This is a genomic window from Leisingera sp. CC-HEC096 (assembly GCF_059429235.1).
In genome coordinates this window covers 1,724,793-1,778,955 of record NZ_JCAIJS010000001.1, presented here as the reverse complement: position 1 = coordinate 1,778,955, position 54,163 = coordinate 1,724,793, and the positions used below count along the sequence as shown (strand labels likewise).

The window sequence follows — 54,163 nt, the reverse complement described above, 5'->3', positions numbered from 1 at the left end:
GCGTGCGGGTCAGCACAACTGACTGTCCCAGGCCCGGCAGGGTAAGTTCAGTGCCGAGCGCCGCCGCAGCAGCAGCAAAGGACGGCACGCCGGGGGTCACGCTTACCGGAATGCCCTCTGCCTTCAGGCGGCGCAGCTGCTCGCCCATTGCGGACCACACCGACAGATCGCCGGAATGCAGCCGCGCCACGTCCTGGCCCGCCTCATGAGCTGCCTTGATCTCGGCCACGATGGCCTCCAGATCCATCGCCGCGGTGTTCACGATCTTTGCGTCCGACGGGCAGTGGCTCAGAATTTCCTCCGGCACCAATGAGCCTGCATACAGGCACACCGGGCAGGAGGCGATGATATCGCGCCCGCGCAAGGTCAGAAGATCGGCAGCGCCCGGTCCGGCGCCAATGAAGTGAACGGTCATGGCTCAAGTCTTTCTGCTATGGCCGCGGTGGCAAGCCCATCCGCGGTGACAACTCTGGGGGCGAGCAGGCGCGATTTTGCGCCCGCCACCCCATGGCGCGCGCCCGCCAGCGCCGCGGCTTCCGCCAGCGACCCGGTGCCGAACCGCGCCTTGATCCGGGGCGAGCAGGTAAGGGTCTGCTCCCCGGCAATATCCTGTTCCTGCAATGAAATCACCGGCAGCCCGATGCTGCGCGCAAACTCCTGCATGGCAGGGGCTGCGGCCTTTTCCGCCACGGACGCCAGCGCATCCACCCGCTCGCCAGCCAGCGCCAGCGCGGCTTGCAGATCGGCTGCCGTTGCAGCGCTGCGAAATCCGAGGCCCGCCACCTTCATCGCGTGACGCTCCACTGAATGACGGGCCGCGCCCGGCGCCAGTCGCGCATCGACCCCAGCGGACCGGCCTCGGCGATCTCGGCCTTCAGCAGATGCCCGCCGCGCGCGGCATGGGCCTGCATCAGCAGGGTTTCGGTCTCCAGCGTGACGCCATTGGCGACCAGCCGCGTGCCTTCTGGCAGGATCTCCCACAGATGGTCCAGCAGCCCTTGTGAGCCGCCGCCGCCGATGAATACGCAGTCGGGCAGGGGCTGCCCCTCCAGCACCTGCGGGGATTTGCCCAGCACGGCGGTCATCCGGTGATCCAGCCCAAAGGCCGCCGCATTGGCGCGGATGTTCTCCAGCCGGCTTTCGCGCGGCTCAAAGGTGATCGCCCGTGCGCCGCGAGCGGCCAGGCACCACTCGACCGAGACCGAACCGGAACCGCCGCCAATATCCCACAGCAGCTCGCCCGTGCGCGGCGCCAGCGCCGACAGCGTCATAGCCCGGACCGGCCGCTTGGTGATCTGCCCGTCGCTAGCAAAGAGATCATCTGCAAGGCCGGACGCCTGCGGCAGGCCCTTGTGGCCCGCGGCCTCAACGGCCACGGCGACAGGGGCCTGAATGTCTTGCAGATCAAACGCTTCGGCAGTAGCAGAACGCACCCGCTGCCGCGGCCCGCCCAAACATTCCATCACGGTTAGCTTGGAGGCACCAAAGCCCGCGGTAGTCAGCCATTCCGCCAATTCCGCAGGTGCAGCCCTGTCCCGCATGGTGCAGATCACCCGCGTCCCGTTTCCAAGCAAAGGGCGCAACCGCGCGTAAGGGGCCGCGTGCAGGCCGAGGCACAGAACCTCTTCCAGCTTCCACGCCAGATGGTTGGCCGCCAGCGCAAAGGTCGACGGCACCGGGTAAGAGACCCACTCACCCGCCTCCAGATGCCGCGCCAGCGAGCCGCCTGCGCCATGCCAGAACGGATCGCCCGAAGCCAAAACAGCCACCTTTCGCCCGCGCATCTCCAGCACCGGCGCAATGGAAAACGGCACCGGCCAGGGCTGGCTTTTGCTGCCTGCCGCTGCCAGTTCCAGGTGGCGCGGACCGCCAAAGATTACTTCGGCCTCCGCCAGTGCCTTCCGGCTTGCATCGCCCAAGCCTTCCAGTCCATTTTCGCCCAGACCAATGATTGTGAGCCACGGATCAGACATGACACGCATCCTCCTGCTGGGCGGCACCACCGAAGCCTCGGCGCTCGCCAAGACGCTTGCCGAAACCGGCGCGGACGCGGTGTTTTCCTACGCGGGCCGCACCGCCAAACCCGTCAGCCAGCCGCTGCATACACGCGTCGGCGGCTTTGGCGGCGTGGAGGGGCTCGCGGAATACCTGCGCACGGAAAGCATCACCCATGTGATCGACGCAACCCACCCGTTCGCCGCGCAGATGAGCACCAACGCGGTGCATGCCTGCGAAGCGGCGGGCGTGCCGCTCTGCGCCTTTGAGCGCCCGGCCTGGCAGGCGGGAGAAGGCGACCACTGGGTTCACGTGGACACCATAGAGGCGGCCGTCACTGCGCTGCCCGACACCCCGGCGCGAGTGTTCCTGGCGATCGGCAAGCAGAACCTCAGCCAATTCGCCGCCAAGCCCCAGCACCACTATCTGCTGCGGCTGGTGGACGCGCCGGAAGCGGATTTGCCGCTGCCGCACACAACGGTCGAGATTGCCCGGGGGCCGTTTGACGTCGCGGGGGATACCGAACTGATGCAGCGCCATGGCATCACCCATGTGATCGCCAAGAACGCGGGCGGCGCGGGCGCCGCGGCCAAACTCACCGCCGCGCGCAGCCTGAACCTGCCGGTCATCATGATCGGCAGACCGCAAGTGCCCGAGCGCCCGGTCCTGGGCAGCGTGGCAGAGGTTATGGCCTGGCTGTCGCATCCCGCAGATTAACCCTCAGCCGCGTAGCGGGGGGTATAGACGTAGTTGCCGACCCGGCGGGTATCGCGGTTGCCGACAATCACCACGGTGCGCATGTCGGCCATCTCGGGCGTGGCCTCTTTCAGCGGCACCGTCAGCAGCTCTTGCCCCGGCTTGGTCACGTCGCGGGCAAAGGTGATCAGCGTGTCCTGACCGCAAGCCTCCCGCAGGATCTCCAGCGCCCGGGCAAACTGATGCGGCCGCGATTTCGAGCGCGGGTTGTAGAACGCCATTGCCAAACCTGCCTCGCCGACCAGCTGCAGGCGCTTTTCAATGAGGCTCCAGGGTTTCAGGTTGTCGCTGAGGTTGATGGCCGCGAAATCATGCCCCAGCGGCGCGCCGATGGCGGCGGCAGCGGCCAGCATGGCGGTGATGCCGGGCAGCACTTTGATGTCCAGATCCAGCCATGCCGGGTGGGCTTCGGCGTTATTCTCCAGCGCCTCGAACACGGCGGAGGCCATGGCAAACACACCCGGATCGCCGGAGGAAACCACGACCACGCGTTTGCCCTCGGCGGCCATCTCCAGCGCATGGGTGGCGCGGTCGACCTCGACGCGGTTGTCGGTGGCGTGCAGGGTCAGCCCCTCGCGGGGCTCGATGCGTTTGACGTAGGGGATATAGCCAACAATATCAGTGGCTTCCCCGATGGCGTCGCGCACTTCCTGCGTCACCAGCGCCTCAGTGCCCGGGCCAAGCCCCGCAATCACCACCCAGCCGTTTTGCGATAGTTTCATGGCCGGCGCCCCTGTCCGTGAACCAGTACGATTGAGAAATAGGGCACCTCGCCGTCGATCTCCGAGAGCTTCTGCACGGTCTGCCCCGGCATGGTGCCGCGCTCGACCAGCCAGGCGTCGTCCGCGCGGCCCGCACGTTCCAGCGCGCGGCGCAGCTTGGGCAGGTTGCGGCCGATCTTCATGACGACCAGCGCGTCCGTCTCAGCGGCACGCTTGGCCAGCTCATCCTCGCTGAGGGTGGCCATCGCCACGGTCAGCACGTCGTCCCCCCAGGTAATCGGCTGGCCGGAGGCGGTCCAGCAGCCGGACATGCCGGTGATGCCGGGCACGATCTCCTGCTCGGCGCGGCCTTGCAGGCGGGTGTAGAGATGCATGTAGGAGCCATAGAGGAACGGGTCGCCCTCGCACAGCACCACCACGTCCTCACCCTTGGCAATCTCGGCAAGGGTGTCGGCCCAGCGGTCATAGAACTCCGCCAGCACCCGGTTGTATTCGGGGTCCGAGAAATGGATCTCGGTCGTCACCGGATATTCCATCGCGTGCTCGGTGACACCGTCCGCCAGCATGCCCTCGACAATGGCGCGGGCCTGGCCCTGGCGGCCGGCCTTGCGGAAATAGGCGATGTGGCGCGCGGAGGAAATCAGCCGGTGCGAGCGGACGCTCATCAGGTCGGGATCACCGGGGCCAAGCCCTGCGCAGATGACTTTACCCATGGGTTACTCTTTCCAGCTCGCCAGCGCATTGACCGCAGCGACGGTGATGGCGGAACCGCCAAGGCGGCCCTTCACGATCATCGACGGCACCGGCAGGTCTTCCATCAGCGCGTCCTTGGATTCCATCGCGCCGACAAAGCCGACCGGGCAGCCGATGATGGCGGCGGGGCGGGGGCAGGACGGGTCCTTCAGCATGTTCAGCAGGTGGAACAGCGCGGTGGGGGCGTTGCCGATCGCCACGACAGAGCCCTCCAGTTTCGGACGCCACAGTTCGAGGGCGGCGGCGGAGCGGGTGTTGGACATTTCCTTGGCCAATTCCGGCACGCGTGCGTCGCGCAGGGTGCAGATCACCTCGTTGTCCGCAGGCAGGCGCGGGCGGGTGATGCCTTCGCTGACCATATAGGCGTCGCACAGGATCGGCGCGCCCTTGGCCAGCGCGGCGCGGGCGGTCTCGGCCATGCCCTCGGAGAAGCGCACGTGTTCCTCCAGCCCAACCATGCCGGCGGCGTGGATCATGCGGACGACGACGCTTTCTTCGTCCTTGTTGAAGCGCACCAGATCGGCTTCGCGGCGGATGGTGGCAAAGCTTTCGGCGTAGATCGCGGCGCCGTTGGTTTCATAGGTGTGGAGCATGTCAGCTGCCCTCTTTCAGAAGTTCGGGAGCGGCGCGCAAAGCATCGGCGCTCAGGCGGGTCTTTAACGGCTGATCCGCGGCAGTGCCATTGCGGATCAGGGAGAATTCGTTTTTACCGGTGGCCGTCAGCGCAAGCGGTGCGGGGCCCGGGCAGGCGCAGCCCTTGGCGCAGCCGGAGATATGCAGCGTTGTCCCCGCGGGGACGTGCGGCGCTAACTCCCGCGCCAGATCGCGGGTGGCCGAAAGCGCCTGCAGGCAGCCGGGCGCGCCGGTGCACGCGACCACTTGCAGGCGCGGATCCGTTGCATCCAGGATCAGGCCGGGCAGGGGCGGCAGGCTGGCGGAGCCCTCCACCAGCAACATTCGCCAGGGGGTGAGGCGGATTTCGCCGTGGTCAGCAAGCTGCGCCAGCGTTGCGGCGGGCATCTGGCCGAACTCCAAAGCGGCGAGTGTCCCCGCGGGGACAGTGCCCGGTTTTGCGGTGAAGCCCGCCTTTGCCATCGGTGCCGTGTGCGCCGCCGGCGGCCCGCGGCGCGCGATGAGACGGTGCATCCTGCCGCGCCCTTCGGACGCGCCGCCCTGGTCGAGGAACCAGCGGGCCAGGGCCAGGGCTTCGGGAACGGCGGATTCACGTGTGACGGGCAGGCCGGTTTCTGCACCGTCTGCGCGCAGGATCAGACCATCTTTTGTGCGCTCGACGCGGATATCGGCGGCAATGTCTTGCAGCACGGGTTCCGCGCCGCAGTCGACGGCAAAGCCGAATTTGCCCGGCAGGGACAGGTCTGTTGCGGCAGTCAGTGCAGCGCTCAGATCCATGGCGATGGCGTGGGTGTCGTCGCCCTCGGCCCAGAACGGGGCGAGCAGGACATTGCGGCGGGCTTCGGCGCTGGCGTCCTTGTCGATCAGACCGAGGTCGCGCAAGGCTTCGATCAGCTCTGCATGCGCGTCTTCGCGGATGCCGCGCATTTGCAGGTTGGCGCGGGCGGAGATGTCGAGGAGGCCGTTGCCGAAGTCCTGCGAAAGTCTTGCCACACCGCGCGCCTGGGTAACCGACAGTTTACCCAGCGGTGCGCGCACGCGCACCACCAGCCCGTCGCCGGACATCATCGGGCGCAGCGCGCCGGGGCACCAGCCGTAGACCTTGGGCTTAGCGGCGGCACTCATGCGGCGCCCTCCAGTTCGGCCATGATCGAGTTGCGCCGGGTGCTCCAGAGACCGGCATCGAACAGCGCCCGGAAGCGGTCGCGCATGGCGGCAAGCGCCTCGGGGTTTTCGCGCTCCATGAACTCGACCAGGTCATCGCGGCCCAAGGTGGCCTCAAAATAGAGATCGAACAGATGCGGCTGCACCACCTGCGCCAGATGCGCGAAGGCGGCCATGTGGTCGAGGGTGGCAGCGATCTCCGCCGCGCCGCGGAAGCCGTGGTTCATCATCGAGGTGGCCCAGTCCGGGTTGGCGGCACGGGCGCGGGTGACGCGGGCGATTTCCTCGCCCAAGCTGCGCGCCTGTGGCTTGTCGGGGCGGGTGGCGTCCATGTGGTAGAGCGCCGGTGCCGCCTGGCCGATGCGGGCCATGGCGGCGGCAAAGCCCGCCTCATGCGCGGCGTAGTCGGAGGCGACCAGCAAGTCGGTTTCCGGCAGGTCCTGCAGGTGCACAAAACTGTCGGCGCCCTGCAGCCGGGTTTCCAGCGCCTCGCGGGCGTCGGTGATCGTGCCCTTGGCGTCGATGGCGTGGGAGGACGCGTTGAGCCAGGCCTCGCCCGCCGCGGCGCGGGCCTCGTCGCTGTAGTCGTCCAGGTGCGGGTTCATCGACAGGCCGTACTGGCCCGGTTTGGGGCCGAAGACGCGCGGGGTCTCGGTGAGATAGGGGTTGTCGGCCTGGGTTTCCTCGCGCGCAGCCAGCGCGGCGGCGGCGGTTTCGAACATCTGGGCAAGGCCGGGGAACACATCGCGGAACAGGCCGGAGACGCGCAGGGTCACGTCGATCCGGGGGCGGTTCAGCATTGAGAGCGGCAGCACCTCAAACCCGGAGACGCGTTCGGAGCCTTCGTCCCACTTGGGCGCGAGGCCTGCGAGGTGCAGCGCCATCGCGAATTCCTCGCCCGCGGTGCGCATGGTGGCGGAGCCCCAGAGGTCGATCACCAGCCCCTTGGGCCAGTCGCCGTGGTCCTGAAGGTGGCGGCGCAGCAGCTCTTCCGCCAGCTTGACCCCTTGCGCATGCGCCGCCCGCGACGGCACCGCCCGCGGGTCGGTTGTGAAGAGGTTGCGCCCTGTCGGGATCACATCGGCGCGGCCCCGGAACGGCGAGCCAGAGGGGCCGGGGGTGACGATTTTTCCGTCCAGCGCGGCGATGAGGCCGGCGCGCTCCTCCGCCCCGCATTGGCCGGTGCCGAAGATATGCAGCCCCTCGCCGTACTGGCTTTCCTTGATGTCGCAGACAAAGGCGTCGATGCGGGTGATCGCCTCAGCCGGGGACGTGTCGGGCGTGAGGCCGAGGTCGGCTTCGACGCCGGTGCCCTGCGCCTCTGACCGGATGTCGCCGATCAGCCGGTCGCGGCGGGCCGGGTCGAGGCCATCTGCGGTGGAATATTCATCCAGCAGGCTTTCGAGCCGCGCCATGCCCTCCGGCAGGGTGGTCTGTGCCAAAGGGGGCGGCAGGTGGCCGATGGTGACGGCGCCGATGCGGCGCTTGGCCTGGGCGGCCTCACCTGGGTCATTCACGATGAACGGGTAGGCGACGGGCAGCGGGCCGGTCAGCACCTCGGGCCAGCAGGCGCCGGAGAGCGCCACCGCCTTACCCGGCAGCCATTCCAGGGTTCCATGGGCGCCGATGTGGACAAGGGCGTCGGTCTGGGCGCGCAGCCACAGGTAAAAGGCCACATAGGCATGGCGCGGAGTGCGGTCGAGATCGTGGTAGTCATCGACGCGGGTTTTGACTTCGCCGCGTTCGGGCTGCAGGGCGATCAGGGCGTTACCTGCCCGCAGGGCCTTGAAGTGAAAGGCGCCATTGCGGCAGTCTGCGTCTTCTTCCGGGCTGCCCCAAGCCTCAGTGAGGGTGTTTTGCAGGTCTTGCGGCAGGGTGGCGAGGGCTTGGCGGTAGTCCTCCAGCGGGACGCTGAGTGTTTCTTCCATCAGCCGCAGGCCGGTGTTTTCGAGCGTTTCGACGGCGTAGCCTTGGGCGGAGAGTTCGCGCAGGATTTCGTCGCAGGAGGCCAGCGCGTCGAGGCCGACGGCATGGGCGAGGTTGTGGTCGCGCCCGGGATAGGTGGACAGAATCAGGGCGAGGCGTTTGTCAGTGTTCGGCAGCTTGGCGAGGCGCAGCCAGCCCTCCACGCGGTCGATGGCGGCCTTGATCCGGTCTGCGTCGGCGCGGTGGGCAAAGCGGGAATACTGCAGGTCCGGGTCTTTCTTGCCCGGCGATTTGAAGCTGACGACGCCTGCGAAAATGCGGCCGTCCACCTCCGGCAGCACCACATGCATGGCGAGGTCGGCGGGCGACAGGCCGCGGTCGGCCTCGGCCCAGTCTTTCTTGCGGGCGGTGGAGAGGGCGACCTGGAATACCGGGCAGCCGGTCGTGCTGAGCGGTGAGGCGCTGCCGTCGGTGCCTTGAGCGGAAAAGGCGGTGGCGTTGATGACGGCAGCCGGGTTCAGCCCGGGCAGCTTTTCGCGCAGCCAATCGGCGGCGGTGGGGGCCTTGAGGCTGGCGGCAAAGGCACCGTAGGCGGCATAGCCGCGGGCGCGCAGCTCTTCGATCACCGCATCCACCGGGGCGGTGTCGGCGGCGGTGAGGTAGGAGCGGTAGAAGCTCACCAGCACCAGCGGTTTGTCCTGCGGCGGCAGGTCGGCCAGCACGCCCTTGGCCGGGTCATAGAAGCCATGCTCGGGGGTGGTTTTGAGGCCGATCACCGGCCCGGCGTAGAGGCCGGCTGCGAGCGACAGCTGGGCCAGCGCGGCCTGAGCCGCGACCGCACCGCCGGCGTCGCACAGGGATTGCAGGCGGCGCAGGGTGGAGACGGGCAGGGTGGACAGCTCGTCGAGCCGCGCATCCTCGCGGCCGTCGGCGGGCAGGATTGCCAGCGCAATGCCCTTGCGGCGGGCGAGGTCCTGCAGGGTGGCGAGGCCATAGGACCAGTAGCTTTCGCCGCCGATCAGGCGGACGAGGACACCTTTGGCGCCCTCCAGCGTCTGTTCCGCGTAGACGTCGACCGACAGCGGGTGCTTGAGCGCCACAAGGTTGGCGAGGCGCAAGCTGGGCAGTTTGCCATCCGCCCGGTGCCAGCCTGCCGCAAAGGCGCCGAGATCGCTGTCGGAGAAGGACAGCACCACAAGGTCCGCAGGCGTCTGCCCGAGGTCCTGCGGGGTATCGGTCTCGTCAAGGCCGTGGCTTTCGCGGAAGACGACGTGCATGGGTCAGGCCTTTGTATTCTGGTAAGCAATGGGCGCTCTGAGGGCTGCGCCCGAGCCTGGGAGGGTGCGAATGCGCCCTCCCATTTTGCCGGAGGCAAACCTTTGGTTTGACGGGAGGGTCGGGCGCAGCCCGGCCTGCGGCCGGGCAATGTCATTTGAAATGAAGCGCCAGACCGGCATTGCTTACGCTCCCAGCTCGGCGCGGATGGCCTGTTCGTCGATGTCGTCATGCTCGGCAATGACCACCAGCGCGGTCTTGCGCGGCTGCGCGCCCCAGGGTTGGTCGTACTGCGCACGCAGGCGCTCGCCCACGGCCTGAACCAGCATCCGCATCGGTTTCCCCTCCACCGCGACATAGCCTTTGACGCGCAGTATGTTGCGCTCGCGGGCGAGTTTCACGATGGCATTCTGCAGCGCTTCCGGGTCGGAGACTTCGCCCATTTCGACAACGATGCTTTCAAAGTCGTCATGCTCGTGGTCGTGGTGGCCGTCGTGGTGGCTGGGGCGGGCCTCCAGGTCGTCCTCGGCGGCGGCGCCCAGGCCCAGGATGATGCGCGGGTCGATGACGCCTTCGCTCATCGGCAGGATCGGCAGCTTGCGGGGCGCCTCGGCCTCGATCACGGCGCGGGCCTTCTCGACACCCTCGTCGCCGGCCAGGTCAGCCTTGGACAAGAGAACGATGTCGGCGCAGGAAATCTGGTCCTCGAACACCTCGGACAGCGGGGTTTCGTGGTCGATGCTGTCATCGGCCTCGCGCTGGGCCTGAACCGCGTCCAGGTCGGGGGCGAACTGGCCCTTGGCGACGGCCTCGGCATCGGCCAGCGCAATCACGCCGTCAACGGTGATGCGGGAGCGGATGGCTGGCCAGTCGAAGGCCTTCAGCAGCGGTTTCGGCAGGGCCAGGCCGGAGGTTTCGATCACGATGTGATCCGGCTTTTCCGGCAGGTCCATCAGCTGTTCGATGGTGGGGATGAAGTCATCGGCCACGGTGCAGCAGATGCAGCCGTTGGCCAGCTCCATGATGTTTTCCGCCGGGCAGTTCTCATCGGCGCAGGACTTCAGGATGTCGCCGTCCACGCCGGCGGTGCCGAACTCGTTCACCACCACGGCCAGGCGCTTGCCCTGCGGGTTCTGCATCAGGTGGCGGATCAGGGTGGTTTTCCCCGCGCCCAGGAAGCCGGTGATGACGGTGACGGGGATCTTGTTGAGGTCGCTCATGATTACTCCTCGGAGAAGAACTTGGCCGGCGGGATGCGGGCAACGGATTGCTTGCGGAAGGTCTGCGGGCGTTCGCGCCATGGCACGACGCCGTCGGCGGTACCGGCATAAGCCGCGGCGCCTTCCAGGATTTCGGGAACGTGCTGGTCCGGGTCTAGGTCGCCGTAGACATAGGTCCAGCGCTCTGTGCCGCCGACCAAGGCTACGGCGCAGCCGCGCTTGCAGGAGGACAGGCACTCGACACCGCGCAGGCGGACGCCTTCGGGCATTCCGGCCTCTTCCAGTGCGGCGTGCAGGATGGCGCCAGGGCGGGCGGCCTCCGGGTCGGCGCCCTCGCGGCGGCATGTGAGGCAAACGGTCAGCGTGACCGGTCCGGGGGTGCTGGCGGTCTTGCCCGCCATATCGTCAGCCATCGGCGCGTCTCCTGTCGCGGCAGGCGTGGGGATGGCCGAAAGGGGGGCGGCGGCGTGCCAGCCCCTCAACCGGTCGCGGAACACCCCGCCCGCCCGTTGTTCTCTCTCTTGCTGGCAGGTCTCCCGGCTTGCGGATGCCAAGGCGCTTTGCCTTGCCGGCCATCCTGCCTTCCCGGGGTCTCTCCCAGTGGCATGGCGGCCTCATCCGGTCACGGTCGCGGGGGCGGCTGTGCTTCGGCAATCCAAAGATATTTGGCGGCCTTCACATTCCCTCTTCGCCTGCTTTCGCAGGAACCAGCGAAACCCCCTTGCGCTATCGCGCCCTTCTTTGTCAAGACATGGGGTCAAACAGCTGGAGAGCCCCCATGAGCGAAAAGTCTGAAACCGGCATCTCAGAGGAAGAAGCCGCCCGTCATGCGTCGAAAATGGCCAAGAAGAAGGCCGCGCGCGACCGGATGATGAAGACCAAGGACGGCGAGAAGGGACTGATCATCGTTCACACCGGGCCGGGCAAGGGCAAATCCTCGTCGGGGTTCGGCATGATCATGCGCTGCATCGCCCACAAGATGCCCTGCGCCGTGGTGCAGTTCATCAAGGGCGCCTGGCAGACCGGCGAGCGGACGCTGATCGAGGAGAACTTCAGCGATCTCTGCCAGTTCTATGCTATGGGCGAGGGGTTCACCTGGGAGACACAGGACAAGGCCCGCGACATCGCCGCCGCGCAGAAGGGCTGGGAGAAGGCCAAGGAGATGATCCTGGATGAGCGCAACACCATGGTGCTGCTGGATGAGATCAACATCGCGCTGCGCTATGAGTATCTGGAGCTGGAGGAAGTGCTGGAGTTTCTGGTTGAGCACAAGCCGCCGATGACCCATGTGGTGCTGACGGGCAGGAACGCCAAGGAAGAGCTGATCGAGATTGCCGATCTGGTGACCGAGATGGGCCAGATCAAGCACCCGTTCCGTGCCGGGGTGAAGGCGCAGAAGGGCGTCGAGTTTTAAGACGCTTTCTGAATGTCCCGCCCGGCCGATAGGCCGGGCCGCGCCAACCCGCCCCCACGGGGCGGCGCGACTGCGCCTCCCCTCGGGTTGGCCCGTCCCTCAGTTCTATGCCGCGAGCTGTGCAGCTTTGCCTTGGATATAGGTATCCACCGCCGCGCGCTGGGTTTCATCCAGCCGCAGGCCGAGCTTGGAGCGCCGCCACAGGTAATCGTCGCCCGCGCGCACCCATTCGCGGGCAATCGCCCAGTCGAGCTCCCGCGCGGTGATGGTGGCGCCAAAGTCCTGGCCCAGATCACCGGCAGTTTTGGCGTCGCCCAGCACCTCCCAGGCCTCGGTGCCATAGGCGCGGATCATCCGGCCCGCCCAGTAGGGTGTCAGGAACGGATAGTCCGCGGCGAGTTTGGATGTCAGCTTGGCCACATCCGCCACCGGGAAGTCGCCGCCGGGCAGGGCCACGCCTGCGGTCCAGCCGGCGGGCAGCTGCGGGAACACCTCGCCGATCTTCGCCAGCGCGGCCTCGGCCAGTTTGCGGTAGGTGGTGATCTTGCCGCCGAAGACGTTGAGCAGCGGCGCCTGCGCCTGGTCCAGCGTCAGCACGTATTCGCGGGTGGCCGCGGTGGCGGAACTGGCGCCGTCGTCATAAAGCGGGCGCACGCCGGAGTAGGTCCAGACGATATCGTCGCGCGTCACCGGCTTCTCGAAATACTCCGACGCGAAGGCCGCCAGGTAGTCCTGCTCGGCCTCGGTGCAGACCGGCGCGGTGTCCGGGTCCGGGTGGTCGGCGTCGGTGGTGCCGATCAGGGTGAAATCCTGCTCGTAAGGAATGGCAAAGATGATCCGCCCGTCGGTGCCCTGAAAGAAATAGCAGCGGCCGTGGTCGAACAGTTTCGGCACCACGATATGGCTGCCGCGCACCAGGCGGATGTTCTCGCGGCTGTTCTGGCCCAGCTTCTGATGCAGCACGTCAGCAACCCAGGGGCCGCCTGCGTTGACCAGCATCTTTGCGCGGTGCTCCTGCTCCTCGCCGGTGGCGTGGTCTTTCGTGCGGATCACCCAGTGATCGGCCTTGCGGTCCGCGGACAGCACTTCGGTCCGGGTCAGGATGCTGGCGCCGCGGGCCATGGCGTCGCGCGCGTTCAGCATCACCAGGCGGGCGTCCTCAATCCAGCAGTCGGAGTACTCGAACGCGGTTTTGAATTTGCCTTTCAGGGGGCGGCCCGCCGGGTCGCTTGTCAGGTCCAGCTTGGCGGTGCCGGGCAGGATGCCGCGTTTGCCAAGGCTGTCGTACATAAAGAGGCCCAGCCGGATCAGCCAGGCCGGGCGGCGGCCCTTCATCCACGGCATGAAGGTGGTCAGCAGCTTGGACGTGGGTGTCTCGCTGTCAAACCGCATGTCCTTGTGAAAGGGCAGCACAAAGCGCATCGGCCAGGAGATATGCGGCATGGCTTTCAGCAGCACCTCGCGTTCGATCAGCGCCTCGCGGACCAGGCGGAACTCGAAGTATTCCAGATAACGCAGGCCGCCGTGGAACAGCTTGGTGGAGGCGGAGGAGGTGGCGGAGGCAAGATCGTTCATCTCTGCCAGCGTCACCGACAGGCCGCGGCCTGCCGCATCGCGGGCGATGCCGCAGCCATTGATGCCGCCGCCGATGATGAAAAGGTCCGTTACAGGGGTGTCAGTCATTTTCGCTGCTTTCGTTTTGTCCTGCGGTCAGGATGCGGGTTCCGGCGGCGCGGGCGGCCTCGGCAAATTCTACGGGCACGGGCCGGTCGGTGATCACCACATCCAGATCGGCCACGTCGCAGATCCGCACCGGGGCGGAGCGGTCGAACTTGCTGCCGTCGCAGACCAGCACCTTTTGCCGTGCGTTCTTGAGGATGGCGCGGGCGACAGAGACTTCGCGGGCGTCGTGGTCCATCACCGCACCGTCGGCATCCAGCGCCGAGGCGCCGATGACGGCAAAATCCACCTTGTAGCGGGAGATGAATTCGACCGCGTCCTCGCCGACGATGGCGCCGTCGCTTTGCCGGACGGTGCCGCCGGCCAGGATCAGCTCCTTGGCCTGTCCGCCCATCATCATGCTGATAATGTTTATATTGTTGGAGATCACCGTCAGCCCGCGATGGCCCGACAGAGCGCGGGCCACCTGTTCGGTGGAGGTGCCGATGTTGAGGGTGAGAGAGCAATTGTCGGGGATCAGTTCGGCCGCGGCGGCAGCCATCAATTGCTTGCCGCTTGCGTTCAGCTTGCGCCGGTCGGCGTAATCCTGGCTGGCAGCGGAGCTGAGCCGCACCGCACCGCCATGCACGCGCGACAGCGCGCCCCGGGCCGAAAGGTCGCGCAGGTCTGCCCGCACCGTCTGCAACGAGACGCCAAAGCGCTGGGAGAGGTCCTCGACCTCGACCCGGTCCTGCTGGTTCAGCAGGGCGATGATTTCGTTCTGACGGCCGGAGGCATCCATTTGCTTTCCTTTCGTTGCGATTCTCTAGCGTATTGCGCGCGGAGAGTCACGATGTGTTTTCGTTTTGATTTCGTTGAGCGCAAACACGAAAAGGGCGCGCCGTTGCGGACGCGCCTTCGCAGCCGGGAAGGGACAGGTTCAGGCGAGCGGGATCAGGTGGTTGTCCCAAGCAAGGCCGGCACGGTGCATCGGCTGTTTGCCGGAGGCTGAGACCGCAAAGAACTGGCCGGTGCCGGTGCTGGCAGCAAAGCCGCCGGGCGCGGGGGCGAGGCCGCAGACATCCGCCATCCTGTGTTCCTGAACGAGGTCCCCGCTGGCGGTGTCCATCAGCTGCAGCACGCCGCCGCGCGGGGAGGTGACGCCGACCAAGGCACCGTCCGGCGAAAACGCGATGGATCCGCCGTAGCCGTTGAGGTTCAGAACCCGCGGGTCGCCGTCTGCCATCAGCCTTGGGGGGCTTCCTGGCGTGTGGAGGCCAACGATTGGAACCAGCTCCCCCGCGTCCCCCTGCCACTGCATGGCAAACCCCACCGTGCCGTCCGCGCGCATGGCGAGGTGGCGGATCGAGTTCAGATGCAGCTCCTGCGGCAGTTCCATCTGGTCTTCCAGGGTGCCGTCGAAGCTCAGATAGCTGAGGTTCGGTCGCATGTCCGGCAGGTTCAGCTTGGCGCGGCCGCTGTCCGGGTGGGTCTCGATCCCGCCATTGGCCACAACCAGCCCCGGCGCGTCCCGGCGCAGCAGCATATCGTGCGGCCCGATGCCGCCGGAGGGGAAGGCGGCGATGCGGCGGTAGCCGCTGGCGGTGTCCCAGACGCCAATCACGCCGCGGGCGTTCTCATAATCGTTTTCGGTGGTGAACAGGCGGCTGCCGTCCGGGGAGAACGCGCCGTGGCCATAGAAGTGATGCCCTGCGGGCGGCTGCAGCCGGGCGATGGCGGCGCCTGAGCGGCAGTCGATCACGTCGGCAAAGCGGCCCGGGCGGCGGGCAAAGGCGACGGCCTCAGGCCGGACCGGTTGCGCGGCGGCTGCATGGCCGCGGCCTGGCAGGGGATGGCGGAAGAGGATCTCGCCTGTTTCGGTGAGGCCTGCGAGGAGAAAGGCCCCGCCCGCATCCTTGCCCGCGGACAGATAGGCGGGGCTGCCTGCGCTGGCCCAGGTGGCCCGGGGGGCGAGGCCTGCGGCCAGCAGCCCGGCCAGAAATCCGCGGCGGGAGGTCATGCCGTTTCCCCTTTTCCTTAGTCGCCGTCCAGCGCATTGAAGCCGGCCGCGACGCCAAGGGCGGGGCCAAGCTCTTCGCTCATCAGCGTGCGCAGGTCCTTGATCTCCTGTTGCAGTGCCTCGATGCGGATACGGCTGGCGGGGTCTGCGGCACCGGCAAAGACCGGGTCGTCCAGCGCCTCTGCCTTTTTGCGGGCTGTGGAGAAGTGTCCGGTGATTTCTGCCTGCAAACCGCGGTGACCCTCCGCAAGTGCCAATGCCAGCGGCTCCAGCGCGTTCAGCGACAGCAGCACGTGACGCAGGCTGCGCCCGGAACGGCGGGCCTCGGCGCGGTTGGGGCGGGGTTTGTCAAACGTGCCCAGCGGACGGCCCAGGCGCATGTCGTCCAGCACTTGCAGTCCGGTATTGAGAGCCTTGAGCAGTTCCTGGGTGATCTCGTCTTCTGTCTGGTAGCGGGTTCCCGGCGCGCGCAGCTCGGCGGCATAGCCTTGGTTCCAGTCGGTGCTGATGGCCTGCGTGGTGCCCGCGATGTCCGTGCTGATCGCGCGGGTCAGGGCGCAGCGGTATTCTGCGCTGCCGGCGGTGGAGAGCTGCGGGTCATAGAGCAGGTATTCCAGCGCGTAGAAGCCGCGGGCGGCGATCGAGTAGCTGGCGAAACCGGCGGGTTCCTTGATGCCTGCGTCTTCGCTGCGGATCAGATTGCCGAGTGCCTTGGGGATTTTGCCGCGGCTGTCGGGCCAGAAGGCCAGTGCGAAGGCGCGGCTGTCCGTTTCAGTCGGGCCAAAGCGGTAGTGGCTGGCGGCAATCCAGGCGTCGAATGCGTCGCTATAGGCCGCCCGCAGCGCCGGGGACTGCGGGGTGCAATCAGCTTGGGCTGCGTCGGCCAGCATGGCTGCATCTGTTGCCAGCTCCTCAAACGCGGGGAGGATCAGCTGATCGGTGATGCTGCTGGACAGCTCGGACGCCGCGGCGGGGGCGGCGGCCAGGGCGAGTGTCAGGGCAAGGGCGCGCATCAGAGGCTCTCCAGGAAGGCAATCAGGGCGGCGCGGTCCCGGGGCGGCAGCTTCACGACGCGGGTCTTGGCGGCTTCCGCCTCGCCGCCGTGCCACAGGATGGCCTCCAGCAGGGTGCGGGCGCGGCCGTCGTGCAGGAAGGTGGCGCGCGGTGAGACCTGCTGCGTCAGGCCAATGCCCCAGAGCGGCGCGGTGCGCCATTCGCGGCCCGTCGCACGGCCCTCGGGCCGGTTGTCGGCCAGGCCCTCGCCCATGTCGTGCAGCAACAGGTCGGAGTAGGGCCAGATCAGCTGGAAGCTCTGCTCCGGGCGGTCCTGCAGCCGGTGGGTTACGAATTTCGGCACGTGGCAGGAAGCGCAGCCGCTGTCGTAGAATACCTGCTTGCCGCGCAGCACCTTCGGATTATCCGCATTGCGGCGGGCGGGCACGCCCAGGTTGCGGCTGTAGAAGGTGACCAGATCCATGTTGGGCTGGTCGATCTCGGTTTCACGGGAATCATCTCCGCCATGCGGGGCGCTGCGGCATGCGGTTTGCAGATCCGTGCATTCGCCGGCATGGGCCGGGAACAGCGGGGTGGAAATGCCGATATCGCCCGAGAATGCGGCGGCAGACTGGTGGTGGACCGTCGGGGCGCCGGCCTTGAGACCGAAGCGGCCCAGCAGGATCCGGTTGAACTCCTGCGACCAGACCAGATTGGCGCGGCCTGAGATGCCATCGCCGTCGGCGTCGTTCTCATCCGCATGGGCAAGGATATCGGCGGCGGGGATCGCCTCCAAAAGGCCGAGCCCGATCATTGGCGGGGCAACCCGCGGGCTGAGCATGGCACCTTCGGCCAGCGGGCCGTAGCCGAGGTTTGCGGCGGTGTAGCCGGGGCGGCGCAGGGTGGCGGTCTCGCCTCCGTTAAGGGCGATCTCAAATTCCTCGTATTCAACCTGCAGCTTGTATTCCGGGGCGATGCCGGGGGCAGAGAAATCCTGCAGCTGGCTGCCGTAGTTCGGATCGGGCGCGGTGCCGATATAGTCGCTGACCGCTTCCAGCCCTGGCGGCACCGGGCCCGGCACAGAAACGCGCAGGAACATGGTTGTTGAGCTGTAATCGGGCTGCTCCGGCACATGGCCGCGGCCGTCCTTCAGGTGGCAGCGCTGGCAGGAGCGCGCGTTGTAGAGCGGGCCCAAGCCATCGGAGGCCTTGGTGGAGGCGGGCGAAAACACCCAGATCTTCTTGAACAGCCCGTTGCCGAGCTTGAATTCCAGCTCCTGCTCAAAGGAGAGGTTGGCGGAGTGCTGGGAAAACGCCTCGTCATCCGTCCGGGCGCGCACAGTGGCGGCGCCTGCGGGCAGGTCCTCGTAAGGTTCTGGCGCGGAGAAATCCGTGGCGGGAGATGTGACGGCCTCGATCCGGGCGCGTTCGGCGTCAGTGCGGGGAAGGGGGGAGAGGTGCGGGTCTTCCTGGTAGCGGCTTGCCAGGTCCAGTGCCGCAAGGGGAGTGGCCGCCGCAAGCGCGGCAGCCAAAGCAATGTTAGTCTTCAACATCTGCCATTTTGGTGGCGTTGAGCTGGGCATAGTTTTCGGCACCGATCCGGTCGTGCAGCTCAAGCTGCGTTTCGAGGAAATCGATATGGCCTTCTTCATCCGCCATCAGGTCTTCAAACAGTTTCTGAGTGACGTAGTCGCCCGCCTTGTTGCAGGCGTCGCGGGCTTCCTTGTAGAGCGCGCGGGCGTCCACTTCGGCGGCAAGGTCGCATTCGAGGGTTTCTTTCGGGGTCTGGCCGATCCGCAGCGGGTCCAGTTTCTGCAGGTTCGGGTGGCCGCCGAGGAACAAAATCCTTTCAATCAATTTATCCGCGTGCTCCATCTCCTCGATGGATTCCTCGCGGCTTTTCTTGGCCATGCTGCCCAGGCCCCAGTCTTCCTGCATCCGGTAGTGCAGCCAGTACTGGCTGACCGCCGTCAGTTCATGGCGCAGCGCTTTGTTGAGATAGTCGATGACCTTGGCGTCGCCCTTCATTACTTTTCTCCCGAATTGATGCTGCGCGTAAATTCGTAAGCTGCGCAGGTACTTCCAGCTTACTGCTGGAACGCATCGTGTCGAGGAAAAGCGGCATGCAGCCGCCGCAATCAGCGGTTTTCCCCAGGGCGTGATAAATCTTGCCAGGGGTGATTATCGTTTCGGGGTCGGCATTTCGCATCCAGTCGATGGCGGCGCGGATGTCGTGGTCCGATATGTTCGTGCAGTGGCAAACGATCATGCTGCTTGCGTCCTTGCCCGGTGGCGCAAAAGGCCAAGTGATTCCGTTGGAAAATATATCCGACAGATTTGCTGGGGATTCAAGGCTTATCCAGAGTGAAACGCTTGGGATTGCAGCCTGCGGCGGCGGCCCGCCGAATAAAAAAGGGGGCCGCAAGCTGCGGCCCCGAGTGTGGTGCTGTTCAGGGGATGCCCGAGCTCACCGAGGGAAACGTCAGGCGCCCAGCGGGATGACCAGGTTCACGCCCAGAACGGTGCTTTTGGTGCCGGCCTCGTCAACCCGGGCGAGTCCGCCGCTGACAGTGGCGCCGCTGCTGAACTCATAATCGGCGCCGATGGTGATCAGGTCGGTTTCGCCGGAGGTGTCGAGATCGCGGTGCACCAGGCCGCCGGACAGGGTCACGCTGCCGATTGTGTAGGCGCCGGTCAGGGTTGCATAAAGCGCGTCATCCGCAGAGCCGCCCGCGTTGGAGAAGGAAGCCACCTCGCCGTACAGGTCGATACCGCCGTCGAAGGAATGCGCAAGGCCTGCGACCACGCCCTGCTCGTCATCGACGTCGCCGGTGCCTGCGCTCAGGTGGCGGGCGCCGATGTGGTAGCGGGTGTTACCGGCCTCCTGCGCCCATTGGATGGCGAAGTTGTCCAGCTCCCCGGTGTTGCCCGCGCCGCCGTCGGCGGTGGTGGTGCGGCCCCGGTCATAGCCAACAGAACGGCTGAGGCCGGAGTCATCTGCGTAGAACACGCCAAAGGACAGGGTGCCCGCGCCGTTCAGCTCAACGTCCGCCAGGATGCCGATCTGCTCAACCAGCTCGTAATCCTCGGCAATTGAGCTGCCGAAATAGCCCGCTGCGTCGTCCCAGGCGGTGCCGAACACCGGGTGCAGCTTACCCGCAGACACAGTGGTCGCTTCGCCGATGCCGAAGGAGACGCCGAGCTCTTCGATATAGACGCCCATATCGTCAAAGGTGCGGTCATCAGTTGCATCCGTCAGCGACTCGGCGGTCACGGTGGCAAAGATTTCCACGCCGTTGCCAAAGGCATAGGCGCCGGAGGCTGTGATCACGGCAAAGGTGTCGCGGATCTCGCTGGCGGCGTCATCGGAGGACAGGACGCTTTCATTGGCGATCTCGATTTCGCCTTCCCAGCTGAAGCCCTGGGCCAGGGCCGCGTTCGCGCACAGCAGAGCGGGGGCGCTGAGGGCCAGCGCCGCGGAGGATTTGATTTTCATGGGGTTTTCTTTTTTGCAGGGGGGGAGCCTCGCTGCAGTCTGCTGGCTGGCTCCCCCGGTTTTCGGATCGTCTGATTGTTCGGCTCGGGGCTTAGTTGAAGACCGCAGAGGGGTTGTCGAGGCTGTCGGAGCCTTCGATGGCAACGCCGTCCAGATCCAGAGTGGTCACGATGCGCTCGATCGAGCGGGTCTGGCCGATCAGCCCGTTCACGCCGCCCATCACCAGCGCTTCGCCGGCTTCGTTGCCCTGGGCGAGCATCTGGTCATAGGAGAAGCCTGCTTCCGCCGCGGTCTTGATACGGCCAAGCGCCAGCATGGTGTCCGACAGCTTGCCGCGCATCTCGGCGTCCAGACCGGCGTCCTTGGCGGTGACCAGATCCGACAGCGAGGGGCCGGAAACCAGCTCGCCGTTCACCCGTACGTATTCGCCCAGATAGACATTCTGCACGCCCAGCCCGTCATAATAGTGGCTGTTGTGGGTGTTGTCGGAGAAGCAGTCGTGCTCTTCCTCCGGATCGTTCAGCATCAGGCCCAGGCGCATCCGTTCGCCGGCCTGCTCGCCATAAGACAGCGAGCCCATGCCGGTCAGCATCGCGGTGATGCCGGCATTTTCATCGGCCAGCAGGGCGGTACGGGCCTCGCCTTCAGCGCCCCATTGGGCCGCCATCCATTCCAGGTCGGAGATCAGCAGGTCGGTGGCGGCCTGCAGGTATTCGCCGCGGCGGCCGCAGTTGCCGCCGGTGCAGGCGTCGCCTTGCGCGTAGTCTGTCCAGGGACGGTCGCCCGCGCCGTGCTCCGTGCCTTTCAGGTCCTGGCCCCAGAGCAGGAACTCGATTGCGTGGTAGCCGGTGGCCACGTTTGCCTCAATCCCGTCGGCCTCGTGCAGGGCGCCTTCCAGCAGCTCCGGGGTGATCTTGCTCGCGTCGATGGTCTTGCCCGACAGCTCAAAGCTGGGGTTGGCGATCACGTTCAGCGCCGCCAGGGTGTTTTCCTCGGTCGGCCCGCCATAGGAGGCGTCCACATAGTCGATCAGGCCCTCGTCCAGCGGCCAGGCGTTCACCTTGCCTTCCCAGTCGTCGACGATGGCATTGCCAAAGCGGAACACTTCGGACTGCTGGTAGGGAACACGGGCGGCGATCCAGGCGGCGCGGGCAGCCTCCAGGTGTTCGGCGGACGGGTGTGCGACCAGCGCGTCCACGGCGGCCTTCAGCACCTGCGCGGTGGCGAGGCTGTCCTGGTATTTGGCCTCGGCGATGTTGGCGTAGTTGGTCAGCACCGCGGACTTGTCAGCGGCCAGCGCGGCGGAGGCGCCAAGGGTCAGACCGGCCAGAGCCGTGCCTGCGAGAAACAGGGATTTCATGATATGCGTCCTTGGGTTTTGTGAATTCAATGAAGGGTCGCGGCGGCCGGCCGGGCCGGCTGCGGCGGCGGCTGAACACCCATGATCTGCTGCATCAGCAGGCCGCAGTCAGAGGCGAGCCGGGTCAGCTCCTGCGCCTTGCGCGGGGTGACGATCAGCGAGGCGAGGATATGCGCGTCGTCCTGCTGGCCCTCGGCGGCGGAGGCCAGCAGGTTGGCAAAACAGTTCTCGTCCGCGCCCAGGCATTTGCAGGTCATGCCGTGGCGCACCAGCGGGCGGCGGCCATGGGCGGCGCAGAAATTGCAGAGATAGCCAAAGGCCTCAAACGCGGTTTCGGCCATTTCCGGGCCAAAGTTCACCTGGAAGTCGCGGCGCATCTGCTCGCGGGTCTCATCCCCGGAAAACCAGTGGCGCAGGTAGATCACTGCGCCGGCTTCCAGCGGCGGAAGATCGGACAGGGTGCCGACGGTGACGCCGCCGCGGGGCGTTGCGTGCTCAGGGCTCATCGCCGTCTGCTCACTTGGTCAGGATCAGCTTGCCCGCGCGGGTGATGCGCAGCGAATAGATCTGGCCGTTCAGCAGGATACGGGCCTGCACGCCACCGCGGGTCAGGTCCTCGGCGTGGTAGGTGGGGAAAACTTCGGTGGTTGCGGTGGTCGGCACCGGCTTGGAGGCAATCTGGTTCATGTCTTTCGCCCATTGCTGAATTCCGCCCTGTCCAGAAGCCATTCCAGACAAAAGCCGGACAGAGCGCCGGACGACGCAAAGACCTGCGGCCACAACAGGCGCATGTCTTCCGGTTCCAGCTCCTTGACTTGAGGGCCGCGGGGGCGGCTGTCTCCGTTCGGCATGGGGGCGATCTCGGTTGATTAAACGTCACTCGGGCTCGCCCGATCCGAGTCAGGCTGGCTGGAATGCCTGTATTCCTGAATTAATTGCTCAGGTATGTCAATCCGAGTTTTTTAGTAAGAATTAATTTTTGTGCAGGCGCAAGGGGATGACCCAACAGAAAAGGCCGCCCCGTGGGCGGCCTTTTGCAAAGTTTGTGCTGCAATCCTCAGTCGCGGGTGCCGGAGAAGCGCCCCTGCCACTCTTCGCGCTGCTCGTCGGTGATCTTGGCGAACAGCACCTCCGGCACGGTGAAGCCGTGGCCATCGGGCAGGGCGGACAGCGCCGCCGCCACATCCTCTGGCCAGCTGCGGTCGTCCGAGTTCAGCGCCGCCATCAGCGTGTCGGTGGCGTGCGGGATGAAGGGGGCGGACAGCACTGCGTAAAGCCGGATCAGGTTCAGGCCCAGGCGCACCTGCGCCGCGGCGCGCTCAGGGTCTTCTTTGAACACCGACCAAGGCGCGGCCGACTGCAGGTATTCGTTGCCGGCCACCCAGATCGCCCGCAGCTCTTGCGCCGACTTGCGGACCTCCATCGCCTCCATGTGGCGCTCATAGGCGCGGATGCGGGTGGTCAGCTCGTCGATCAGCGCCGCTTCCTGCGGCCCGTATTCGCCGCCTGCGGGCACCTCCTCGCCGAACTTGGAGCGGCAGAACTTGGTGATGCGGCTGACGAAGTTGCCCAGCACGTCCGCCAGGTCCTTGTTCACCGACTGCTGGAAGTTCTCCCAGGTGAATTCGGAATCCGAGCTTTCCGGCGCGTGGCTCAGCAGCCACCAGCGCCAGTAGTCTGCCGGCAGGATCTCCAGCGCCTGATCCATGAACACGCCGCGCCCCTGAGAGGTCGAGAACTGGCCGCCGTCATAGTTCAGGTAGTTGAACGATTTCAGGTGGTCGACCATCTTCCACGGCTCGCCGGAGCCAAGGATGGTGGCCGGGAACGACAGGGTGTGGAAGGGGACGTTGTCCTTGCCCATGAACTGGACATATTTAACGTCCTCCGCACCCTTGTCGGTGCGCCACCAGCGCTGCCAATCAGCATCCGTTTTGCCGTTGGCCTCGGCCCATTCGGCGGCGCAGGCGATGTATTCGATCGGCGCGTCGAACCACACGTAGAAGACCTTGCCTTCCATGCCGGGCCAGTCCTCGTCGCCTTTCTTGACCGGGACGCCCCAGTCCAGGTCGCGGGTGATGCCGCGGTCCTGCAGCCCGTCGCCGTCATGCAGCCACTTCTTGGCAATCGAGGTGGTCAGGACCGGCCAGTCCTTCTTGGAGTCGATCCAGGCGTCGAGCTGATCCTTCAGCTGCGACTGGCACAGATACAGGTGCTTGGTCTCGCGCACTTCCAGGTCGGTGGAGCCGGACACGGCAGAGCGCGGGTTGATCAGGTCGGTGGGGTCCAGCTGCTTGGTGCATTCCTCGCACTGGTCGCCGCGGGCGCGCTCATAGCCGCAGTTGGGGCAGGTGCCCTCAATATAGCGGTCAGGCAGGAACCGGCCGTCGGCGTTGGAATAGACCTGCTTTTCGGTCACTTCGCGGATCAGCCCGGCCTCGGCCAGCTTGCCTGCGAAATGCTGGGTCAGCGCGTGGTTCTGCGGGCTGGAGGAGCGGCCGAAATGGTCGAACGACAGGGCAAAGCCCTTGGCGATTTCCGACTGGATGGCGTGCATCTCGGCGCAGTATTCCGCGACCGGCTTGTCTGCCTTGGCGGCGGCGAGTTCCGCCGGGGTGCCGTGCTCGTCGGTGGCGCAGAGGAACATTACCTCATTGCCGCGTCCGCGCTGGAACCGGGCGTACAGGTCGGCAGGCAGCTGCGAGCCCACCAGGTTGCCCAGATGCTTGATCCCGTTGATGTAAGGGATCGCCGAAGTGATCAGAATGCGTGCCATGCCATCCATCCAGGTAATGCGTCAGAGGCCCGTCTAACGCATGCCACGCGCGGCGGAAACCCCTGGTGTGCGCCGCACGGAAGGCTGCGGGTGGAATCGCCCGCTCTTTGGAGGGCGGGCAATTTTCCCGCCGCCCCTGAGCCGGCTTTGCATGGGCGCAATCCGCAAGTGTAAACAAAGCCTTAAAGGGTCAAAGGTCCTGTCCGAATGTTTCGCGCGCGAAACATTCGGACAGCATTGCTGACCTTTATTCCCGCCGCTCGCGCGCCCGCTTCAGCAGGCGGCCGATGGTGAAGGAGGTGCGCGGCGCATAGACATAGCTGGTGCGTTCCTCCGGCACCGGGCGCGCGCGCATCCGGCTGAGGCCAAAGACGATCAGCAGGAGATGGCCGGCGGCGACATAGGCAAACAGCGCCGGCGGCCCGTAGGCATCAATCAGCGCCGAGGAGACATAGGGCGAGGCGATGGCGCCAAGCGCGTACCAGAACATCAGCGCCGCCGACAGCTCGACCCGTTCCGCGGAGGTGGCGAAGTCGTTGGCGTGTGCGGCGGAAACCGAGAAGATCGGGAAGGTCGTGAAACCGAAAAAGCCTGCTGTCAGCAAAACGCCCAGGGTGCCGGTGCCGCTGGCCGCCATGGTGACGCCGCAGCTGAGAATGGCGGCGCCGGACAGCCAGATCAGCACCCAGCGGCGGTCGTACTTGTCGGCCAGCCAGCCCATCGGGTATTGCGCGAGTGCGCCTCCCAGCACGAAGGAGGCAAGGAAAAAGGCGATTTGGCCGATCTCCAGGCCGACTTCCTGGCCGTAAACCGGGCCGACCATCCTGAAGGAGGCGGAGCTGAGCGCGGCGACAATCACGCCCGCCACCGCCAGCGGCGAGCAGCGCCAGGCCAGTTTGGGACGCAGGCGCGGGGCGTCGGGGGTTTCCGGCTGGCTGGCCCGGGTCAGGGTCAGCGGCAGCAGCGCCGCGCAGCACAGCACCGCCAGCAGGTTGTAAGAGATATAGGCGGCGGGCGGCAGCACAGCGATGATCAGCTGCGCCGCCAGCGAGGCGCTGAGGTCGGCGAGCCGGTAGGTTCCCATGGCGCGGCCGCGGTTCTCGTTGGTGACCTTGGCGTTGAGCCAGGCTTCGATCACCGTGTAGCAGCCGGCGACGCACAGACCCGATGCCATCCGCATCGCCGCCCAGGCATAGGGGTTTTCGGTCAGCGTGTGGCCCAGCAGCCCGATTGCGCCAAGCGCGGTAAAGGCTGCGAAGGCGCGGGAGTGGCCGACGCTGCCCATCAGCCGCGGTGCCCACCAGCAGCCGATGAAGAAGCCGAAGAAGTGGCCGGAACCGAGGAGGCCGATCTGCTCCTTGGTGAAATTCAGCGTCAGGCCCGAGATGGCATCGAGCGGGCCGACGCCTCCGGTTGAAAGCTGCAGCAGGATGACGGAAAGGAACAGGGCGGCAAATGAGACGATCAGGCGCATAACGGTGCGACCATGACAGGCTGGGACGGCATTGCCAGCCGGTTTCCGCCAATCCCGTGTCGTATTTTTGCGCGCCGGTGCTTTTCGGCACAGCGGCGGCGGGGTCAGCGGGCCTGCCGGATGCGGGCCCGGATGGCCAGGCTCACCCGGTCGGCGACCAGATTGGTGTATCCGGTGGCGCCAAAGGCCGCGCGGCTGAGCGCACCGGTCAGATGCACGTCCAGTTCCCGCAGGTCGTCCGGCGCGGTGCCGGGGCGGCGGTAGAGCGCGGCTTGCAGCGTGATCGGCCGTGTGGTGCCCCGCAGTGTGAGATCGCCGGTGATCTGCGCGCCGCCGGACAGCCGCCCGTCCGGCCCGAGGCGGATGCGGGTGGAGCGGAAGCGGATCTCCGGAAACCGGTTGGTGTCCAGAACGCCCGGGCTTTTCAGCGCTTCGGTGGCAAAGATCAGCCCGGTCCGGGCGCGCCGCGCGTCTAGGGTGATGTCGGCCTGGCTGCGGGCCAGGTTCTGCGGGTCGATGCGGATGCGGGCGGCGCGGACCGGAAGGCGGCCCTGCTGGGGCTGGCCGTTGAGCAGGAAGGTAAAGCGGACGTCCGTGGCCTCCGGGACCAGGCGGTACGGCAGCGGCGCCGCCATCAGCGCCTGCGGCGCCAGCAGCGCCGCGCTGAGGGTGGCCAGCAGGCGGCGGCGCTGTATCCGGGCAGGCGGTGTCCGGGCTGTGTGCATGGGTTTCCCAATCCGTTTTGCGGGCTGCTGTCTGAGCTTATCCGGGTTTTCCGGCGGTGCTGGTCACTTTCCCGCGCGGCCCCGTGAAGCCGCGGCGGGCTCCCGCCAGGCGCCGGCTTTTTGTCAAAAGCCATTGCCTGTTGGGCCCGGCACCGGGCAAAGCCCGGTGCCGGGCCCAAAGCCGCTAAGGCGGCGCTGGTGCAGCCAGGGCCTCCTGCGGGTGCGGGAGAGCCCCGGTTTGGCCATGGGGGAGGCCTTGGGGCAGCGCGTGCGGCAGGCCGCGGGCGGCCGGGGCGGGATCTGTGGCTGCCGGGGGCGCCGGAACAGCCCGCAGCGCGCCGCCGCGGGCGGCTTGGAGGACCTGCCAGCTGCAGGGCGGCAGGGTGCGGGCGCGCAGGCGCTGCAGGCTCCAGCAGCTTTGCGGGGCGGGGGCGTCCTGGCCGGGGGGCAAGCCGCACGCGGGCATGTCATGGCGCGAGCGGTTGCGGGTCGCGCGGTGGTGGGCGGGGGCCAGGTGCCAGCGGCTTTCGATGCCCTGGGCACCGCCCTGGCCGGGGGTCAGCAGCAGGCCCAGCGGCGCCGGGCCGAAGCGCCCGCCGGCCTCTGCCGCCAGGTGCAGCCGCCGCACCGGGGTCATGGCGGGCGGCTCGGGCAGTTCGGCCACCACCAGCGCTGCCGCGCCGCTGCGCAGGGCTTCCTCCATGGTCCAGAGCTGATCCTCTGCCCGGGCCGCCTGCACGAACAGGAAACGGGCGGGGCTTGCGCAGGCGGCCAGCCCGTCCGGGTTCAGCTGGCGGCCGCCCCGCGGCGGGGACAGCCACAGCACCGGTCCCGTTGCGGCGGCGGCGAGCCAGAGCGCAAAGCGGTGGCGGGCGGGGCCGCAGGCCTCATGCGTGCGGCCGTGTTCCAGCGCGATCCCCTCCATCAGGGACAGCGCCGGGCGGGGGCTGTGGCGGCGGCGGTTGAGCAGGTGAGTCGGCATGGGGGAACTGTAGCATGTTCGCTTTTTGTTCTCAATCGGCGAGCCTGCCGGAAAGAGGCTCTCCCGCCCGGACCCGCGCCCCTGCGGGAGGCGCCGTTCCGGTTGGGCCGGGCGCCGCGCAAGGCGCGGCGGCGCATGCGGCAGGCCGGCCCGAAACGCTTCAGGCCGGGCTGAGCGCGCCCTCCAGCGCCTGGAAGAACGCCGCCCTGGCATGGGTCTCGATCCAGGGTTTGTGGCCGCAGCGCCGCAGCAGTTGGAAGCGGAATTCCGGCAGCACCGTCCTCAGAGGCTGTTCAACACCGTCGGCCGGGTGCGGGTCGTGGTCGCCGTGGAGGGCAATCACCGGGCAGCGGATCCTGGCCGCTTCCCGCAGCAGCGCGCCGGAGCGGCGCAACGCCTCGGCCTCGGCCCAGACGCTTGCGAACACCCTGCGGTCAAAGGACAGGGACGGAGGCGGAAGATCCGGCAGCGGCGCATAGGCCTCCGCCTTGTCGAGCAGCTGCACCGCGCGGGCCAGCCCGGCTTTTGTCTCCATCCCGGCACCGTCAAGCAGGGCTGTCAGCTCCTGCCACTCCGCAGGCGGCAGGCGGGCTTGCCGGGCGGCATTGATCTGCGCGGCAAACCGGGCCTCGAACGGCGGGCAGCCTGCCAGCACCAGCCTGGAGACCAGATCCGGGTGCCGGGCCGCCAGCAGGCAGGCCAGCCAGGCGCCCCAGGAAAAGCCGATCAGGACCGCGGGCCCGTCGCAGCCTGCCTCCAGCTGCGCCCGAAGTTCGCGGACCTGGCCGGCCACGGAGGCCTCGGACTGCCAGGGCTCCAGCACCCCAAACCCGCGCGCAGCCAGTTCCTGCGCCACCGGGGCCGCCTCGCCAGCTGCCCCAGGGCCGCCGTGCAGCACGGCGGCGGTGAAGGGCGGAGGGCCGTGCCGCCGGGGGAATGGGGCTGCGGGCTGCATCATGCAGAGGGTTCAGCCTTCGCGCGGCACCACCGGGCCGCCCTGTTTGGCCCATTCGGTGAAGCCGCCCTCCAGATGCACCACCGGTTTCAGTCCCATCTCCATCGCCGCCTTGGCGCTGAGCGCCGAGCGCCAGGCGCTGGCGCAGTAGAACACATAGGTTTTGTCCTGGTTGAAAACCGGCTTGTGATAGGGGCTGTCCGGGTCGATCCAGAACTCCAGCATCCCGCGCGGACAGGAAAACGCGCCAGGGATCATGCCGCTGCGCTGCAGCTCGCGGATGTCGCGCAGGTCGATGAAAACATAATTCTCGTCGAGGACCTTCTGCTTGGCCTCCCCCACGCTCATGGTTTTGACAAGGCTGTTGGCCTCGGTCAGCAGCGCCTTGACGCCTTTGGTGATGGTTTGCGGCATGGGACCTCCTTTGCTCGGCTTGCGCGCAGGCTGGCGGGTTTGCCGCGCGGGTGCAAGCGGCTTGCACTTGCCGCCCTGCCGGTTAGGGTCGCGGGCAAATCCGGAACAGGGGAGCGCGTGATATGAAAATGAACCCGTTGGGACGCACCGGCATCGAGGTCTCCGAACTGTGCCTGGGCACGATGACCTTTGGCACTCAGACACCTGAGGATGAGGCCCATGCGCAGATTGATATGGCGCTCGCGGCGGGCGTCAATTTTGTCGACACCGCCGAGATGTACCCGGTGAACCCGGTCAGCGCCGAGACCCTGGGCGACAGTGAGCGCATCATCGGCAACTGGAACGAAAAGACCGGACGGCGCGGCGATTATATCCTGGCGACCAAGCATTCTGGCGAGGGTATGAAGCATGCGCGGGACGGGGCGCCGATCTCGTCGAAGACCATCGCGTCCGCGGTGGAGGCGTCGCTGAAGCGGCTGAAGACGGACTTCATTGACCTCTACCAGTTCCACTGGCCGAACCGGGGCAGCTACATGTTCCGGCAGAACTGGACATATGACCCCTCCGGGCAGAACCGCGAGGAGGTGCTGGCCAACATGGAGGATTGCCTGGAGGCTTTGCAGCGTGAAGTGGAGCGCGGCACCATCCGGGCCTTTGGCCTGTCGAACGAAAGCGCCTGGGGCACTGCGCAATGGCTGAGGATTGCTGAGGAAAAGGGCTGGCCGCGGGTGGCTTCGATCCAGAACGAATATTCGCTGCTGTGCCGGATGTATGACACCGACCTGGCGGAGCTGAGCATCAATGAGGACGTGGGCCTGATGGCGTTTTCGCCGCTGGGGACCGGACTTCTGACCGGCAAGTATCAGGACGGGGCGGTGCCGGAAGGGTCGCGCAAGTCGATCAATCCGGAGCTCGGCGGGCGCCACTCGCCGCGGGTCTATGATGCGGTGGCGGCCTACCTGGAGATTGCCAAGCGGCACGGGCTGGATCCGGTGCATATGGCGCTGGCCTGGTGCCGGACGCGGCCGTTCATGGCGTCGGCGATCTTTGGCGCGACGCACCTGCCGCAGCTGGAGCATCTGCTGAAGTCGGTGGAAGTGGAGCTGAGCCAGGAGGTTCTGGACGAGATCAACGCCGCGCACCGGGCGCATCCGATGCCCTATTGACGCGAGCGGAGGAGGGGGCGCTGCCCCCTCTTGCGCTGGGGGCGCAATTCACCCCAGGGATATTTACAGCCAGATGAAAGGGATCCTGCCGGCATCAATGCGCGGTCGGGCGCGCCTGTTCCTGCCGGAGATCACGGGCGGAGGTGCCGTGCGCCGTGCGGAAGGCGCGGGCGAAGCTTGACTGCGAGGTGAAGCCGGTGGCCATCGCCACCTCCATCAGCGGCATGCTGGTGTCGGTGACCAGGCGGCGGGCCTCGGCCAGGCGCAGCTGCAGGTAATGGTCCTGCGGCGTGGTGTTCAGGCGCAGGCGGAACTGCTGCTGAAGGCTGCGCGGGCTGGTGCCAAGCGTCTCGGCAATGGCGCTGAGCGGCAGCGGCTCGTCCAGCGCGGCTTCCATCAGCGCGTTGGCCTTGGCGGTCAGCGCATTGTGCTTGTGGCCGCCCAGGCGGCTTTGCGGGCGGGACGCGGCGGCGGGACCATCATAGAGGAACAGCCCGGCCACCCGTGCGGCGAAGCCTGCGCCGTGGCGGGCGCCGATGATGTGCAGCATCATCTCGATTGCGGGTGTGGCGCCGCCGGAGGTCAGGCGGGCATCAGATACCGTGAAGCGGTCGCTGCGGGCGTCCACCTCCGGGAAACGGGCGGCGAAGTTCTCCAGGTCTTCCCAGTGGGTGGTGGCAGGGTGGCCGTCCAGCAGCCCGGCCTCGGCCATCAGCCATGGGCCGCCGTCGATGCCCGCAATGGTGGCGCCGGTGGCGGCGATGCGGCGCAGGCCTGCCAGCAGGCTGGGGGTGGCGTGACGGGCGAGCTGGAAGCCGGCCACGACGATCAGCAGCTCGCAGCTCTCAAGCCGGGCCAGGGGGATGCTGGGCACGGTGAGGCCGCTGGTGAGCATCGGCGGCTCAGCGGTGGCGCTGATGTAGTCCCAGTCAAAGGCGGCGCGGCCCGCAAGCCGGTTGGCCGCGCGCATAGGGTCCACCGCGGCCGCAAAGGACAGCGTGTTGCATTCGTCCAGCACCAGCAGCGCGGTTTTCAGCGGCCGGTTCTCGGGCTGCAGGATGTTTTTTGCGGATTTCATCAACTTCGATTCGCCTGGTGTAAACTGTGCTGCAAAAGGCTGCGGCAGAGTCGCAGGCAGCGCAAATCAGAATCTGGGGAGGAGCCTGGGGATAACCCGTGGCAAAACCCTGTACATCGAAGGGAAAAGCAAAATGCCTCTGGAAATGAACCGCGAGGTCTTCATCACCTGTGCCGTGACCGGCTCTGGCGGCACCCAGGACCGTAGCCCGCATGTGCCGCGCTCGCCCAAGCGGATCGCCGAGTCGGCCATTGCCGCGGCCAAGGCCGGGGCGGCTGTCGTGCACTGCCATGTGCGCGATCCGGAGACCGGAGTGCCGTCGCGCCGGCTGGATCTGTACCGTGAGGTGACGGACCGGATTCGCGATGCGGATGTGGATGTGGTTCTGAACCTGACCGCAGGCATGGGCGGCGACATGGTATTTGGCGACACCGAGAATCCGCTGCCGCTGAAGGAGGCTGGTACCGATATGGTGGGCGCCACCGAGCGCGTTGCCCATGTGGCGGAGTGCTTGCCCGAAATCTGCACCCTGGACTGCGGCACCATGAACTTTGCCGAGGCCGATTACGTCATGACCAACACCCCCGGCATGCTGCGGGCGATGGGGCAGATGATGACCGATCTGGGTGTGAAGCCGGAGATTGAGGCGTTTGACACCGGCCACCTGTGGTTTGCCAAGGAGCTGGTGAAGGAAGGCGTGCTGGAGCCGAACGCGCTGGTGCAGCTTTGCATGGGTGTGCCGTGGGGGGCGCCGGATGATCTGAACACCTTTATGGCGATGGTCAACAATGTGCCCAGCGACTGGACCTTCTCTGCCTTTGCGCTGGGCCGCAACCAGATGGCCTATGCGGCGCAGTCAGTTCTGGCGGGCGGCAATGTGCGGGTTGGGCTGGAAGACAACTTGTGGCTCGACAAGGGGGTCTTGGCCGAGAACTGGCAGCTGGTCGAGCGGGCAAACACCATCGTGTCGAATATGGGCGCGCGGGTGATCGGGCCGCAGGAGGTGCGCGAGAAGCTGGGTCTGACTAAACGCGCGCCGGCGGGCGGCTGAGGGAACCGCCCAGGATGCGGGACGTTGGGGTTTGATGAAAAACCAACGCCCCGACTCAGGAGATTCTGGCCATGACCTTCCGCAAATTCATCCCGGCAGTTGCTGCCTCAGCTCTTGTCATCGCCGCCGCGGCGGCCTCTGCCCGGGCTGAGGGCTACCGGGACACGAATGTGCCGATGACGGTGCAGGAAGATCTGGATCTCTCCCGCTATCTGGGGACCTGGTACGAGATCGCCCGCTTTCCCAACAGCTTTGAAGAGGGCTGCGAAGGCGTGACGGCAACCTATAGCGCACGGGAGGATGCACGGATCAATGTCATCAACCGCTGCCGCCGGGAAGGCCTTGATGGACCGGTCGACTCGGCGGAAGGGGTGGCCCGTGTCCGCGCGCCCGGCAAGCTGGAGGTGAACTTTGTCTCCTGGCTGAGCTGGCTGCCCCTGACCTGGGGTGATTACTGGGTGCTGGACGTGACTGAGGATTATTCGGTCGCTGTGGTCGGCACCCCGGGCGGCGAACAGGGCTGGATCCTGGCGCGCAGCCCGGAACTTGGCGCGGCGGAGCTGGAAGCGGCCAAGGCCGTGCTGCGCCGCAACGGCTATGATCCTGAGGCATTGGAGATGGTGCCTCAGCCCAAGGAATAACACACGGGCCCGGCGGCCGGGTCCCTCGGAGGATGGACGACAATGGTGAAGCAATCGGCAGCAATCATCGGCGGCGGGGTTATCGGCGGCGGCTGGGCCGCGCGGTTCCTGCTCAATGGCTGGAACGTGCGGGTGTTCGACCCGGACCCGGACGCGGAGCGCAAGATCGGCGAGGTGCTGGGCAATGCGCGCCGCTCGCTGCCGGGACTGGGCAACGTGGCGCTGCCGGCGGAGGGGCAGCTCACGTTCCATGAGACTATCGCAGAGGCCGTGGACGGCGCTGAGTGGGTTCAGGAAAGCGTGCCGGAGCGGCTTGACCTCAAGCAGAAGGTTTATGCCGAGCTGCAGGCGCATTGTGCGCCGGATGCGGTGATCGGCTCGTCCACTTCGGGCTTCAAGCCGTCGCAGTTGCAGGACGGGCGCGAGAACCCCGGGCAGATCGTGGTGACGCATCCGTTCAACCCGGTCTATCTGCTGCCGCTGGTGGAGCTGGTCACGACGGAGGCCAACCCGGCGGGTGTCATCGACCGCGCCAAGGAAATCATCAGTGCCATCGGCATGTATCCCCTGCACCTGAAGAAAGAGATCGACGCCCATGTGGCCGACCGTTTTCTGGAGGCGGTCTGGCGCGAGGCGCTGTGGCTGGTCAAGGACGGCATCGCCACCACCGAGGAGATCGACAACGCAATCCGCTATGGCTTTGGCATCCGCTGGGCGCAGATGGGGCTGTTCGACACCTACCGCGTGGCGGGGGGCGAGGCGGGGATGCGCCACTTCATGGCGCAGTTCGGGCCTTGCCTTTCGTGGCCCTGGACCAAGCTGATGGATGTGCCGGAATTCACCGACGAACTGGTCGATCTGATCGCGGGCCAGTCGGACGCGCAGTCGGGCCATCTGGATATCCGCGAGATGGAGCGGATCCGCGACGACAATCTGGTCGGCATGATGCGGGCGCTGGGCAGCAACGACTGGGGCGCGGGCGCGCTTCAGAATGCCCATGACAAGGGGCGCGAGGACGAGGCCGGGCTGATGCGCTCGGTGGATGACCTGGAAGATCTGAGCCAGCCGGTGCTGACCCAGAGCCGCGTGGTGCCGCTGGACTGGACCGACTACAACGGCCACATGACCGAGAGCCGCTATCTGGATGCCTTTGCCCAGTCCACCGACCGGCTGATGATGATCATCGGCTGCGATGCGGAGTATATCGCCAACGGCGGCAGCTACTTCACCGCCGAGACCCACATCCGCCACATCGACGAGGTGCATGCGGGCGACCCGATCCAGGTGCGGACCCGGGTGATCATGGGCGCGGGCAAGAAGATGCATCTGTGGCATGAGATGTATTCGGGCGAGCGGCTGCTGGCGACGGGCGAGCATATGCTGCTGCATGTGGACCTGAAGACCCGCCGCTCGGCACCGCCTGCGCCGCATATCGAGGCCAATCTGGTGAAGCTGGCCGAAGCCCATGCGGCGCTGCCTGCCCCTGAGGGGCTGGGCCGCGCAATCGGGGCTCCGCGTTGAGCCGGGTTCTGATCACCGCCGGCGGCTCAGGCATCGGCCGGGCGATGGCGGAGGGCTTTGCCGCCGCCGGGCATCAGGTCTGGGTAACGGATGTCAGCGCGGTGGCGCTGGCAGACGCGCCGGAGGGCTGGCGGACAACGGCGGTGGATGCCACCGATGAGGCCGGGGTCAAGGCGCTGTTTGCCGAGATTGCGGAGGTCTGGGGCGGACTGGATGTGCTCTGTGCCAATGCGGGCATTGCCGGGCCGACCGCGCGGGTCGAGGACATTGCGCTGGAGGACTGGCGCAAATGCGTGAGCGTGAACCTGGAGGGCTGCTTTCTGGCGGCCAAATACGCGGCGCCGGTGATGAAGGCGGCCAGGAGCGGCTCGATCATCGTGACGTCTTCGACGGCGGGGCAGTATGGCTATCCGAACCGGGCGCCCTATGCCTCGGCGAAATGGGCGGTCATCGGGCTGATGAAGACGCTGGCGATGGAGCTGGGCCCCTTTGGCATCCGCGCCAATGCGATTTGCCCCGGCGCGGTGGAAGGCCCGCGGATGGAAGGCGTGCTGGAACGCGAGGCCGCGGCCAAGGGCATGACCCGGGATGAGGTCTATGCGGGCTATGCCGCGGGCACCTCGATGGGGCGGTTCGTGGAAGCCAGCGACATTGCCAATATGGCGGTCTTCCTCGGCTCGGACGCAGCGCGGCTGGTGTCGGGGCAGGTGATTGCCGTCGACGGTCATACCGAGAACCCGGACCCGAAGGTGTAAGGCAGGCTGACCGGACGGGCAACGTTTCCCGGCGCGGGAAACGTCCCGGAAAACACGTGTTTTCCGAGCCGGAATTATCGCATAATTCCGGCGCCCCTGCCGGGGCGGTCAGGAAATTGCGGCCCGCAGTGCCCGCAACCGCCCCGGAAGCTGCCGCGCGGTGATATCGGCCTCGCGCACCAGATTGTCGAAATGGTTTGTGAAAGTGGCAATCCGCTCCTTGTCGCGGAAGGCGAGGTAGTGGGTGCCGGCGTAGAAGACGCACAGAAGCGGGCCGAAGATGGTGATCGGAGAGGAATAAAGCCGCTTGGCGTCAAACAGGTAGATGCGCAGGCGCGGGTAGAGCTGCTCGCAGAGGCGTTCGAACTGGATGAGCTGCTCCAGCCGGACCTCCAGCGGCAGGCCCTCGTAGTAGCCCGCGGCGTGCGCAAAGCTGTCGAGCTCGTAGAGCGGCATGGCGATTTCATAGTCCGACGGCGACTGGCGCATCCAGGTGAGACGGTCCTCAGACGCTCCAATGGCCTGACCAGCGGTGCGGCCCAGGTGGGGGGAATATTCCCACTCCAGCAGTGCCCGGGTTTTCAGCATGTCGGGGAGCGCAGCGGGCACATGGCGGATCTTGTAGCCCTCTGCCTCCTGATGCCATTCGAAGATCCGTTCATCGACCAGGGCGCGGGGGGCCTCGGTCAGGGTGAGGCTGGAGGCCAGCAGCTCGGCGGCGCTTTCGGGGCGGTCGGAGAGGCTGAGCAGCCAGTCGGCGGACACCCCCAGCGCCCCGGCACAGGCGCCGACCACATGGGCATTGGGAAGCCGCGCGCCCTCATCCGTCAGGAGCTGGGAGATGGTGGAGCGGTCGACGCCGACGGCACGGGCCAGAGCGCTTTGGCTGAGGCCGCTGTCGCGCAGCGCCCTGTTCAGCCTTTGCCGGAACTGCTCCGCCCGTACCCGTTTGTCGATATTTTCTATCATTCGTTTCCAATTATCACATCTGATGGATTTTGTTAACTGCATTCGTAATTCTGCACATCCTCCTGCTGCGGTACTTTGAAAACAAGCACTTACCCAAGAATAGCAGGAGGCATTATGGAAACGCGCAAGCGCTCCATTGTGAAGGCGGTGATTTGGAACGTTCTCGGGCTGGTCTCGATGACGCTGGTGGGGCTTGCGGCCACCGGCTCAGTCAAGGCAGGCGGGATGATGGCGCTGGTCAATACCGGCATCGGCTTTACAGTCTACCTGGTCTATGAGCGGGTCTGGGCGCAGATCGGCTGGGGGCGGCGTCATGTCTGAGCGCTGCCGTGGATATATGCCCCGCAGCGTTGAATGGGGCACCCTGGCGCTGATCCTGGCCTGCTACGGCGGCTGGCTGGCGGCGCTGTGGCTGCTGCCCGGTTTCAGCCTTGGGCTGACGGTGCTGGCGCTGGGCGTGATGGCGGCGCTGCATTCCTCGCTGACCCATGAGGCGCTGCACGGGCACCCGTTCCGCAGCCGCTGGCTGAATGAAGCGCTGATGGTCTTTCCCCTGAGCATGGCGGTGCCCTATGGCCGGTTCCGTGACACCCATCTGGCGCATCATGAGGATGAGGCGCTGACCGATCCTTATGACGATCCGGAGAGCAATTACCAGGACCCGGCGGTTTGGGCGCGGCTGCCCGGCTGGCGCAAGGTACTCTTGAGGTTGAACAACACCCTGCTGGGGCGGGTGGTGCTGGGGCCGCTGGTCGGGCAGGTCTGCTTCATGGCCGGCGACTGGCGGCTGGCGCGCCAGGGGGAGCCGGGGGTTGTCCGAGACTGGATCCTGCACGCTGCTGGTCTCGCAGTGGTGATCTGGGTGGTGTGGCAGGCGCCGGCGCCGCTGTGGGCGGCGGTTGCCGGGGCCTATCTGGGGCTTGGCCTTTTGAAGATCCGCACCTTTCTGGAGCACCGGGCGCATGAGACCGCCCAGGGCCGCACCGTGGTGATCGAGGACACGGGGCCGCTTGCCTTCCTGTTCCTCAACAACAACCTGCACATCGTGCATCACATGCATCCCGGCGTGCCCTGGTATGCGCTGCCGCGGCTGTACAGGGCGCGCAGGGCGGAATTCCTGGCGGCCAATGACGGCTATTTCTACCGCAACTACCTGCAGATTTTCCGCAACTACCTGCTGCGCGCCAAGGACCCGGTGCCGCATCCGCTCTGGCAGCAAGGGGAATAAGGGCGCATAAGCGGAGGCATGTTTGCCTGGATCCCCGTTTCCATTGCCGCTGCCTCCTTTCAGACCGTGCGCTTCATGCTGCAGAAGGTCCTCAGCAGTGTAACGCTGACGCCGGGCGGAGCCACCTTCGCCCGGTTTTTCTATTCCGCACCGTTCATCCTGACGGGGCTGGCGCTGTATCTGGCGGTCTCCGGGCGGTCTTTGCCGGCGCTGCCGCCTGCGTTCTGGATCTATGCGGCCATCGGCGGGACCGCGCAGATCCTGGCGACGGTCTGTGTGGTGGCGCTGTTCAAACAGCGCAACTTTGCGGTGGGGATCACCTTCAAGAAGACCGAAGTGATCCAGACCGCCATCGTCGGGCTGGCGGTTCTGGGCGATCCGGTCAGCTTTGGCGGCTGGGTGGCGATCCTGATCGGGCTGGCGGCGGTGCTGGTGCTGTCGCGGGCGCCGGATGCCACGGGCGCCTGGTGGCGGCATCTGACCAACCGCGCGGCGCAGCTGGGGCTGGGGTCGGGGGTGCTGTTTGCCTTTTCCGCCGTCAGCTATCGAGGCGCGTCGCTGCAGCTTGCAGAGCTGGAGCCTGCGTTCCGCGCGGCAGTGACGCTGGCGGCGGTGGTCAGCTTGCAGACGTTGTTTATGGCGGTTTGGCTGGGCCTGCGCGACAAGGGCGAGATCGCGCGAGTCTGGGCGGCGCGGAAAGTAGCGGTCTGGGTGGGGCTGACCAGCATGGGCGGCTCATTCTGCTGGTTCTGGGCCTTCACGCTGCAAAACGCCGCCTATGTGAAGGCGGTGGGGCAGGTGGAGCTGCTGCTGTCGCTGCTGGCCTCGGTGCTGTTCTTCAAAGAAAAAGTCACGGCGCGCGAGCTGGCAGGCATGGCGTTGCTGATCGTGTCGATCCTGGTGCTGGTTCTGGCGATCTGAGCGGCACCGGCTGCGGCAGGGCAGCCGGAATTATGCGATAATTCCGGCTCGGAAAACACGTGTTTTCCGGGACGTTTTCCGCGCCGGAAAACGTTACCCGTCGGCGGGCATCGGATAGCCCTTGAGGCGCAGGAACAGGCTGGCTTCGTCGTTGTTGTGGAAATAGGGAACGCTTTGCGGCGGTTCGGCGTCGCGGACGCGGGCGGTGACCTCGGCCAGCACCACTTCGGTGATGAAGGGCAGGTCGAAGCTGCGCACCTGGCTGAGCGGGATCCATTGCAGATGCGACAGCTCATCCGCGGCGCGGGAGAAGTCATCCAGATCGCCGGTGATTTGATCGGCATCGACCAGGAAGAACCGCGCATCGAACCGGCGCGGGCGGCCCGGCGGGGTCAGGGCGCGGAACACGAACTGCATGGCACGGGCAGAGGGCACGTGACCGGTGGCGGCAAAGCTTTGCCAGTCTTCGGGGACCTCGCCGCTCCAGCTGCCGGGCTCGCCCAGGATCAGGCCGGTTTCCTCCCACAGTTCGCGCACGGCAGCGACGCTGAGGGCATGGTGCGCGTCAGCGGGCGCCTTGTCGGCGAGGCGTTCCTGGCACACGGGAGAGATCGGGGAGGCAAGCGGAACCTGGGCATCGGCGAGGTCTACCGCGCCGCCCGGGAAAACGAATTTGTTCGGCATGAAGGCAGCCTTGGCGCCGCGCTGGCCCATCAGCACCTGCGGGTCCTCCGACATCCGGCCGCGCATGGCAATGACCGTGGCCGCATTGCGGATCGCGGTTTTGTCGGTGGTGGTTTCGCCGCTCAGAAATGTGTCGCTCATGCTCTTATTGCCCTTTCGCTGCCGGGGTGTCCTTGCCGAAGCCGTGCATGCGCCGCGCCCATTGGTAGGCGATGACGACCCCCTTCATCCGCGGCAGAAGATAGAGGGAAGACGCCAGGCAGCCAATCGTGAACACGGTGAACATCACCAAGGGCTCCGGCCGCCAGGAGAAATAGACCACATGCATCAGCGGCGCCATGATGTGGCCGACGATCAGGATCGTGAGGTAGGCGGGCCCGTCATCGGCGCGCGCGTGGGTCAGGTCGAGGCCGCAGTGGCTGCAGCTTTCGTTCACCTTCAGATAGGAATGCAGGAGCCTGCCCTGCCCGCAATTGGGGCATTTGCAGCGCCAGCCCTTGGCCAGGGCGGGCATGGTGGGGCGGTCGTTTTCTGCCTCGGGGGCCGTAACGGCGGGGGACTCGGTCATGAAAATATCCTGTGTGCTGCACTTATATTTGCGCGCAACGGCGGGCACGCGAAAGGGGAAAGCCCGATTTCTGCGCCGGTTTGCCGCAACGTGCGGGGGAAGGCAAAAAGTTCGGAAAACCGCGACGGATCTGCGGGGCGCGTGCGTTTTTCCTATGCATCGGGCAGCAAGAGGCTGCCGCATGACAAAGGAAAGACGATATGAAACACGTCAAGTTCATCACTGCGATTGTTGCTGCCGCTGCCGTGACTGCAGGCGGCGCTGCCCTGGCACAGGGCTTCGGGCACCACGGGCCGCGGATGTCCTTTGAGGAGATCGACGCGGATGGCAACGGCGAGGTCACCAAGGCCGAGATCGAAGCCATGAAGGATGCGCATTTTGCCAAGGCGGATGCCGATGGCGACGGCAAGCTGACGCTGGAGGAGATGCAGGCGCGGGCGCGGGAGCACGCGAATGAGCGGGCTGCCTGGATGCTGGAACGCTTTGACAAGGACGCCGATGGCGCGTTGAGTAAGGACGAGCTGCCGCAGCCGCGCCGCGCGGGCAAGATGTTCGGCCGGATGGATGCTGATGGCAGCGGCGGGATTTCGAAAGAAGAGTTCGAAGATGCCCGCATGAAGCACGGCGGAATGCACCGCCGCGGGTATTGGCAAGAGAACGGAACGGAGCAGAACTGATCTCTGAAGCGTGCTGCATAACGCGGAAATATCACGGCGCCGGACCCCTGCTGCGGGTCCGGCTGCGATGAGCGCAGAGGCGGGGGAGGTCTCTGACGATGCCTTGCTGGTGCTCTATGCGAATGGCGATGGGCGTGCGGCGGCGGAGCTGACTGCACGCTTGAGCCCGCGGGTTTTCGGCGTCGCGATGCGGGTGATGGGCAACCGCGCCGAGGCCGAGGATGTGACTCAGGAGGCGATGCTGCGCCTGTGGAAGATGGCGCCGGAGTGGCGGCCGGGGGAGGCGCAGGTCTCGACCTGGCTGTACCGGGTGGCGATGAACCTGTGCATTGACCGCAAGCGGCGCGCCCGCGGCGGCCATGTGGATCTGGACGCGGTGCCGGAGCCGCCGGATCCGGGCCGCTCGGCGGCGGAGCAGATGCAAGAGGGCGCGCGGCAGGATGCGCTGCAGGCGGCGCTGATGCAACTGCCGGAACGGCAGCGGCAGGCGGTGGTGCTGCGGCACCTGGAAGAGCTTTCGAACCCGGAGATCGCCGGGATCATGGACATCAGCGTCGAGGCGGTGGAAAGTCTGACCGCCCGGGGCAAGCGGGCGCTGGCCGCGGCTTTGGCCGGGCGGCGCGAAGAATTGGGGTATAGCGATGGCTGACACGGATAAAGCACTGCAGGAGCTGGAGGATCTGTTTGCCGCGGCACGCAGTGACCGGCCCGCGGTGCCGGAACATCTGAGCGCCGCCATCCTGGCGGACGCAGCACGGGAGCAAGCGGGCTTTCAGCCTGCGCGGCCAGCGCGGGCGGCCCGGCTTCCGAAGTGGCGGCAACTGATCGAAGCGATCGGCGGCTGGCCTGCTTTGGGCGGGCTGGCGGCGGCCAGCGCGGCGGGTCTTTGGATCGGGGTGGCACCGCCTTCCTTTGTGCCGGATCCGGTGGCGCTGGCCGGTTATGAAGACAGCAGCACCGTATTTGCTGATGAAAGTTATGACATGGCGGTAATGCTGAGCGAGGACCTGCAATGAATGCGGAGGGCAAACCCGGAATGAAGCTGTGGCTGAAACTGCTGCTGGCGGCCTCGCTGGCGCTGAACCTGGCAGTGATCGGCATCGCGGCCGGGGCGGCCTGGCGGTTCTCCGGCAAGGACAGGCACTGGCAGCGGCCGCCGTCGGTCGGGGCAATGATCTTCCGCGAGCTGGACCGTGACACCCGCAAGGCGCTGCGGCAGCAGGCGGGCGGGGATCACGGCAGCTATTTCAAGCGCCGCCATGCCGAGGGCGAAGCGGTGATCGCGGCGCTGCGCAGCGGCAGTTTCGACGCCGCCGCGCTGCGGGACATGCTGCGCAGCCAGTCGGACGCGCGTCACGCCTTCCACACCAAGGTGCAGGACGCCTGGGTGAGTAAGATGGAGGCGATGACGCCGGAGGAGCGCGCGGATTTTGCAGACCGTATGGAAGAGCGGATGCAGCGGCGCGGCACGCATTGGCACGGGGCTGGAAAAGGAGCTGCGCACGGTCGGGACTGATCCGCCCGCGGCCAACATTTCAGACCGCCAATCATCTGAAAGGCAGCCGGTTGCGGCTGCCTTTTTAATAACCGGAAGGGTGCGCAGTGCTCACGCAGCTTCGGTGCATGCCTTGGACAAGGTCACCTGATTGCGGCCGGCGTGCTTGGCGTTGTAGAGCGCCTGATCCGCCTTCTCGACCAGTGCCGCGGTGCTGCCGTCCTGGCCGCCGCCGCCCATCGCCGCGCCGATGCTGATCGTGACCTTGACCGGCTCGGCGGCGCCGGGGACCTCGAAGGGGGTGCCGTTGATCGCGTTGCACAGGGCAACGGCGGCGATGCCGGCCTCGGCCTCGCTGGTGCCGGGCAGGACAGCCATGAACTCCTCGCCGCCGACGCGGGCCAGCAGATCCGCCGGGCCCAGCACCTGCTGCATCCGGCGGGCGGCCTCGATCAGCACTGCGTCGCCGGCCGGGTGGCCATAGACATCGTTGATCCTCTTGAAGTGGTCGAGGTCGGCCAGCATGACGGCGAATTTCTCGCCGTTGGCGGCGGCAGAATGCGCCGCACGGTCCAGGAACGGCTTGGCGTAGCGCCGGTTGTAGAGCCCGGTCATCGGGTCCAGCACCGCGGCGCGCAGCCCGTTGCGGACGCTGTCGCGCAGCCGGTCCTTGCGGGCCTTGTGCTGCAGCTGGGCGGTGAGGCGCAGCTCCAGCTCCTCGACATCGAAGCCGGATTGCAGCACGTCATGGGCGCCGCGGTCCAGCGCCTCGGCAGCGATCTGCGGATCAGCTGGATTGGGCACCGCGATTACCACCGTCTGGCGGGTGGCGGCGCGGGCGCGCAGATCCGCCAGCAGCCGCAGGCCGGGGCCGGCGGAGGCCTCGTTCAGCTCGATTATGATGGCATCGGCCACCGGCGCCTGCATCAGCCCCTGGATGTCGCTGATTGTATGGGTGCGCAAGCTGTACGGCAGGCTGGCAGAGAGGTGGTCGCGCCAGGCCATAGCGGTGCGGGGATCCTGCGCCACCAGGGCAACGGAAGCATCGCGCAGATCCTCGGCGCAGCAGCGGTCGCTGAGCGGCAGGATGAACCCGTGCGAGGCGTCGCGCTGCAGGTTCAGCTCCTCGTCGGCGCTGCGGGCGCGCAGCAGGCTGCGGATACGGGCCTGCAGGATCACGTCGTCCACCGGCTGCTGCAGCACATCGTCGATGCCTGCGGCCAGCGCCTGCAGGCGGGCCTTGGAACCTTCCCAGTCGGAGACGGCGATTACCGGCAGATCGGCCAGGGCCTCATCCGCCGCCAGCGCGTGTTTCACATCGGCAGCGGTGCCGTCGGGCAGCGACATGGCGGTGAGAACCAGATCAGGGCGGTGGGCGCGGGCGGTCTTCAGCACCCCGGCCACGCCGCTGGCCTGAACCACATCATAATAGGCAGCCGCCAGTTGCACCTTCAGCATGATGCGGTTGGTGGAGACGCCGTCGATGACCAGGATAGTGCCTTGCACGCGGTATCCTTTCGCCCCTTGCAAATCCTATGCCTTGCAGCTTTGCTGAGACTGGTTAAGAAACTCTTTCGGATTTTTACTAAATTGGCCGCAATGCGGCAGGAGTGTGGAGAACATGCAGATTTCCGCCGATGGCGCAGAGACTCTGGCGTTGAAAGCCTTGGCCTGGCTGGCCGGGAATGATGAGCTTATGCCGGTGTTTCTGGGCGCAACCGGCGCCAGCGAGGCGGATCTGCGCGCGCGTGCGGCGGAACCCGAGTTTCTGGGCTCAGTGCTCGATTTCTTAACGATGGACGACAATTGGGTGATGCAGTTCTGTGATGCCCATGGCCTGGCTTATGAGATGCCGATGCAGGCGCGGATGTCGCTTCCGGGCGGGGCGCAGGTGAACTGGACTTGAGATCGGCGGGGGCTGTGCCTAGGGTTCCGCCAAATTCCCGCGGAGAGAGGACCCGCCATGCCCGTTGATGCCTTCCTGTTCGACAAGGACGGAACCCTGTTCGACTTTGCCGCCACCTGGAACGGCTGGGCGGCTCAGGTGCTTGAGACGCTGGCCAAAGGCGACCGGGCGGTGCTGGAGGCTATGGCTGAGGTGATCAGCTATGATCTGGAGCGGCAGGCGTTCAACCCCGACAGTCTGGTGATCGCCGGCTCCAATGACGAGGTGGCGGAGGTGCTGGCGCCGTTTGTGGCGGAGATGGAGGTTGAGCAGCTGGCGGTGTTCCTGGCCCGCAGCGCTGCGGAGGCGGAACTGGCGCCGGCGGTGCCGCTGGCGGAGTTCCTCGACGGGCTGCTGGCGCGCGGCAAGGTGCTTGGGGTGATGACCAACGACGCCGAGATTTCTGCCAGGAGCCAGCTGCAGCGGGCGGGCGTGCTGGACCGCTTCGCCTTTGTCGCGGGCTGCGACAGCGGCCATGGCGCCAAGCCGGACCCGGATCCGCTGCTGGCGTTTTGCAGGGCGGCGGGGGTGCCGCCGGAGCGCACCGCCATGGTCGGCGACAGCTTGCACGACCTGGAAGCGGGCGCCGCTGCGGGAATGCGGCGGATCGGCGTGCTGACCGGCATGGCGCTGCGTGAGGACCTGGCGCCGCATGCCGATATCGTGCTGCCCGACATCGGCCATATCCCGGCCTGGATCGACCGCTGAACCCGCACTGACTCCGGCGCCCTAAGGCGGGCAGCGGCGGTCTCGCCGACGCTTTACTATAGAGCGCCGGTTTTTTACCGCGCATTACTGGGCACAAGTGTACATAAATATCCCATACCGCCGGTTTCCGAAACAAAAACGACAGCCATGGTCGGGAATGGACAGTCTATGGCAGCCGGGATTGGCACAGTGGATGGCTATCAGCATTTGCGAAAATCGGATCTAGGGGAGACCGGCATGGCAGACACAGGCGCACGCAAGAGGCGGGGCGGGGGCAGGGCAGGCGCAGCCGCCCGGCGCGGCAGCGCGGCATTGGAGCAGATGCCCTGGCAGGTCCCGGTCAACATCGACCGGCCGACCGAACCTTTGACGGAGGAAGGCGTTCAGGCCATCCACGAGGGCGCCATGCGCATTCTGGAGGAGATCGGCGTGGTGTTCCTGAACCCGGAAGCGCTGGAGATCTTCAAACAGGCCGGCGTCAAGGTCGAGGGCGAGCTGGTCAAAATGGACCGGGATTTCGTGATGGAGATGGTGGGCAAGGCACCCCGCGAATTCTCGATCACTCCGCGCAACCCGGACCGGACGATCCCGCTGGGCGGTAACCACATCCTGTTCGGCAATGTGTCCTCGCCGCCGAACTACTGGGACATGGAGCTGAACAGGAAGGTGGCCGGCAACCGTGAGCAATGCCGCAACCTGCTGAAGCTGACCCAGTATTTCAACTGCATCCACTTTGCCGGCGGCTACCCGGTGGAGCCGGTGGACATTCATGCCTCGGTCCGCCATCTGGATGTGCTTTATGACAAGCTGACCCTGACCGACAAGGCGATGCATGCCTACAGCTTGGGCAAGGAGCGGGTCGAGGATGTGATGGAAATGGTGCGGATTGCGGGCGGGCTCAGCCATGAGGAGTTCGACGCCAAGCCGCATATGTACACCAACATCAACTCCACCTCGCCGCTGAAACACGATTTTCCGATGATCGACGGCTGCCTGCGGCTGGCGCGGCGCGGGCAGGCCATTGTGGTCTCGCCCTTTACCCTGGCGGGCGCGATGGCGCCGGTGACGATGGCGGGCGCGGTGGCGCAGTCGATTGCCGAGAGCCTGTGTGCGATTGCCCTTTTCCAGTATGTGCGCCCCGGCACGCCCTGCGTGATCGGCACGTTTACGTCGAACGTGGACATGAAATCGGGCGCGCCTGCGTTCGGCACGCCGGAGTACATGCGCTCGACCCAGATGACCGGGCAGATGGCACGGTTCTACGGGCTGCCGATGCGGTCCTCGGGCGTCTGCGCGGCGAACGTGCCGGACGGGCAGGCGGTTTGGGAGACCTCGAACTCGCTGTGGGCGGCGGTGCAGTCGGGCACCAACATGGTTTACCACGCGGCCGGCTGGCTGGAGGGCGGGCTGATTGCCAGCCCGGAGAAGTTCATCATGGATTGCGAAATCCTGCAGCAGATCGAACGCTACATGCAGCCGCAGATCTCGGCCACCGGCCCGGAAGAGATCGCGCTGGATGCAATCAAGGAGGTTGGCAACGACGGCCACTTCTTTGGTGTCCAGCACACCCAGGACCGTTATGCCAACGCCTTTTACCAGCCGTTCCTGAGCGATTGGCGCAACTATGAGGCCTGGGAGGCGGCGGGTGCCACCTGGACCGCGCAGCGCGCCCATAAGCTGTTCAAGGAAATCATTGCCGATTTCGAGGAGCCGCCGATGGATCCCGCGATCCGTGACGAGCTGGCGGACTTCGTCGCCCGCCGCAAGTCCGAGGGCGGGGCGCCCACCGACTTCTGAAACCGGTGTGCGGCTGGCAAGAAGCGGAGGGGTGACCCTCCGCTTTTTTGTTTGGAAGACTGCCGGCAGGTCAGATCCCGCCGGTCTGGTGTGCCCGGCGCGCCGCGGTCTTGCCTCGGTGCGTCAGCCGGTCCAGTAGTGACGCGCGGGACCCGACGCGGCAAGCAGGGTCCATTGCCGGATTCGAATGGCCAGGGTCCGGCAGCCGGATTATGATCGCATTACGCGCTGGTCAGGGTTCTTTGCGGGACGGGCAGGGCTGGTGCAGAACAAAAAAACGTGGAAATGAGCGCGATCCATCACCCAAATTTGCTTTGTTGGGCCTTTCTTAACCCGCAGGCGTCAAGACTATGGCATGGGAAAAGAGGGGCCATTGCATGCACGGTCTGATCAACAGGGCGATTCAGGCTTTTGTGACCAGTACCTACGGGGCGGACCGCTGGGAAGAGGTTATGGAGGAGGCCGGGCTCGGGTTTACCGAGTTCGAAGCAATGCTGTTTTACACCGACGAGCAATCGGGCCGGATGCTGGCGGCGATGGAAAAGGTTCTGGCACGCCCTCTGCCCGAAATGCTGGAGGACATGGGCACATTTCTGGTGTCCAACCCGCAGGTGGAGGCGCTGCGGCGGCTCTTGCGCTTTGGCGGCGTGAATTACGTGGAATTCCTGCATTCGCTGGATGACTTGCCCGACCGGGCACGGCTGGCGGTCTCGGATCTGCATTTGCCCGGGCTGGAGCTGGTAGAGCAGGCGCCGCAGCAGTTCGAGCTGGTCTGCCAGCCGGGGCTGCCGGGCTATGCCTATGTTCTGATGGGCGTGTTGCGGGCAATGGCCGACGACTATGGCGATCTGGTGTTCCTTGATCACAGCGGCACCCAGGGCGGTGCCGAAGTGATTTCCATCACCCTGGTGGAAACCAAGTTCGCCGCCGGGCGCGAATTCGATTTGGGGGCGCACTCGCTATGATGACACTGCAGCAGCTGACGCAGATGGCGGGCGTTGTCTGTCCGATGTACGCGATTGTCGATGCCAAGGGGCGGATTGTCTCTGCCGGTCCGACCTTGAGAAAGCTGCGTCCGCAGCTGAGCTGGGAAGGGCGGCGGTTTTTTCGCGTCTTCGATCTGTCCCGGCCGCGGTCGGTGCGATCGGTGGAGGACCTGCTGCGCACTTCCGGCAGCAAGCTGCACCTGCAGTTCCGCGACGCGCCTCAGACCGGGCTCAAGGGGGTTTGCACACCGCTGCCGGACGGGCAGGGCGCGTTCATCAACCTGTCCTTCGGGATTTCCGTTCTGGAAGCGGTGCGCGACTACGACCTGACAAGCGCCGATTTCTCGCCCACCGATCTGACGATCGAGATGCTCTATCTGGTGGAGGCGAAATCCGCCGCGATGGAGGCGTCGCGCCAGCTCAACCTGCGTCTGCAGGGGGCCAAGATCGCCGCCGAGGAGCAGGCCTTTACCGATACGCTGACCGGGCTCAAGAACCGCCGCGCGATGGATCACGTGCTGGCACGGCTGATTTCCAGCGGCCGCGAGTTTGCGCTGATGCACCTCGACCTGGACTTCTTCAAGCAGGTGAATGACACGCTGGGCCATGCGGCGGGCGATGCGGTGCTGCAGCAGGCGGCGCGGATCATGGTGGAATGCACCCGCCAGTCGGACACTGTGGCCCGGGTGGGCGGCGATGAGTTCGTGATGATCCTCGAGGGCGTGCTGGACACGGCGCGGCTGGCGGCGATTGCCAAGCGGCTGATCCAGCAGCTGGAGGAGCCGATTCCCTTTGGCGCCCAGACCTGCCGGATCTCCGCCAGCGCCGGCACCACCTTGTCGACCTGGCAGAAGGTCCCGGATGCGCAGCAGCTGCTGAACCAGGCGGACCTGGCGCTTTATGCGGCCAAGCGGGCGGGGCGGGCGCAGCACTGCTTCTACCGTGAAGGCATGGAGAAGGACGACACGGTCGCAGGCGCGTGTGACAGCCGCGCGGCTGACCCGCAGCAAGCGGCGGGCGGTCCTGCTTCCTGACCGGCATATCTTCAGCACTCTGAACTGAACCGTGGGCGGAATTCCGGCCGCGGTTCAGGGTGATACCGGCAAGCGGCTTGGGCGGCGGCTTCTGCTCATAGCGGAAAGCCGAGTGATAGACTCCGCTTTTGCTCAAGCGAACCCTTGTATCTGTTTTCCGGAGAAAGTGGCAGCCCGTAGGGGAATCGAACCCCTCTTTCCAGGTTGAAAACCTGGCGTCCTAACCGATAGACGAACGGGCCACTCTGTCTGTGAGGCGGTGTTTACTGATTGCGTCTGCCGGGCGCAAGAGGATTTTTGCAGAAATGCGAAGATTTTTTGCACGCCGCTCTGCTGGGTTAATTTGCTGAAAATAAACGCAAAAAACCGCACCATAGGCGCGTTTGAATGATCTGTGCGGGGTGGGGAAAGTGGCAGCCCGTAGGGGAATCGAACCCCTCTTTCCAGGTTGAAAACCTGGCGTCCTAACCGATAGACGAACGGGCCACTCAGTGCGTGAGCGGGTATTTAGTTATTAGCGCCGGAACCCGCAAGAGAAAAAATACGCATTCGCGCATTTTCTTATCCACAGGCTGCAAGCCTTTGAAATCTCACGCTTCGGCAGCGTCTTCCAGGCGCAATTGCGGGCTTTGGCGGCCGCCCCAGGTGTTGATCTCCAGCCGTCCGGCGAAATGGAAGCGGGCGCCGCCGTGCTCCAGCAGCCGAGGGCCCAGGTCCGTGTCAAAAGCGCCAAAGCAGATCGCATCCACGCCGCCGCCCATCCCGTCGCTGAGCGACAGTTTCAGGTGGCTTTCGCCGATCTTCTTGGCAAAGCGCACCTGCAGGTCTGGCAGGGCGTAGCGCGGGGCAGGGGCGCCGGCGCCAAAGGGGCCGGCCTGTTCGATCTGCCCGATCAGGTCCACCGTGGCAGCGCCGGGCATCAGCGCGCCGTCCAGTTTCAGGTCGGCAGGGCCGCCCTGGCCTGCGCCCTGTTTGGCCAGCAGTTCACTGAGGCGCTCCATCGCCGTTTCCAGCTTGTCCCGCATCACCGTGAGGCCCGCGGCCATCTTGTGGCCGCCGCCCTTGACCAGCAGGCCTTCGGCGGCCAGCCGCTGGATCGAGGCGCCAAGATCGACACCGGACACCGAACGCCCTGAGCCTTTCCCCTCTTCCCCGTCGAAACCGATGACGATGGCGGGCCGGTTGGCGGCCTCCTTGAGGCGCGAGGCGACGATGCCCACCACGCCCGGATGCCAGCCTTCGCCAGCGGCCCAGACCAGCGGCGCCTCCAGCCCGCGTGCTTCGGCCTGATCAAGCGCGGCAGCGCGCACCGCGTTTTCAATATCGCGGCGTTCGGTGTTCAGCTGGTCCAGCCGTTCGGCCAGGGCGGCGGCCTCATGCGGGTTGTCGGTGGACAGCAGCCGCGCGCCCAGATCGGCCTTGCCGATCCGGCCGCCGGCATTGACCCGCGGCCCCAGCAGGAAGCCGAGGTGATAGGTGGAGGGCGCCGAATCCATGCGGCTGACATCGGACAGCGCCACCAGCCCGGGGCGCTTGCGCGCCGCCATAACTTTCAGCCCCTGGCGCACCAGCGCCCGGTTGGCGCCGATCAGCGGCGCCACGTCGGCGACGGTCGCCAGCGCCACAAGATCCAGCAGCGCCATCAGATCCGGGCCCTTGGCACCCGCCTCGCGCAGCTGCCGCCCGGCCTCCACCAGCATCAGGAACACCACACCAGCAGCACAGAAATAGCCCAGGTCGCCGCTTTCGTCCTGCCGGTTGGGATTCACTACTGCCACGCACTCCGGCAGCGTCTCGCCGCCCAGGTGGTGGTCCAGCACGATCACATCGGCGCCCTTGGCAGCCGCGATCGGCTCATGGCTGAGGGTGCCGCAATCGACGCAGATGATCAGGTCGTGGGCGGCGGCCAGTTCCTGCATGGCGGGCACGTTGGGGCCGTAACCTTCGTCGATGCGGTCGGGGATGTAGAGCGTCGCCTGCAGCCCCATCTGGCGCAGCCAGACCAGCAGCAGCGCGGCGGAGCTGCCGCCGTCGACGTCATAATCGGCAAAGACCGCAATCCGCTGCTTGCGCCGCACCGCCTCCAGGAACCGGGCGGCGGCGGCCTCCATGTCCTTCATCTCGCGCGGGTCGGGCAGCAGTTCCTTCAGCCGAGGCTCCAGGAAACCCTTGGCCTCCATCGCCGGAACGCCGCGGCGGGCCAGCACCTGGCAAACCGAACGGGGCAGGCCGGTCTGCTGCACCATCATTTCCGACGCCCGGTCCACCTCCACGCCGGGTCCGACCCAGCGGCGCCCGCTCAAGGACTGCTCAACACCCAAAAAGCTCATGCGTCTCCCCCATGCGCAAAGGCCGGACCCAATGCGGATCCGGCCCTTTCATCTTTCTTCAAATACTCCCGCCGGAGGCAGCGGCGCAAGCCGCTTCCTGCCCGCGCAGGACCGGCTTACATCTGATGCGGTGCCAGCGGTGTGCGGTAGGACATGCGGCGCACCGAGCCGGTCTTGGAGCGCATCAGCAGGGTGGTGGTTTCGACCCAGCCCGGCTGGCGCTTGATGCGCGGCAGCAGCGAGCCGCCGGTCACGCCGGTGGCGGCAAAGATCACGTCCTGGGTAACCATTTCGTCGCGGGTATAGATGCGGTCCAGATCGGTGATGCCCGCCTTGGCAGCGCGGCCCTTTTCGTCGTCGTTGCGGAACAGCAGACGGCCGAAGATCTGGCCGCCCATGCATTTCAGCGCTGCGGCTGCCAGCACGCCTTCCGGAGCGCCGCCCTGGCCCATGTACATGTCGATGCCGGTGGTGCCGCTTTCGGCGCAGTGCATCACGCCGGCCACGTCGCCGTCGGTAATCAGCCGGATCGAGGCGCCGGTCTCACGCACTTCGGCGATCATCGCCTCGTGGCGGGGGCGTTCCAGGATGCAGACGGTGATGTCGGATGCCGCGCAGCCCTTGGCCTTGGCCAATGCCTCGACCCGTTCGCGCGGGGACATCTCAAGCGACACCACGCCTTCGGCAAAGCCCGGGCCGATGGCCAGCTTGTCCATGTAAGTGTCCGGCGCGTGCAGCATCGAGCCGCGCGGGCCCATGGCGATCACGGTCAGCGCGTTGGGCATGTCCTTGGCGGTCAGGGTCGTGCCTTCCAGCGGGTCCAGCGCGATGTCGACGCCGGGGCCGTTGCCGGTGCCGACTTCCTCGCCGATGTAGAGCATCGGCGCCTCGTCGCGCTCGCCTTCGCCAATCACCACCACGCCGGCGATGTCCAGCAGGTTCAGCTGCTCACGCATGGCGTTGACGGCGGCCTGGTCGGCAGCCTTTTCGTCGCCGCGGCCGATCAGCGAGGCAGAGGCCAGGGCCGCCTGCTCAGCAACGCGGGCGAGGCCCAGCGACAGCATGCGGTCATAAAAGGGCGCGTCAGAGGTGTTCGAAGTCATACCGGAAATCCTGTCTCAACGGGTCAGATGTAAATGGGCGTTTCAAGCCGAATAGCGCGGGGCGGGGCCAGGTCGCAAGGGAAGATAGCGTTCGCCCCGGCAGGAAAGCCCCGCCGCGGCGTGCAAAACGGCTGATTTCTGCGGAGCGGGGAGGTTCAGACCTCTTCGATGCGCAGGGCGACGGGGGTGCCGTCGACCACATCGGTGGCCGCGAGACCGTCCAGCGCCGCGTCCAGGGTGGCGCGGGTGCATTTGTGGGTGACGATCAGCACGGGAGCAACCGGCGCGGAGTGGCCGTACTGGCGCATCCGGTCGATGGAGACGCCGGCCTCACCGAGGATTGCCGCCACCTTGGCCAGCGCGCCGGGTTTGTCCAGAAGCCCCATGCGCAGATAGAAGGGCGCGGGCAGGCCGGTCTGGGCGGCAGGCGCCTCCTGCAGGGTTTCTGCCGGCTGGCCGAAGGTGGCAATCCGCAGGCCGCGGGCCAGGTCCAGCACATCGCCCATCACCGCGCTGGCGGTCGGGCCTTCGCCGGCGCCAGGGCCGCGCAGCACCACCTGCTCGATCGAGTCGCCTTCGATCACCACCATGTTGGTGCCGCCTTCCAGCTGGCCCAGCGGCGAGTCGGCAGGCACCAGGCAGGGCGACATGCGCTGTTCCAGCCCGCGGGCGGAGCGCTGCGCAACGCCCAGCAACTTGATGCGGTAGCCCATGTCGGCGGCGGCGTGGATGTCTTCCAGCTGGATGCGCTGAATGCCTTCCAACTGCACGCTGTCAAAGTCGGGTTTGGTGCCAAAGGCGATGGAGGCCAGCAGCGCCAGCTTGTGGCCTGCGTCGATGCCGCCCACGTCAAGGTTCGGATCGGCTTCCAGGTATCCCAGACGGCCGCATTCCTCGAACAGCGCGTTGTAGCCCTGTTCGGTGGCCTGCATCTGGGTCAGGATGTAGTTGCAGGTGCCGTTCATCACACCCATGATGCGGATGATCTCATTGCCGGCCAGGCCTTCGGTCAGCGATTTGATCACCGGGATGCCGCCGGCAACAGCGGCCTCGAAACGGATCACCCGGCCTGCGGCTTCGGCCTGCTCGGCCAGCGCCTGTCCGTGAATCGCCAGCAGCGCTTTGTTGGCGGTGACCACATCCTTGCCCGCGGCCAGTGCAGCCTCGGTCGCAGCCTTGGCGGCGCCTTCGTGGCCGCCCATCAGCTCGACAAACACATCCACGTCGTCGCGCACCGCCAGCGCCACCGGGTCGGTTTCCCAGGCGTAGTCGCTCAGCGACACACCGCGGTCTTTGCTGGCGTCGCGGGCCGATACGGCGGAAATCACCACCGGGCGCCCGGTCCGTGCCTCCAGCAGCGCAGCATGGCGGCGGATGATCTTCACCACGCCGATGCCAACCGTGCCCAAACCTGCAATCCCAAGACGAAGCGGTTCTGTCATAGCTGGAGGTCCTTTATTCCGAAATGCTCAGCCCCGCCTTATCGGGTTCGGCGCGAGCGTGCAACGCCGCTGCCGCTTGGGGCGGGCAGAAGCAGCGGGGAATGCCGGGAAGCGGTCAGAATTCGGCGTTTTTTACGGCCTCAGCCCGGCGCTGCAACCGGGCGCTGCGGGCGTCGAGCTCCTGCTGCAGTTCTTCGCCGGCCTGCTGCGGCGGGTCCAGCGGCTCCAGCGCGTTATCCAGCGGCAGAAGCTTGGGGTAGCCGGCGCCGCGCAGGTCCGGGGTCAGCCGGTCCTCCAGCTCGGGCACCCGGGTGCAGGCGGCAGCGCCCGTCAAAGCCAGGAGGAAAGTGATCCGCGCCCAAGTCTGCATTGCCTAAACCCCTTGTTCCGCTCTGCCGGTTCTAGGGGCTCCTGCGCGCCGGCACAATTGAATTCCCGCCGCTGGGGGCGTTGGCTTTGCCGGACGGTGAGGCTACAGAGGGCGGCGGCTGCATTCTCTCTTTTATATGAACGCTTGTTCAGTTACAGTTTCCGGCATGGCACGCACCCAAGGTTCCCATTCCGATATCACCGGCCCCCGCATCCGCGAGGCGGCTTTGCGGCTGTTTGCCCAGCACGGCTATGCCGCCGTGTCGATGCGCCAGATCGCCAAGGAGGTCGGGGTACAGGCCGGGGCGCTGTACAATTACACGCCGGACAAGCAGAGCCTGCTGTTCAGCCTGATGTCCCGCCACATGGAAGAGCTGCAGGCCGCCTGGGACGCGGTGCCGCGGGCGGCGGGGGCGATGGACCGGCTGCGGGCCTTCACCGGGTTCCATATCCGATTTCACCTGGAGCGCCCGGATGCGGTGTTCATCGCCTACATGGAGCTGCGCAACCTCACGGAGGAAAACTTCACCGTCATCGAATCGCTGCGCCGCGACTATGAGAACGGGGTGGAGGGGATCCTGAAGGAAGGTGTGGAGCAGGGGGTTTTCTCCATCGCTGACACCAAGATCGCTACGCTGGCGGTGATTGCGATGCTGAACGGCGTCAACACCTGGTACCGGTCCGAAGGGCGGCTCTCGCTGGATGAGGTGGAGCGGGTCTATTGGGACATGGTGCAGAAGGCGGTCAGCGCATGAGCCTGCTGGAGCTGCAAACCAGCCGGCTGCGTGCGGTGCGCTGGCAGGATCTGACAGCGGCGGAACTGGCTGAACTGTTTGCGCCGAAGGTAGTGCAATGGCTGCCGGAGGGCTTCCAGGCGCAGAACAGCGATCAGGCCCGGCGGGAATTCCTGGCGGCGGTCGCACAGCAGGCTGAAGTTGCTGGCTTGCGCAAGGCGGAGGGGCAGGGCATCGGGCTGCTGATCCT

Annotated in this window: 57 protein-coding genes, 2 tRNA genes and 1 riboswitch (2 of these 60 only partly in view); of the genes, 21 read left to right on the top strand and 38 right to left on the bottom strand. The window is 66.3% G+C overall.

The features are described from left to right. The 3 genes in view from cobM to cbiE are tightly spaced (each overlapping or abutting the next) and all read right to left on the bottom strand, a layout consistent with a single transcriptional unit that may run on beyond the window. A protein-coding gene (gene cobM / locus AC5STI_RS08730) for a precorrin-4 C(11)-methyltransferase (RefSeq protein WP_495446387.1) crosses the window boundary here: on the bottom strand, window positions 1-415 show its 5' portion. It extends 380 nt beyond the left edge of the window; 415 of the gene's 795 nt are visible here — the first part of the coding sequence; it begins with the start codon at window positions 413-415; the stop codon falls past the left edge of the window. Then, complete coding sequence (locus tag AC5STI_RS08725) at window positions 412-789, bottom strand: cobalamin biosynthesis protein (protein ID WP_495447745.1); 378 nt, start codon at window positions 787-789, stop codon at window positions 412-414. Before AC5STI_RS08725 ends, cobM begins: the two co-directional genes overlap by 4 nt. After that, a complete protein-coding gene (gene cbiE, locus AC5STI_RS08720) occupies window positions 786-1,973 on the bottom strand; it encodes a precorrin-6y C5,15-methyltransferase (decarboxylating) subunit CbiE (protein WP_495446386.1) in 1,188 nt (395 codons plus the stop codon). Before cbiE ends, AC5STI_RS08725 begins: the two co-directional genes overlap by 4 nt. Between cbiE and AC5STI_RS08715 the strand changes: the two genes are divergently transcribed. Continuing rightward, window positions 1,972-2,712 (top strand): cobalt-precorrin-6A reductase, encoded by a 741-nt coding sequence (locus tag AC5STI_RS08715; protein WP_495446385.1) that lies wholly within the window; start codon window positions 1,972-1,974, stop codon window positions 2,710-2,712. The two genes, cbiE and AC5STI_RS08715, sit on opposite strands and share 2 nt — an antisense overlap. On the opposite strand, the gene cobJ is transcribed toward AC5STI_RS08715, so the two are convergent. The 7 genes from cobJ to AC5STI_RS08680 all read right to left on the bottom strand — a co-directional run bounded on the left by cobJ (window position 2,709) and on the right by AC5STI_RS08680 (window position 10,857). After that, window positions 2,709-3,473, bottom strand: a complete 765-nt coding sequence (gene cobJ / locus AC5STI_RS08710) for a precorrin-3B C(17)-methyltransferase (protein WP_495446384.1) — start codon at window positions 3,471-3,473, stop codon at window positions 2,709-2,711. The two genes, AC5STI_RS08715 and cobJ, sit on opposite strands and share 4 nt — an antisense overlap. Continuing rightward, entirely contained in the window at window positions 3,470-4,186 is a 717-nt protein-coding gene (locus AC5STI_RS08705) for a precorrin-2 C(20)-methyltransferase (RefSeq protein WP_495446383.1), read from the bottom strand. Before AC5STI_RS08705 ends, cobJ begins: the two co-directional genes overlap by 4 nt. 3 nt (window positions 4,187-4,189) lie before the next feature. Further along, the gene (locus AC5STI_RS08700; protein WP_495446382.1) at window positions 4,190-4,819 is read right to left on the bottom strand and encodes a precorrin-8X methylmutase; all 630 of its coding nucleotides are present in this window, start codon (window positions 4,817-4,819) and stop codon (window positions 4,190-4,192) included. Window position 4,820: 1 nt separating this feature from the next. Next, window positions 4,821-5,984 carry a precorrin-3B synthase gene (gene cobG, locus AC5STI_RS08695; protein ID WP_495446381.1) on the bottom strand — a complete coding sequence of 388 codons (1,164 nt, stop codon included), beginning with the start codon at window positions 5,982-5,984 and terminating at the stop codon, window positions 4,821-4,823. Continuing rightward, window positions 5,981-9,226, bottom strand: a complete 3,246-nt coding sequence (cobN, locus tag AC5STI_RS08690; RefSeq protein ID WP_495446380.1) for a cobaltochelatase subunit CobN — start codon at window positions 9,224-9,226, stop codon at window positions 5,981-5,983. Before cobN ends, cobG begins: the two co-directional genes overlap by 4 nt. 183 nt (window positions 9,227-9,409) lie before the next feature. Continuing rightward, the gene (cobW, locus tag AC5STI_RS08685; protein ID WP_475046761.1) at window positions 9,410-10,444 is read right to left on the bottom strand and encodes a cobalamin biosynthesis protein CobW; all 1,035 of its coding nucleotides are present in this window, start codon (window positions 10,442-10,444) and stop codon (window positions 9,410-9,412) included. Window positions 10,445-10,446: 2 nt separating this feature from the next. Beyond that, on the bottom strand, window positions 10,447-10,857 hold the full coding sequence (locus tag AC5STI_RS08680; RefSeq protein ID WP_495446379.1) for a DUF1636 family protein: 411 nt from the start codon (window positions 10,855-10,857) through the stop codon (window positions 10,447-10,449). Window positions 10,858-10,953: 96 nt separating this feature from the next. Next, a riboswitch (cobalamin riboswitch) is annotated at window positions 10,954-11,171 on the bottom strand. A 51-nt stretch (window positions 11,172-11,222) separates the two neighbouring features. Between AC5STI_RS08680 and cobO the strand changes: the two genes are divergently transcribed. Then, window positions 11,223-11,858, top strand: coding sequence for a cob(I)yrinic acid a,c-diamide adenosyltransferase (gene cobO / locus AC5STI_RS08675; protein WP_495446378.1), 636 nt, complete (start codon window positions 11,223-11,225; stop codon window positions 11,856-11,858). Between the two features lie 105 nt (window positions 11,859-11,963). Here cobO and glpD read toward each other — a convergent pair whose 3' ends face one another. The 17 genes from glpD to AC5STI_RS08590 form a co-directional block, all read right to left on the bottom strand. Continuing rightward, window positions 11,964-13,541: a glycerol-3-phosphate dehydrogenase gene (glpD, locus tag AC5STI_RS08670; protein WP_495446377.1), complete on the bottom strand. Its 1,578-nt coding sequence runs from the start codon at window positions 13,539-13,541 to the stop codon at window positions 11,964-11,966. After that, the gene (locus tag AC5STI_RS08665; RefSeq protein ID WP_475046756.1) at window positions 13,534-14,319 is read right to left on the bottom strand and encodes a DeoR/GlpR family DNA-binding transcription regulator; all 786 of its coding nucleotides are present in this window, start codon (window positions 14,317-14,319) and stop codon (window positions 13,534-13,536) included. Before AC5STI_RS08665 ends, glpD begins: the two co-directional genes overlap by 8 nt. 138 nt (window positions 14,320-14,457) lie before the next feature. Then, window positions 14,458-15,537 (bottom strand): DUF1513 domain-containing protein, encoded by a 1,080-nt coding sequence (locus AC5STI_RS08660; RefSeq protein ID WP_495446376.1) that lies wholly within the window; start codon window positions 15,535-15,537, stop codon window positions 14,458-14,460. A 17-nt stretch (window positions 15,538-15,554) separates the two neighbouring features. Next, window positions 15,555-16,550, bottom strand: a complete 996-nt coding sequence (locus tag AC5STI_RS08655) for an imelysin family protein (RefSeq protein ID WP_495446375.1) — start codon at window positions 16,548-16,550, stop codon at window positions 15,555-15,557. After that, window positions 16,550-18,082: a di-heme oxidoreductase family protein gene (locus AC5STI_RS08650; RefSeq protein WP_495446374.1), complete on the bottom strand. Its 1,533-nt coding sequence runs from the start codon at window positions 18,080-18,082 to the stop codon at window positions 16,550-16,552. The genes AC5STI_RS08655 and AC5STI_RS08650 overlap by 1 nt, the downstream gene beginning before the upstream one ends. Then, window positions 18,069-18,557, bottom strand: coding sequence for a bacterioferritin (gene bfr, locus AC5STI_RS08645; protein ID WP_475046749.1), 489 nt, complete (start codon window positions 18,555-18,557; stop codon window positions 18,069-18,071). Before bfr ends, AC5STI_RS08650 begins: the two co-directional genes overlap by 14 nt. Then, complete coding sequence (locus AC5STI_RS08640; protein WP_475046748.1) at window positions 18,505-18,798, bottom strand: (2Fe-2S)-binding protein; 294 nt, start codon at window positions 18,796-18,798, stop codon at window positions 18,505-18,507. Before AC5STI_RS08640 ends, bfr begins: the two co-directional genes overlap by 53 nt. Window positions 18,799-19,011: 213 nt before the next feature. After that, window positions 19,012-20,025 (bottom strand): porin, encoded by a 1,014-nt coding sequence (locus AC5STI_RS08635; protein ID WP_495446373.1) that lies wholly within the window; start codon window positions 20,023-20,025, stop codon window positions 19,012-19,014. Window positions 20,026-20,116: 91 nt separating this feature from the next. Beyond that, a complete protein-coding gene (locus tag AC5STI_RS08630) occupies window positions 20,117-21,385 on the bottom strand; it encodes an imelysin family protein (RefSeq protein WP_495446372.1) in 1,269 nt (422 codons plus the stop codon). Between the two features lie 26 nt (window positions 21,386-21,411). Next, window positions 21,412-21,891: a hypothetical protein gene (locus tag AC5STI_RS08625; protein ID WP_495446371.1), complete on the bottom strand. Its 480-nt coding sequence runs from the start codon at window positions 21,889-21,891 to the stop codon at window positions 21,412-21,414. A 10-nt stretch (window positions 21,892-21,901) separates the two neighbouring features. Next, window positions 21,902-22,072 carry a hemin uptake protein HemP gene (hemP, locus tag AC5STI_RS08620; protein ID WP_008554566.1) on the bottom strand — a complete coding sequence of 57 codons (171 nt, stop codon included), beginning with the start codon at window positions 22,070-22,072 and terminating at the stop codon, window positions 21,902-21,904. A gap of 370 nt (window positions 22,073-22,442) precedes the next feature. Next, on the bottom strand, window positions 22,443-24,161 hold the full coding sequence (metG, locus tag AC5STI_RS08615; protein ID WP_495446370.1) for a methionine--tRNA ligase: 1,719 nt from the start codon (window positions 24,159-24,161) through the stop codon (window positions 22,443-22,445). A 247-nt stretch (window positions 24,162-24,408) separates the two neighbouring features. Next, complete coding sequence (locus tag AC5STI_RS08610; RefSeq protein WP_475046740.1) at window positions 24,409-25,635, bottom strand: MFS transporter; 1,227 nt, start codon at window positions 25,633-25,635, stop codon at window positions 24,409-24,411. Window positions 25,636-25,739: 104 nt separating this feature from the next. Further along, window positions 25,740-26,360, bottom strand: coding sequence for a YceI family protein (locus AC5STI_RS08605; RefSeq protein WP_495446369.1), 621 nt, complete (start codon window positions 26,358-26,360; stop codon window positions 25,740-25,742). 184 nt (window positions 26,361-26,544) lie between these two features. Beyond that, the gene (locus AC5STI_RS08600) at window positions 26,545-27,342 is read right to left on the bottom strand and encodes an ImuA family protein (RefSeq protein ID WP_495446368.1); all 798 of its coding nucleotides are present in this window, start codon (window positions 27,340-27,342) and stop codon (window positions 26,545-26,547) included. A 160-nt stretch (window positions 27,343-27,502) separates the two neighbouring features. Further along, window positions 27,503-28,198 carry an alpha/beta fold hydrolase gene (locus AC5STI_RS08595; protein WP_495446367.1) on the bottom strand — a complete coding sequence of 232 codons (696 nt, stop codon included), beginning with the start codon at window positions 28,196-28,198 and terminating at the stop codon, window positions 27,503-27,505. A 111-nt stretch (window positions 28,199-28,309) separates the two neighbouring features. Further along, window positions 28,310-28,711: a rhodanese-like domain-containing protein gene (locus AC5STI_RS08590; RefSeq protein ID WP_495446366.1), complete on the bottom strand. Its 402-nt coding sequence runs from the start codon at window positions 28,709-28,711 to the stop codon at window positions 28,310-28,312. Between the two features lie 122 nt (window positions 28,712-28,833). Here AC5STI_RS08590 and AC5STI_RS08585 point away from each other — a divergent pair, with 122 nt between their 5' ends. Further along, entirely contained in the window at window positions 28,834-29,877 is a 1,044-nt protein-coding gene (locus AC5STI_RS08585) for an aldo/keto reductase (protein WP_495446365.1), read from the top strand. A gap of 94 nt (window positions 29,878-29,971) precedes the next feature. Here AC5STI_RS08585 and AC5STI_RS08580 read toward each other — a convergent pair whose 3' ends face one another. After that, window positions 29,972-30,955 (bottom strand): GlxA family transcriptional regulator, encoded by a 984-nt coding sequence (locus AC5STI_RS08580; RefSeq protein WP_495446364.1) that lies wholly within the window; start codon window positions 30,953-30,955, stop codon window positions 29,972-29,974. Window positions 30,956-31,088: 133 nt separating this feature from the next. Here AC5STI_RS08580 and bcoG point away from each other — a divergent pair, with 133 nt between their 5' ends. The 4 genes from bcoG to AC5STI_RS08560 all read left to right on the top strand — a co-directional run bounded on the left by bcoG (window position 31,089) and on the right by AC5STI_RS08560 (window position 34,923). Further along, window positions 31,089-32,006 carry a 3-dehydrocarnitine:acetyl-CoA trimethylamine transferase BcoG gene (gene bcoG / locus AC5STI_RS08575; protein ID WP_495446363.1) on the top strand — a complete coding sequence of 306 codons (918 nt, stop codon included), beginning with the start codon at window positions 31,089-31,091 and terminating at the stop codon, window positions 32,004-32,006. Between the two features lie 71 nt (window positions 32,007-32,077). Then, complete coding sequence (locus AC5STI_RS08570) at window positions 32,078-32,647, top strand: lipocalin family protein (RefSeq protein WP_495446362.1); 570 nt, start codon at window positions 32,078-32,080, stop codon at window positions 32,645-32,647. Between the two features lie 45 nt (window positions 32,648-32,692). Next, window positions 32,693-34,168, top strand: coding sequence for a carnitine 3-dehydrogenase (locus AC5STI_RS08565; RefSeq protein ID WP_495447744.1), 1,476 nt, complete (start codon window positions 32,693-32,695; stop codon window positions 34,166-34,168). Next, the gene (locus AC5STI_RS08560; protein ID WP_495446361.1) at window positions 34,165-34,923 is read left to right on the top strand and encodes an SDR family oxidoreductase; all 759 of its coding nucleotides are present in this window, start codon (window positions 34,165-34,167) and stop codon (window positions 34,921-34,923) included. The genes AC5STI_RS08565 and AC5STI_RS08560 overlap by 4 nt, the downstream gene beginning before the upstream one ends. A gap of 108 nt (window positions 34,924-35,031) precedes the next feature. Here the strand turns inward: AC5STI_RS08560 and AC5STI_RS08555 are convergent, their stop codons facing one another. Then, complete coding sequence (locus AC5STI_RS08555; protein ID WP_495446360.1) at window positions 35,032-35,892, bottom strand: helix-turn-helix domain-containing protein; 861 nt, start codon at window positions 35,890-35,892, stop codon at window positions 35,032-35,034. Between the two features lie 114 nt (window positions 35,893-36,006). Between AC5STI_RS08555 and AC5STI_RS08550 the strand changes: the two genes are divergently transcribed. Genes AC5STI_RS08550 through AC5STI_RS08540 form a run of 3 tightly spaced genes read left to right on the top strand, consistent with a single transcriptional unit; the run spans window position 36,007 to window position 38,041 of the window. Continuing rightward, window positions 36,007-36,213: a DUF2061 domain-containing protein gene (locus AC5STI_RS08550; RefSeq protein ID WP_475046722.1), complete on the top strand. Its 207-nt coding sequence runs from the start codon at window positions 36,007-36,009 to the stop codon at window positions 36,211-36,213. Window positions 36,214-36,229: 16 nt separating this feature from the next. Continuing rightward, the gene (locus AC5STI_RS08545; protein ID WP_495446359.1) at window positions 36,230-37,120 is read left to right on the top strand and encodes a fatty acid desaturase; all 891 of its coding nucleotides are present in this window, start codon (window positions 36,230-36,232) and stop codon (window positions 37,118-37,120) included. An 18-nt stretch (window positions 37,121-37,138) separates the two neighbouring features. Beyond that, a complete protein-coding gene (locus AC5STI_RS08540) occupies window positions 37,139-38,041 on the top strand; it encodes an EamA family transporter (protein WP_495446358.1) in 903 nt (300 codons plus the stop codon). A gap of 93 nt (window positions 38,042-38,134) precedes the next feature. On the opposite strand, the gene AC5STI_RS08535 is transcribed toward AC5STI_RS08540, so the two are convergent. Beyond that, window positions 38,135-38,866 (bottom strand): NUDIX hydrolase, encoded by a 732-nt coding sequence (locus tag AC5STI_RS08535; protein ID WP_495446357.1) that lies wholly within the window; start codon window positions 38,864-38,866, stop codon window positions 38,135-38,137. Between the two features lie 4 nt (window positions 38,867-38,870). Then, a complete protein-coding gene (locus AC5STI_RS08530; protein ID WP_495446356.1) occupies window positions 38,871-39,293 on the bottom strand; it encodes a DUF983 domain-containing protein in 423 nt (140 codons plus the stop codon). Between the two features lie 200 nt (window positions 39,294-39,493). Here AC5STI_RS08530 and AC5STI_RS08525 point away from each other — a divergent pair, with 200 nt between their 5' ends. The 4 genes from AC5STI_RS08525 to AC5STI_RS08510 all read left to right on the top strand — a co-directional run bounded on the left by AC5STI_RS08525 (window position 39,494) and on the right by AC5STI_RS08510 (window position 41,486). Continuing rightward, a complete protein-coding gene (locus tag AC5STI_RS08525) occupies window positions 39,494-39,970 on the top strand; it encodes an EF-hand domain-containing protein (protein WP_495446355.1) in 477 nt (158 codons plus the stop codon). A gap of 67 nt (window positions 39,971-40,037) precedes the next feature. Then, on the top strand, window positions 40,038-40,619 hold the full coding sequence (locus tag AC5STI_RS08520) for an RNA polymerase sigma factor (RefSeq protein WP_495446354.1): 582 nt from the start codon (window positions 40,038-40,040) through the stop codon (window positions 40,617-40,619). Continuing rightward, on the top strand, window positions 40,612-40,986 hold the full coding sequence (locus tag AC5STI_RS08515; RefSeq protein WP_495446353.1) for a hypothetical protein: 375 nt from the start codon (window positions 40,612-40,614) through the stop codon (window positions 40,984-40,986). Before AC5STI_RS08520 ends, AC5STI_RS08515 begins: the two co-directional genes overlap by 8 nt. 20 nt (window positions 40,987-41,006) lie before the next feature. Beyond that, window positions 41,007-41,486, top strand: a complete 480-nt coding sequence (locus AC5STI_RS08510; protein WP_495446352.1) for a periplasmic heavy metal sensor — start codon at window positions 41,007-41,009, stop codon at window positions 41,484-41,486. Between the two features lie 90 nt (window positions 41,487-41,576). Here AC5STI_RS08510 and AC5STI_RS08505 read toward each other — a convergent pair whose 3' ends face one another. Then, the gene (locus AC5STI_RS08505; RefSeq protein WP_495446351.1) at window positions 41,577-42,971 is read right to left on the bottom strand and encodes a diguanylate cyclase domain-containing protein; all 1,395 of its coding nucleotides are present in this window, start codon (window positions 42,969-42,971) and stop codon (window positions 41,577-41,579) included. 115 nt (window positions 42,972-43,086) lie between these two features. On the opposite strand from AC5STI_RS08505, the gene AC5STI_RS08500 reads away from it, so the two are divergent. The 5 genes from AC5STI_RS08500 to AC5STI_RS08480 all read left to right on the top strand — a co-directional run bounded on the left by AC5STI_RS08500 (window position 43,087) and on the right by AC5STI_RS08480 (window position 47,935). Beyond that, on the top strand, window positions 43,087-43,371 hold the full coding sequence (locus AC5STI_RS08500) for a DUF3572 domain-containing protein (RefSeq protein ID WP_475046705.1): 285 nt from the start codon (window positions 43,087-43,089) through the stop codon (window positions 43,369-43,371). 57 nt (window positions 43,372-43,428) lie between these two features. Beyond that, window positions 43,429-44,118, top strand: coding sequence for an HAD family hydrolase (locus tag AC5STI_RS08495; RefSeq protein ID WP_475046704.1), 690 nt, complete (start codon window positions 43,429-43,431; stop codon window positions 44,116-44,118). 237 nt (window positions 44,119-44,355) lie between these two features. Further along, a complete protein-coding gene (locus AC5STI_RS08490; protein WP_495446350.1) occupies window positions 44,356-45,915 on the top strand; it encodes a trimethylamine methyltransferase family protein in 1,560 nt (519 codons plus the stop codon). A gap of 377 nt (window positions 45,916-46,292) precedes the next feature. Further along, window positions 46,293-46,880, top strand: a complete 588-nt coding sequence (locus tag AC5STI_RS08485) for a heme NO-binding domain-containing protein (protein ID WP_475046701.1) — start codon at window positions 46,293-46,295, stop codon at window positions 46,878-46,880. Next, window positions 46,877-47,935 (top strand): diguanylate cyclase domain-containing protein, encoded by a 1,059-nt coding sequence (locus AC5STI_RS08480; RefSeq protein WP_495446349.1) that lies wholly within the window; start codon window positions 46,877-46,879, stop codon window positions 47,933-47,935. Before AC5STI_RS08485 ends, AC5STI_RS08480 begins: the two co-directional genes overlap by 4 nt. 167 nt (window positions 47,936-48,102) lie before the next feature. Here AC5STI_RS08480 and AC5STI_RS08475 read toward each other — a convergent pair. The 6 genes from AC5STI_RS08475 to AC5STI_RS08450 form a co-directional block, all read right to left on the bottom strand. After that, window positions 48,103-48,177: transfer RNA gene (locus AC5STI_RS08475), tRNA-Glu, on the bottom strand. A 169-nt stretch (window positions 48,178-48,346) separates the two neighbouring features. Next, window positions 48,347-48,421, bottom strand: a tRNA-Glu gene (locus tag AC5STI_RS08470). Window positions 48,422-48,525: 104 nt separating this feature from the next. Beyond that, window positions 48,526-50,265: a single-stranded-DNA-specific exonuclease RecJ gene (recJ, locus tag AC5STI_RS08465; protein WP_495446348.1), complete on the bottom strand. Its 1,740-nt coding sequence runs from the start codon at window positions 50,263-50,265 to the stop codon at window positions 48,526-48,528. A 116-nt stretch (window positions 50,266-50,381) separates the two neighbouring features. Beyond that, window positions 50,382-51,368: a class II fructose-bisphosphatase gene (gene glpX, locus AC5STI_RS08460; RefSeq protein ID WP_495446347.1), complete on the bottom strand. Its 987-nt coding sequence runs from the start codon at window positions 51,366-51,368 to the stop codon at window positions 50,382-50,384. Window positions 51,369-51,523: 155 nt separating this feature from the next. Next, the gene (locus AC5STI_RS08455; RefSeq protein ID WP_495446346.1) at window positions 51,524-52,810 is read right to left on the bottom strand and encodes a homoserine dehydrogenase; all 1,287 of its coding nucleotides are present in this window, start codon (window positions 52,808-52,810) and stop codon (window positions 51,524-51,526) included. A 115-nt stretch (window positions 52,811-52,925) separates the two neighbouring features. Beyond that, on the bottom strand, window positions 52,926-53,180 hold the full coding sequence (locus AC5STI_RS08450; protein ID WP_475046693.1) for a hypothetical protein: 255 nt from the start codon (window positions 53,178-53,180) through the stop codon (window positions 52,926-52,928). A 166-nt stretch (window positions 53,181-53,346) separates the two neighbouring features. Here AC5STI_RS08450 and AC5STI_RS08445 point away from each other — a divergent pair, with 166 nt between their 5' ends. Beyond that, window positions 53,347-53,934 carry a TetR/AcrR family transcriptional regulator gene (locus tag AC5STI_RS08445; protein WP_495446345.1) on the top strand — a complete coding sequence of 196 codons (588 nt, stop codon included), beginning with the start codon at window positions 53,347-53,349 and terminating at the stop codon, window positions 53,932-53,934. Then, on the top strand, window positions 53,931-54,163 hold the beginning of the coding sequence (locus tag AC5STI_RS08440; RefSeq protein WP_495446344.1) for a GNAT family N-acetyltransferase. It continues 247 nt past the right edge of the window; the window shows 233 of its 480 coding nt (coding positions 1-233); it begins with the start codon at window positions 53,931-53,933; its stop codon lies beyond the right edge, outside the window. The genes AC5STI_RS08445 and AC5STI_RS08440 overlap by 4 nt, the downstream gene beginning before the upstream one ends.

Coding starts and splice junctions, on each gene's coding strand:
- cobG (WP_495446381.1), bottom strand. CDS start 5,984: ATGAGTGCCGCCGCTAAGCCCAAGGTCTACGGCTGGTGCCCCGGCGCG.
- AC5STI_RS08550 (WP_475046722.1), top strand. CDS start 36,007: ATGGAAACGCGCAAGCGCTCCATTGTGAAGGCGGTGATTTGGAACGTT.
- AC5STI_RS08490 (WP_495446350.1), top strand. CDS start 44,356: ATGGCAGACACAGGCGCACGCAAGAGGCGGGGCGGGGGCAGGGCAGGC.
- cobJ (WP_495446384.1), bottom strand. CDS start 3,473: ATGAAACTATCGCAAAACGGCTGGGTGGTGATTGCGGGGCTTGGCCCG.
- metG (WP_495446370.1), bottom strand. CDS start 24,161: ATGGCACGCATTCTGATCACTTCGGCGATCCCTTACATCAACGGGATC.
- cobO (WP_495446378.1), top strand. CDS start 11,223: ATGAGCGAAAAGTCTGAAACCGGCATCTCAGAGGAAGAAGCCGCCCGT.
- AC5STI_RS08625 (WP_495446371.1), bottom strand. CDS start 21,891: ATGAGCCCTGAGCACGCAACGCCCCGCGGCGGCGTCACCGTCGGCACC.
- AC5STI_RS08585 (WP_495446365.1), top strand. CDS start 28,834: ATGAAAATGAACCCGTTGGGACGCACCGGCATCGAGGTCTCCGAACTG.
- bfr (WP_475046749.1), bottom strand. CDS start 18,557: ATGAAGGGCGACGCCAAGGTCATCGACTATCTCAACAAAGCGCTGCGC.
- AC5STI_RS08555 (WP_495446360.1), bottom strand. CDS start 35,892: ATGATAGAAAATATCGACAAACGGGTACGGGCGGAGCAGTTCCGGCAA.
- AC5STI_RS08500 (WP_475046705.1), top strand. CDS start 43,087: ATGCAGATTTCCGCCGATGGCGCAGAGACTCTGGCGTTGAAAGCCTTG.
- AC5STI_RS08525 (WP_495446355.1), top strand. CDS start 39,494: ATGAAACACGTCAAGTTCATCACTGCGATTGTTGCTGCCGCTGCCGTG.
- AC5STI_RS08700 (WP_495446382.1), bottom strand. CDS start 4,819: ATGCTCCACACCTATGAAACCAACGGCGCCGCGATCTACGCCGAAAGC.
- cobN (WP_495446380.1), bottom strand. CDS start 9,226: ATGCACGTCGTCTTCCGCGAAAGCCACGGCCTTGACGAGACCGATACC.
- AC5STI_RS08655 (WP_495446375.1), bottom strand. CDS start 16,550: ATGCGCGCCCTTGCCCTGACACTCGCCCTGGCCGCCGCCCCCGCCGCG.
- AC5STI_RS08715 (WP_495446385.1), top strand. CDS start 1,972: ATGACACGCATCCTCCTGCTGGGCGGCACCACCGAAGCCTCGGCGCTC.
- AC5STI_RS08570 (WP_495446362.1), top strand. CDS start 32,078: ATGACCTTCCGCAAATTCATCCCGGCAGTTGCTGCCTCAGCTCTTGTC.
- AC5STI_RS08445 (WP_495446345.1), top strand. CDS start 53,347: ATGGCACGCACCCAAGGTTCCCATTCCGATATCACCGGCCCCCGCATC.
- AC5STI_RS08630 (WP_495446372.1), bottom strand. CDS start 21,385: ATGAAATCCCTGTTTCTCGCAGGCACGGCTCTGGCCGGTCTGACCCTT.
- AC5STI_RS08725 (WP_495447745.1), bottom strand. CDS start 789: ATGAAGGTGGCGGGCCTCGGATTTCGCAGCGCTGCAACGGCAGCCGAT.
- AC5STI_RS08640 (WP_475046748.1), bottom strand. CDS start 18,798: ATGATCGTTTGCCACTGCACGAACATATCGGACCACGACATCCGCGCC.
- AC5STI_RS08680 (WP_495446379.1), bottom strand. CDS start 10,857: ATGGCTGACGATATGGCGGGCAAGACCGCCAGCACCCCCGGACCGGTC.
- AC5STI_RS08450 (WP_475046693.1), bottom strand. CDS start 53,180: ATGCAGACTTGGGCGCGGATCACTTTCCTCCTGGCTTTGACGGGCGCT.
- AC5STI_RS08480 (WP_495446349.1), top strand. CDS start 46,877: ATGATGACACTGCAGCAGCTGACGCAGATGGCGGGCGTTGTCTGTCCG.
- AC5STI_RS08660 (WP_495446376.1), bottom strand. CDS start 15,537: ATGACCTCCCGCCGCGGATTTCTGGCCGGGCTGCTGGCCGCAGGCCTC.
- cobW (WP_475046761.1), bottom strand. CDS start 10,444: ATGAGCGACCTCAACAAGATCCCCGTCACCGTCATCACCGGCTTCCTG.
- hemP (WP_008554566.1), bottom strand. CDS start 22,072: ATGAACCAGATTGCCTCCAAGCCGGTGCCGACCACCGCAACCACCGAA.
- AC5STI_RS08510 (WP_495446352.1), top strand. CDS start 41,007: ATGAAGCTGTGGCTGAAACTGCTGCTGGCGGCCTCGCTGGCGCTGAAC.
- AC5STI_RS08455 (WP_495446346.1), bottom strand. CDS start 52,810: ATGACAGAACCGCTTCGTCTTGGGATTGCAGGTTTGGGCACGGTTGGC.
- AC5STI_RS08705 (WP_495446383.1), bottom strand. CDS start 4,186: ATGGGTAAAGTCATCTGCGCAGGGCTTGGCCCCGGTGATCCCGACCTG.
- AC5STI_RS08540 (WP_495446358.1), top strand. CDS start 37,139: ATGTTTGCCTGGATCCCCGTTTCCATTGCCGCTGCCTCCTTTCAGACC.
- AC5STI_RS08495 (WP_475046704.1), top strand. CDS start 43,429: ATGCCCGTTGATGCCTTCCTGTTCGACAAGGACGGAACCCTGTTCGAC.
- AC5STI_RS08605 (WP_495446369.1), bottom strand. CDS start 26,360: ATGCACACAGCCCGGACACCGCCTGCCCGGATACAGCGCCGCCGCCTG.
- AC5STI_RS08650 (WP_495446374.1), bottom strand. CDS start 18,082: ATGTTGAAGACTAACATTGCTTTGGCTGCCGCGCTTGCGGCGGCCACT.
- AC5STI_RS08580 (WP_495446364.1), bottom strand. CDS start 30,955: ATGAAATCCGCAAAAAACATCCTGCAGCCCGAGAACCGGCCGCTGAAA.
- bcoG (WP_495446363.1), top strand. CDS start 31,089: ATGCCTCTGGAAATGAACCGCGAGGTCTTCATCACCTGTGCCGTGACC.
- cbiE (WP_495446386.1), bottom strand. CDS start 1,973: ATGTCTGATCCGTGGCTCACAATCATTGGTCTGGGCGAAAATGGACTG.
- AC5STI_RS08520 (WP_495446354.1), top strand. CDS start 40,038: ATGAGCGCAGAGGCGGGGGAGGTCTCTGACGATGCCTTGCTGGTGCTC.
- AC5STI_RS08515 (WP_495446353.1), top strand. CDS start 40,612: ATGGCTGACACGGATAAAGCACTGCAGGAGCTGGAGGATCTGTTTGCC.
- AC5STI_RS08545 (WP_495446359.1), top strand. CDS start 36,230: ATGCCCCGCAGCGTTGAATGGGGCACCCTGGCGCTGATCCTGGCCTGC.
- recJ (WP_495446348.1), bottom strand. CDS start 50,265: ATGAGCTTTTTGGGTGTTGAGCAGTCCTTGAGCGGGCGCCGCTGGGTC.
- AC5STI_RS08665 (WP_475046756.1), bottom strand. CDS start 14,319: ATGGATGCCTCCGGCCGTCAGAACGAAATCATCGCCCTGCTGAACCAG.
- AC5STI_RS08535 (WP_495446357.1), bottom strand. CDS start 38,866: ATGAGCGACACATTTCTGAGCGGCGAAACCACCACCGACAAAACCGCG.
- AC5STI_RS08590 (WP_495446366.1), bottom strand. CDS start 28,711: ATGCCGCAAACCATCACCAAAGGCGTCAAGGCGCTGCTGACCGAGGCC.
- AC5STI_RS08635 (WP_495446373.1), bottom strand. CDS start 20,025: ATGAAAATCAAATCCTCCGCGGCGCTGGCCCTCAGCGCCCCCGCTCTG.
- glpD (WP_495446377.1), bottom strand. CDS start 13,541: ATGACTGACACCCCTGTAACGGACCTTTTCATCATCGGCGGCGGCATC.
- glpX (WP_495446347.1), bottom strand. CDS start 51,368: ATGACTTCGAACACCTCTGACGCGCCCTTTTATGACCGCATGCTGTCG.
- AC5STI_RS08600 (WP_495446368.1), bottom strand. CDS start 27,342: ATGCCGACTCACCTGCTCAACCGCCGCCGCCACAGCCCCCGCCCGGCG.
- AC5STI_RS08485 (WP_475046701.1), top strand. CDS start 46,293: ATGCACGGTCTGATCAACAGGGCGATTCAGGCTTTTGTGACCAGTACC.
- AC5STI_RS08610 (WP_475046740.1), bottom strand. CDS start 25,635: ATGCGCCTGATCGTCTCATTTGCCGCCCTGTTCCTTTCCGTCATCCTG.
- AC5STI_RS08530 (WP_495446356.1), bottom strand. CDS start 39,293: ATGACCGAGTCCCCCGCCGTTACGGCCCCCGAGGCAGAAAACGACCGC.